53 protein-coding genes and 1 other RNA gene (2 of these 54 running past the window's edge) are annotated in these 56,413 nt (G+C 61.7%); 13 read left to right on the top strand and 41 right to left on the bottom strand.

What is annotated here, in order from left to right; all coding sequences use genetic code 11:
• The 3 genes from SA496_RS03035 to secA all read right to left on the bottom strand — a co-directional run.
• Window positions 1-380 carry the 5' portion of a glutathione S-transferase family protein gene (locus SA496_RS03035; RefSeq protein ID WP_330115029.1) on the bottom strand. It extends 259 nt beyond the left edge of the window, so 380 of the gene's 639 nt are visible here — the first part of the coding sequence; its start codon is at window positions 378-380; the stop codon falls past the left edge of the window.
• Between the two features lie 299 nt (window positions 381-679).
• Window positions 680-1,897, bottom strand: a complete 1,218-nt coding sequence (gene argJ, locus SA496_RS03030) for a bifunctional glutamate N-acetyltransferase/amino-acid acetyltransferase ArgJ (protein ID WP_120652852.1) — start codon at window positions 1,895-1,897, stop codon at window positions 680-682.
• 117 nt (window positions 1,898-2,014) lie between these two features.
• Complete coding sequence (gene secA / locus SA496_RS03025) at window positions 2,015-4,756, bottom strand: preprotein translocase subunit SecA (RefSeq protein WP_153922274.1); 2,742 nt, start codon at window positions 4,754-4,756, stop codon at window positions 2,015-2,017.
• A 281-nt stretch (window positions 4,757-5,037) separates the two neighbouring features.
• Between secA and SA496_RS03020 the strand changes: the two genes are divergently transcribed.
• Window positions 5,038-5,493, top strand: coding sequence for a DUF721 domain-containing protein (locus SA496_RS03020; RefSeq protein ID WP_120652854.1), 456 nt, complete (start codon window positions 5,038-5,040; stop codon window positions 5,491-5,493).
• A 72-nt stretch (window positions 5,494-5,565) separates the two neighbouring features.
• Here the strand turns inward: SA496_RS03020 and lpxC are convergent, their stop codons facing one another.
• The 18 genes from lpxC to rsmI all read right to left on the bottom strand — a co-directional run bounded on the left by lpxC (window position 5,566) and on the right by rsmI (window position 24,905).
• Complete coding sequence (gene lpxC / locus SA496_RS03015; RefSeq protein ID WP_028628442.1) at window positions 5,566-6,477, bottom strand: UDP-3-O-acyl-N-acetylglucosamine deacetylase; 912 nt, start codon at window positions 6,475-6,477, stop codon at window positions 5,566-5,568.
• Between the two features lie 112 nt (window positions 6,478-6,589).
• Window positions 6,590-7,777 carry a cell division protein FtsZ gene (ftsZ, locus tag SA496_RS03010; protein WP_120652855.1) on the bottom strand — a complete coding sequence of 396 codons (1,188 nt, stop codon included), beginning with the start codon at window positions 7,775-7,777 and terminating at the stop codon, window positions 6,590-6,592.
• Between the two features lie 47 nt (window positions 7,778-7,824).
• Window positions 7,825-9,075, bottom strand: coding sequence for a cell division protein FtsA (gene ftsA / locus SA496_RS03005; protein WP_120652856.1), 1,251 nt, complete (start codon window positions 9,073-9,075; stop codon window positions 7,825-7,827).
• Window positions 9,076-9,096: 21 nt separating this feature from the next.
• Window positions 9,097-9,960, bottom strand: coding sequence for a cell division protein FtsQ/DivIB (locus SA496_RS03000; protein WP_120652857.1), 864 nt, complete (start codon window positions 9,958-9,960; stop codon window positions 9,097-9,099).
• A 4-nt stretch (window positions 9,961-9,964) separates the two neighbouring features.
• The gene (locus SA496_RS02995; RefSeq protein ID WP_120652858.1) at window positions 9,965-10,912 is read right to left on the bottom strand and encodes a D-alanine--D-alanine ligase; all 948 of its coding nucleotides are present in this window, start codon (window positions 10,910-10,912) and stop codon (window positions 9,965-9,967) included.
• Window positions 10,909-12,369 carry a UDP-N-acetylmuramate--L-alanine ligase gene (gene murC, locus SA496_RS02990; RefSeq protein ID WP_120652859.1) on the bottom strand — a complete coding sequence of 487 codons (1,461 nt, stop codon included), beginning with the start codon at window positions 12,367-12,369 and terminating at the stop codon, window positions 10,909-10,911. Before murC ends, SA496_RS02995 begins: the two co-directional genes overlap by 4 nt.
• Window positions 12,362-13,432, bottom strand: coding sequence for an undecaprenyldiphospho-muramoylpentapeptide beta-N-acetylglucosaminyltransferase (murG, locus tag SA496_RS02985; protein ID WP_120652860.1), 1,071 nt, complete (start codon window positions 13,430-13,432; stop codon window positions 12,362-12,364). The genes murC and murG overlap by 8 nt, the downstream gene beginning before the upstream one ends.
• On the bottom strand, window positions 13,429-14,637 hold the full coding sequence (gene ftsW, locus SA496_RS02980) for a putative lipid II flippase FtsW (protein ID WP_120652861.1): 1,209 nt from the start codon (window positions 14,635-14,637) through the stop codon (window positions 13,429-13,431). The genes murG and ftsW overlap by 4 nt, the downstream gene beginning before the upstream one ends.
• Window positions 14,637-15,983 (bottom strand): UDP-N-acetylmuramoyl-L-alanine--D-glutamate ligase, encoded by a 1,347-nt coding sequence (gene murD, locus SA496_RS02975; RefSeq protein WP_120652862.1) that lies wholly within the window; start codon window positions 15,981-15,983, stop codon window positions 14,637-14,639. The genes ftsW and murD overlap by 1 nt, the downstream gene beginning before the upstream one ends.
• Window positions 15,984-15,989: 6 nt before the next feature.
• Window positions 15,990-17,072: a phospho-N-acetylmuramoyl-pentapeptide-transferase gene (gene mraY / locus SA496_RS02970; protein WP_153922265.1), complete on the bottom strand. Its 1,083-nt coding sequence runs from the start codon at window positions 17,070-17,072 to the stop codon at window positions 15,990-15,992.
• Between the two features lie 2 nt (window positions 17,073-17,074).
• Window positions 17,075-18,439, bottom strand: coding sequence for a UDP-N-acetylmuramoyl-tripeptide--D-alanyl-D-alanine ligase (locus SA496_RS02965; protein ID WP_330115028.1), 1,365 nt, complete (start codon window positions 18,437-18,439; stop codon window positions 17,075-17,077).
• On the bottom strand, window positions 18,432-19,895 hold the full coding sequence (gene murE / locus SA496_RS02960) for a UDP-N-acetylmuramoyl-L-alanyl-D-glutamate--2,6-diaminopimelate ligase (RefSeq protein WP_330115027.1): 1,464 nt from the start codon (window positions 19,893-19,895) through the stop codon (window positions 18,432-18,434). The genes SA496_RS02965 and murE overlap by 8 nt, the downstream gene beginning before the upstream one ends.
• Complete coding sequence (locus tag SA496_RS02955) at window positions 19,895-21,628, bottom strand: peptidoglycan D,D-transpeptidase FtsI family protein (RefSeq protein ID WP_371924223.1); 1,734 nt, start codon at window positions 21,626-21,628, stop codon at window positions 19,895-19,897. The genes murE and SA496_RS02955 overlap by 1 nt, the downstream gene beginning before the upstream one ends.
• Complete coding sequence (gene ftsL / locus SA496_RS02950; RefSeq protein WP_120652867.1) at window positions 21,625-21,918, bottom strand: cell division protein FtsL; 294 nt, start codon at window positions 21,916-21,918, stop codon at window positions 21,625-21,627. The genes SA496_RS02955 and ftsL overlap by 4 nt, the downstream gene beginning before the upstream one ends.
• On the bottom strand, window positions 21,915-22,862 hold the full coding sequence (rsmH, locus tag SA496_RS02945) for a 16S rRNA (cytosine(1402)-N(4))-methyltransferase RsmH (protein WP_120652868.1): 948 nt from the start codon (window positions 22,860-22,862) through the stop codon (window positions 21,915-21,917). The genes ftsL and rsmH overlap by 4 nt, the downstream gene beginning before the upstream one ends.
• On the bottom strand, window positions 22,859-23,314 hold the full coding sequence (gene mraZ, locus SA496_RS02940) for a division/cell wall cluster transcriptional repressor MraZ (RefSeq protein ID WP_120655269.1): 456 nt from the start codon (window positions 23,312-23,314) through the stop codon (window positions 22,859-22,861). Before mraZ ends, rsmH begins: the two co-directional genes overlap by 4 nt.
• Window positions 23,315-23,633: 319 nt before the next feature.
• Window positions 23,634-23,992, bottom strand: an RNA gene (gene rnpB, locus SA496_RS02935) — RNase P RNA component class A.
• Between the two features lie 40 nt (window positions 23,993-24,032).
• Window positions 24,033-24,905, bottom strand: coding sequence for a 16S rRNA (cytidine(1402)-2'-O)-methyltransferase (rsmI, locus tag SA496_RS02930; protein WP_120652869.1), 873 nt, complete (start codon window positions 24,903-24,905; stop codon window positions 24,033-24,035).
• Window positions 24,906-25,025: 120 nt separating this feature from the next.
• Here rsmI and SA496_RS02925 point away from each other — a divergent pair, with 120 nt between their 5' ends.
• Genes SA496_RS02925 through SA496_RS02910 form a run of 4 tightly spaced genes read left to right on the top strand, consistent with a single transcriptional unit; the run spans window position 25,026 to window position 28,351 of the window.
• Window positions 25,026-26,837 (top strand): penicillin-binding protein activator, encoded by a 1,812-nt coding sequence (locus tag SA496_RS02925; RefSeq protein ID WP_120652870.1) that lies wholly within the window; start codon window positions 25,026-25,028, stop codon window positions 26,835-26,837.
• Window positions 26,834-27,202, top strand: a complete 369-nt coding sequence (locus SA496_RS02920) for a YraN family protein (RefSeq protein ID WP_120652871.1) — start codon at window positions 26,834-26,836, stop codon at window positions 27,200-27,202. The genes SA496_RS02925 and SA496_RS02920 overlap by 4 nt, the downstream gene beginning before the upstream one ends.
• Window positions 27,203-27,230: 28 nt before the next feature.
• Window positions 27,231-27,824, top strand: a complete 594-nt coding sequence (locus tag SA496_RS02915) for a phosphoheptose isomerase (RefSeq protein ID WP_069082327.1) — start codon at window positions 27,231-27,233, stop codon at window positions 27,822-27,824.
• Window positions 27,821-28,351 (top strand): BON domain-containing protein, encoded by a 531-nt coding sequence (locus SA496_RS02910; protein WP_120652872.1) that lies wholly within the window; start codon window positions 27,821-27,823, stop codon window positions 28,349-28,351. The genes SA496_RS02915 and SA496_RS02910 overlap by 4 nt, the downstream gene beginning before the upstream one ends.
• Before the next feature lie 47 nt (window positions 28,352-28,398).
• Here the strand turns inward: SA496_RS02910 and SA496_RS02905 are convergent, their stop codons facing one another.
• The 7 genes from SA496_RS02905 to rplM form a co-directional block, all read right to left on the bottom strand.
• The gene (locus SA496_RS02905; RefSeq protein WP_120652873.1) at window positions 28,399-28,827 is read right to left on the bottom strand and encodes a ClpXP protease specificity-enhancing factor; all 429 of its coding nucleotides are present in this window, start codon (window positions 28,825-28,827) and stop codon (window positions 28,399-28,401) included.
• Between the two features lie 10 nt (window positions 28,828-28,837).
• A complete protein-coding gene (locus tag SA496_RS02900) occupies window positions 28,838-29,455 on the bottom strand; it encodes a glutathione S-transferase N-terminal domain-containing protein (RefSeq protein ID WP_120652874.1) in 618 nt (205 codons plus the stop codon).
• A gap of 89 nt (window positions 29,456-29,544) precedes the next feature.
• Window positions 29,545-30,327: a cytochrome c1 gene (locus tag SA496_RS02895; protein ID WP_120652875.1), complete on the bottom strand. Its 783-nt coding sequence runs from the start codon at window positions 30,325-30,327 to the stop codon at window positions 29,545-29,547.
• Window positions 30,327-31,538 carry a cytochrome b gene (locus SA496_RS02890; RefSeq protein ID WP_120652876.1) on the bottom strand — a complete coding sequence of 404 codons (1,212 nt, stop codon included), beginning with the start codon at window positions 31,536-31,538 and terminating at the stop codon, window positions 30,327-30,329. Before SA496_RS02890 ends, SA496_RS02895 begins: the two co-directional genes overlap by 1 nt.
• A complete protein-coding gene (gene petA / locus SA496_RS02885; protein ID WP_120652877.1) occupies window positions 31,538-32,131 on the bottom strand; it encodes a ubiquinol-cytochrome c reductase iron-sulfur subunit in 594 nt (197 codons plus the stop codon). The genes SA496_RS02890 and petA overlap by 1 nt, the downstream gene beginning before the upstream one ends.
• 254 nt (window positions 32,132-32,385) lie before the next feature.
• Window positions 32,386-32,778 carry a 30S ribosomal protein S9 gene (gene rpsI / locus SA496_RS02880; RefSeq protein WP_003448478.1) on the bottom strand — a complete coding sequence of 131 codons (393 nt, stop codon included), beginning with the start codon at window positions 32,776-32,778 and terminating at the stop codon, window positions 32,386-32,388.
• 15 nt (window positions 32,779-32,793) lie between these two features.
• Window positions 32,794-33,222 (bottom strand): 50S ribosomal protein L13, encoded by a 429-nt coding sequence (gene rplM, locus SA496_RS02875; RefSeq protein WP_016490991.1) that lies wholly within the window; start codon window positions 33,220-33,222, stop codon window positions 32,794-32,796.
• 275 nt (window positions 33,223-33,497) lie between these two features.
• Between rplM and SA496_RS02870 the strand changes: the two genes are divergently transcribed.
• A complete protein-coding gene (locus SA496_RS02870) occupies window positions 33,498-34,535 on the top strand; it encodes an NADP(H)-dependent aldo-keto reductase (protein ID WP_330115026.1) in 1,038 nt (345 codons plus the stop codon).
• A gap of 50 nt (window positions 34,536-34,585) precedes the next feature.
• On the opposite strand, the gene SA496_RS02865 is transcribed toward SA496_RS02870, so the two are convergent.
• Window positions 34,586-35,725: an acyl-CoA dehydrogenase family protein gene (locus tag SA496_RS02865; RefSeq protein ID WP_153922256.1), complete on the bottom strand. Its 1,140-nt coding sequence runs from the start codon at window positions 35,723-35,725 to the stop codon at window positions 34,586-34,588.
• A gap of 250 nt (window positions 35,726-35,975) precedes the next feature.
• Between SA496_RS02865 and SA496_RS02860 the strand changes: the two genes are divergently transcribed.
• Together SA496_RS02860 and SA496_RS02855 are read left to right on the top strand one after the other, a co-directional pair.
• Window positions 35,976-36,875: a GlxA family transcriptional regulator gene (locus SA496_RS02860; protein ID WP_162945902.1), complete on the top strand. Its 900-nt coding sequence runs from the start codon at window positions 35,976-35,978 to the stop codon at window positions 36,873-36,875.
• 213 nt (window positions 36,876-37,088) lie between these two features.
• Window positions 37,089-38,054, top strand: coding sequence for a hypothetical protein (locus SA496_RS02855; RefSeq protein WP_153922252.1), 966 nt, complete (start codon window positions 37,089-37,091; stop codon window positions 38,052-38,054).
• 55 nt (window positions 38,055-38,109) lie between these two features.
• On the opposite strand, the gene zapE is transcribed toward SA496_RS02855, so the two are convergent.
• From zapE to SA496_RS02840, 3 genes are all read right to left on the bottom strand, one after another.
• The gene (zapE, locus tag SA496_RS02850) at window positions 38,110-39,204 is read right to left on the bottom strand and encodes a cell division protein ZapE (RefSeq protein WP_120652882.1); all 1,095 of its coding nucleotides are present in this window, start codon (window positions 39,202-39,204) and stop codon (window positions 38,110-38,112) included.
• Window positions 39,205-39,299: 95 nt separating this feature from the next.
• Entirely contained in the window at window positions 39,300-40,646 is a 1,347-nt protein-coding gene (locus SA496_RS02845; protein ID WP_120652883.1) for a tryptophan--tRNA ligase, read from the bottom strand.
• Window positions 40,647-40,675: 29 nt separating this feature from the next.
• Complete coding sequence (locus SA496_RS02840; protein ID WP_153922249.1) at window positions 40,676-41,305, bottom strand: alpha/beta hydrolase; 630 nt, start codon at window positions 41,303-41,305, stop codon at window positions 40,676-40,678.
• 126 nt (window positions 41,306-41,431) lie between these two features.
• Between SA496_RS02840 and SA496_RS02835 the strand changes: the two genes are divergently transcribed.
• Window positions 41,432-41,872 carry a YhcB family protein gene (locus SA496_RS02835; RefSeq protein ID WP_028628476.1) on the top strand — a complete coding sequence of 147 codons (441 nt, stop codon included), beginning with the start codon at window positions 41,432-41,434 and terminating at the stop codon, window positions 41,870-41,872.
• Between the two features lie 85 nt (window positions 41,873-41,957).
• On the opposite strand, the gene cysN is transcribed toward SA496_RS02835, so the two are convergent.
• Window positions 41,958-43,859: a sulfate adenylyltransferase subunit CysN gene (gene cysN / locus SA496_RS02830; protein ID WP_120652884.1), complete on the bottom strand. Its 1,902-nt coding sequence runs from the start codon at window positions 43,857-43,859 to the stop codon at window positions 41,958-41,960.
• A 12-nt stretch (window positions 43,860-43,871) separates the two neighbouring features.
• A complete protein-coding gene (cysD, locus tag SA496_RS02825; RefSeq protein WP_120652885.1) occupies window positions 43,872-44,789 on the bottom strand; it encodes a sulfate adenylyltransferase subunit CysD in 918 nt (305 codons plus the stop codon).
• A gap of 334 nt (window positions 44,790-45,123) precedes the next feature.
• Here cysD and mltB point away from each other — a divergent pair, with 334 nt between their 5' ends.
• Entirely contained in the window at window positions 45,124-46,221 is a 1,098-nt protein-coding gene (gene mltB, locus SA496_RS02820; protein WP_330115025.1) for a lytic murein transglycosylase B, read from the top strand.
• A 48-nt stretch (window positions 46,222-46,269) separates the two neighbouring features.
• Here the strand turns inward: mltB and SA496_RS02815 are convergent, their stop codons facing one another.
• The gene (locus SA496_RS02815; protein WP_120652887.1) at window positions 46,270-47,028 is read right to left on the bottom strand and encodes a Nif3-like dinuclear metal center hexameric protein; all 759 of its coding nucleotides are present in this window, start codon (window positions 47,026-47,028) and stop codon (window positions 46,270-46,272) included.
• Between the two features lie 111 nt (window positions 47,029-47,139).
• On the opposite strand from SA496_RS02815, the gene algW reads away from it, so the two are divergent.
• The 3 genes from algW to SA496_RS02800 all read left to right on the top strand — a co-directional run bounded on the left by algW (window position 47,140) and on the right by SA496_RS02800 (window position 51,260).
• A complete protein-coding gene (gene algW / locus SA496_RS02810; RefSeq protein WP_120652888.1) occupies window positions 47,140-48,291 on the top strand; it encodes a Do family serine endopeptidase AlgW in 1,152 nt (383 codons plus the stop codon).
• A 128-nt stretch (window positions 48,292-48,419) separates the two neighbouring features.
• A complete protein-coding gene (locus SA496_RS02805; protein WP_330115024.1) occupies window positions 48,420-50,519 on the top strand; it encodes a TonB-dependent siderophore receptor in 2,100 nt (699 codons plus the stop codon).
• 12 nt (window positions 50,520-50,531) lie between these two features.
• Window positions 50,532-51,260: a DUF4198 domain-containing protein gene (locus tag SA496_RS02800; protein ID WP_153922242.1), complete on the top strand. Its 729-nt coding sequence runs from the start codon at window positions 50,532-50,534 to the stop codon at window positions 51,258-51,260.
• Window positions 51,261-51,324: 64 nt separating this feature from the next.
• On the opposite strand, the gene hisC is transcribed toward SA496_RS02800, so the two are convergent.
• The 6 genes from hisC to SA496_RS02770 form a co-directional block, all read right to left on the bottom strand.
• The gene (gene hisC, locus SA496_RS02795; RefSeq protein ID WP_153922239.1) at window positions 51,325-52,377 is read right to left on the bottom strand and encodes a histidinol-phosphate transaminase; all 1,053 of its coding nucleotides are present in this window, start codon (window positions 52,375-52,377) and stop codon (window positions 51,325-51,327) included.
• 2 nt (window positions 52,378-52,379) lie between these two features.
• Window positions 52,380-53,693 (bottom strand): histidinol dehydrogenase, encoded by a 1,314-nt coding sequence (hisD, locus tag SA496_RS02790; protein ID WP_120652892.1) that lies wholly within the window; start codon window positions 53,691-53,693, stop codon window positions 52,380-52,382.
• A gap of 122 nt (window positions 53,694-53,815) precedes the next feature.
• Window positions 53,816-54,451 carry an ATP phosphoribosyltransferase gene (gene hisG, locus SA496_RS02785; RefSeq protein ID WP_330115023.1) on the bottom strand — a complete coding sequence of 212 codons (636 nt, stop codon included), beginning with the start codon at window positions 54,449-54,451 and terminating at the stop codon, window positions 53,816-53,818.
• A gap of 89 nt (window positions 54,452-54,540) precedes the next feature.
• A complete protein-coding gene (murA, locus tag SA496_RS02780; protein ID WP_028628484.1) occupies window positions 54,541-55,806 on the bottom strand; it encodes a UDP-N-acetylglucosamine 1-carboxyvinyltransferase in 1,266 nt (421 codons plus the stop codon).
• Window positions 55,807-55,826: 20 nt separating this feature from the next.
• On the bottom strand, window positions 55,827-56,066 hold the full coding sequence (locus SA496_RS02775) for a BolA family protein (RefSeq protein WP_120652894.1): 240 nt from the start codon (window positions 56,064-56,066) through the stop codon (window positions 55,827-55,829).
• 109 nt (window positions 56,067-56,175) lie between these two features.
• Window positions 56,176-56,413, bottom strand: partial view of an STAS domain-containing protein gene (locus tag SA496_RS02770; RefSeq protein ID WP_330115022.1) — the 3' portion only. It continues 71 nt past the right edge of the window; 238 of the gene's 309 nt are visible here — the last part of the coding sequence; its start codon lies off the right edge, out of view; its stop codon occupies window positions 56,176-56,178.

Raw genomic sequence — 56,413 nt, 5'->3', positions numbered from 1 at the left:
GGCACCTCGGGCAGCGCCTGATTGCGCTTCATGTCCATGGGCATATGGCTGCGCAGGGGAACGAAGCCGCTGTGCATCTCGGCACAGACGGCACGAGCGAAGGCGCGGGCGGACTGACCGAAGGGCCACAAGTGCGCCTCAGGGAAACGTTCGGCGAGATATTCCGCTATGGCCAGGGAATCCCAGATGGTGCCGTCTTCAGACTGCAGCACCGGCACTTTGGCGGTGGGCGAATAGGCGAGCAGGCGCTTGTGACTGTCCGCCTGGTACAGCGGTACACGTACTTCGTCGTAAGGCGAGCCAGTCAGCTCCATGGCAAGCCATGCGCGCAACGACCAAGACGAGTAGTTCTTGTTGCCGATTACCAAAGTCAGGGACATGTCCAGCTCCTTCTTTCCAGTTCCTCGATATGTCGCTGGATCATGAAGAGCGTATGTGCCCATGGCAAATTCCCGATTTTCATCGGGGGATGAAAATCGGGAATGCCGCCGTACTGCAGAACCCGTTCACGATCTTGCAAGCTAGAGAAGAACAAGCGGAGTAACAGCCGAAGGCTCGCCTGCAAGACGAGCGTAGCGAGTCATGGCTGAGGGCGCGGAGTTCACGAGCCGTAAACGAGCAAGCCCTAAGCCACTCCCAACGCAGTTACTCCGACCCGCATCTGATCGTGGACAGGTTATCAGGTGCGGTACTCGGCATTGATCTTCACGTACTCGTGGGACAAGTCGGTGGTCCAGATGGTCTCGCTGCAATCGCCACGTCCGAGCTCGATGCGGATGGTGATTTCCTCACGGGCCATCACCGCCGCGCCCTGCGCTTCGGTGTAGGTGGAAGCACGGCCACCCTGGCTGGCGATGCAGACTTCACCCAGGAACACGTCGATCTTGCTCACGTCCAGGTTCGGCACGCCAGCGTAGCCAACGGCCGCGAGGATACGGCCCCAGTTCGGGTCGGATGCGAACAGTGCAGTCTTGATCAGCGGTGAGTGAGCCACGGCATAGGCTACATCGAGGCACTCCTGGTGGTTACCACCACCATTGACCTGCACGGTGACGAACTTGGTCGCGCCTTCGCCGTCGCGCACGATGGCCTGGGCAATTTCCATGAAGACGTCGAACACAGCCTGCTTGAGCTTGGCGAACAGCTCTCCGCTAGCCGCAGTGATTTCCGGCAGGGCTGCCTGGCCGGTGGCGATAAGCATGCAGCAGTCGTTGGTTGAAGTGTCGCCGTCAATGGTGATGCGGTTGAACGACTTGTTCGCCGCATCGCGCACCAGGGCATGCAGTACGTCGCGGGCAACCTTGGCGTCGGTGGCGATGTAGCCGAGCATGGTGGCCATGTTCGGGCGAATCATACCGGCGCCCTTGCTGATGCCGGTGATGGTAACGGTCACGCCGTCGTGCTCGAACTGGCGGCTGGCCCCCTTGGGCACGGTGTCGGTGGTCATGATGCCTTCGGCGGCCTGGGCCCAGTTACTCACCTTGAGGTCGGCAAGGGCAGCCTCCAGAGCACCTTCGATCTTCTCGACCGGCAGCGGCTCGCCAATCACACCCGTGGAGAACGGCAGCACGGCGTCTTCACCGACTCCAGCCAGCTCGGCCAGCTTGGCGCAGGCACGACGGGCACGGACCAGACCATCCGGGCCGGTTCCGGCGTTGGCGTTGCCGGTGTTGGTCAACAGGTAGCGCACTTCGCCTTCCAGGCGCTCACGGGTTACCAGCACCGGGGCGGCACAGAACGCGTTGGTGGTGGTAACACCGGCGATGGTCGAGCCTTCAGCGCAGCGCATCACCACCACATCCTTGCGCCCGGGGCGCTTGATGCCGGCAGAGGCGATGCCGAGTTCGAAACCGGGTACCGGGTGCAGCGTAGGCAGAGGGCCAAGACCAACAGCCATGGGAAGCGCTCCTTTGTCAGCGGGAGACCGGCTGCGGGCGGCGCAGGCGGCCAGGGATATCAGGAAAAACGCCGCGAGCGGCAGGGCCGGTCGCGGCGTTGTAACTACAGCAAGGCCTTAGTCAATTTGACCGTGGCAGTGCTTGTATTTCTTGCCGGAACCACAAGGGCAGGGTTCGTTGCGGCCAACCTTGGGCTCAGTGCGAACCGGAGCGGCTGCGGTAGCAACGGCCACATCACCCTGCTCGTCGGCCAACTCCGGCTCTTCGATGCTCGGAGCAGCGGCGTGCTGGAACTGCATGCGACGGGCCATTTCTTCGGCTTCGCGGCGCAGGCGCGCCTCTTCCTCGGCCGGATCCTCGCGGCGGACCTGGACGTGCGAGAGGACACGGATAGTGTCGCGCTTGATGGAATCGAGCAGGTCCTGGAACAGGGTGAAGGACTCGCGCTTGTACTCCTGCTTCGGGTTCTTCTGCGCATAGCCGCGCAGGTGAATACCGTGGCGCAGGTGGTCCATGGTGGACAGGTGGTCTTTCCACAGGTCGTCCAGCACGCGCAGCAGCATCTGCTTCTCGAAAACGCGCAGGGCTTCGGCGCCGGCGAGATCTTCCTTCTCGTTGTAGGCCGCCAGCAACTGCACGAGGATCTTCTCGCGAAGGGTCTCTTCGTACAGTTTGTCGTCTTCGTCGAGCCACTGTTGTACCGGCAGCTTGAGGCCGAAATCGCTGTACAGCGCGGCTTCCAGGCCGGAAATGTCCCATTGCTCCGGCATCGACTGCGGCGGGATATGGGCGTCGATGGTGCTGTTCAGCACTTCTTCGCGGAATTCCTTGATGGTGTCGCCGATGTCCTCGGCAGCCAACAGGCTGTTGCGCATGTGGTAGATCACCTTGCGCTGCTCGTTGGCCACATCGTCGTATTCGAGGAGTTGTTTGCGGATATCGAAGTTACGGCCTTCGACCTTGCGCTGGGCCTTCTCGATCGCGTTGGTCACCATGCGGTGTTCGATGGCCTCGCCGGACTGCATGCCCAGGGCCTTCATGAAGTTCTTCACCCGGTCGGAGGCGAAGATGCGCATCAGGTTGTCTTCCAGCGACAGGTAGAAGCGGCTGGAGCCCGGGTCACCCTGGCGACCGGCACGGCCGCGCAGCTGGTTGTCGATACGGCGGGATTCGTGGCGCTCGGACGCAACCACGTGCAAGCCGCCTGCCTCGATTACCTGCTGATGACGCTTCTGCCATTCAGCCTTGATCTGCGAGACCTGCTCGTCAGTCGGGTTTTCCAAGGTGGCGACTTCGGCCTCCCAGTTGCCACCGAGGAGGATGTCGGTACCGCGACCGGCCATGTTGGTGGCGATGGTCACGGCGCCGGGACGGCCCGCCTGGGCGATGATCTCGGCTTCCTTCTCGTGGTACTTGGCGTTGAGCACCTTGTGCTCGATGCCAGCCTTGATCAGCAACTGGGATACGTACTCGGAACTCTCGATCGAAGCGGTACCCACCAGCACAGGACGACCGCTTGCCTGGCAGTCCTTGATGTCGGTGATGATGGCGCCGAACTTCTCTTCCTGGGTCAGGTAGACGAGGTCGTTGAAGTCCTTACGGGCGACAGGACGGTGGGTCGGGATGACGATCACGTCCAGACCGTAGATCTGGCGGAACTCGAAGGCCTCGGTATCGGCAGTACCGGTCATGCCGGACAGCTTCTTGTAGAGGCGGAAGTAGTTCTGGAAGGTCGTGGAGGCCAGGGTCTGGCTCTCTGCCTGGATCGGCAGGTTTTCCTTGGCTTCAATGGCCTGGTGCAGGCCCTCGGACAGGCGACGGCCAGGCATGGTACGGCCGGTGTGCTCGTCGATCAGCAGCACCTGGTCGTTCTGCACGATGTACTCGATGTTGCGGTGGAACAGCGTGTGTGCACGCAGTCCGGCGTAGACGTGAGTCAGCAGGCTGAGGTTGTGCGCCGAGTAGAGGCTCTCACCCTCGGCGAGCAGGCCGGCCTGGGTGAGCATTTCCTCGATGAACTGGTGGCCCATCTCGTTGAGCTCGACCTGACGGGTCTTCTCATCGACCGAGTAGTGGCCTTCCTGAGTGACCTGCCCCTCCACCTCTTCGATGTGCTGCTTGAGGCGCGGGATCAGCTTGTTGATCTGGATATAGAGCTTGGAGCTGTCTTCGGCCTGGCCGGAGATGATCAGCGGGGTCCTCGCTTCGTCGATGAGGATGGAGTCCACTTCGTCGATCACGGAGAAGTTCAGCTCGCGCTGGAACTTGTCGTCCAGGCTGAACGCCATGTTGTCGCGCAGGTAGTCGAAACCGAATTCGTTGTTGGTGCCGTAGGTGATGTCAGCGGCGTAAGCGGCTCGCTTTTCTTCCGGCGGCTGGAAGGGCGTGACAACGCCGACGGACAGGCCGAGGAACTCATACAACGGACGCATCCAGTTGGCGTCGCGGCGGGCCAGGTAATCGTTCACTGTAACCACGTGCACGCCTTTGCCGGACAGCGCGTTCAGATACACGGCCAGGGTCCCTACCAGGGTCTTGCCCTCACCGGTACGCATCTCGGCGATCTTGCCTTCGTGCAGGGTCATGCCACCGATCAGCTGAACGTCAAAGTGGCGCATGCCCATGACGCGCTTGCCGGCCTCACGCGCCACGGCGAAGGCTTCCGGCAGCAACTGGTCGAGGGTCTCGCCCTTGGCCAGACGCGCCTTGAACTCTTCGGTCTTGGCACGCAGCTGGTCGTCGGACAGGGCCACCATCTGCTCTTCGAACGCGTTGATAGCCAGCACAGCCTTGGCCATGCGCTTCACTTCGCGTTCGTTCTTGCTTCCAAAGAGTTTCTTCAACAATGGCGCAAACATATAGAGAGGATCTTCCACACATTAGGATGGAGGGCGGCCTGTAGTCGCCCGCGCAGCCGCCATGGCTGCTTGCGAAGGGGGCATTCTACCCGGAATCGTTGCCGAGGAAAGCGGGAGCACTTCCCGGTCTCCGTAGGAGGGCTTCCATAGTCCCCGGCGGGGGCCTCGCCACGAATGCACAGATGAGTTGACCGCCTGGACAGCCGAACCACGCATGACCACCGAGGACAAGGCACCCTCTGTTAATATGGGCGAACCTCCCTTCATTCAAGCAGCCCGCCATGGCGTTTCGTCCTCTGCCCGCCCGCTCCCCTGCCGCACTGCTGCGGGAGCAAAAACCTCTGCGAGCACTATTCAACGAAGCCCAGCGCATCGAGCAACTACAACAGCTGCTCGCCAGCCAGTTGCAACCGGCCGCCCGCGACCACTGCCACGTGGCCGCCTGGCGCGAGGGACGCCTGCTGCTGATCGTCACTGACGGGCACTGGGCCACCAGGCTGCGCTATCAGCAAACTCGCCTGCTGCGGCAACTAAAGGGATTCGAGGCTTTCGCAGGTCTGGAACGGATCGTATTCAAGGTACAACCAAGCTTCGCACCCAGCAGTACGCCGGTGACCGAGGGCCGCCTGTCTTCCACAGCCGCAGAAAGCCTGCAAGCCACGGCGGAGACCGTCACGGACCCACGCCTGCGGGAAGCACTGGAGCGCCTGGCGCGCCACGGAAAACCAAAAGAGTGAGCATTGCCGAATAGAAAGGATAAAAAAAGGCCACTCGAAGGTGGCCTTTGAAGTCAGGAAAGAGGGTATTGCTTAAACGGCTGCTACCGGTCGCATATAGGAGATAGGTGCAGTCCTGGCATCCTCGAAGGTCACCACTTCCCAGGCGTCCTTCTGCTCAATGAGCTGGCGCAGCAAGCGGTTGTTCAGCGCGTGGCCCGACTTGAAGCCACGGAACTCGCCGATCAGGCTGTTTCCGAGCAGGTAGAGGTCACCAATCGCATCGAGAATCTTGTGCTTGACGAACTCGTCCTCGTAACGCAGGCCGTCTTCGTTGAGCACCTGGTTCTCATCTACCACGATGGCGTTCTCGACGCTGCCGCCGAGTGCCAGGTTCTGCGAACGCAGGAACTCGATGTCGCGCATGAAGCCGAAGGTCCGCGCACGGCTGACCTCCTTGACGAACGAGGTGCTGGAGAAATCCACGCTCGCACTTTGGGTGCGGTTGCGGAACACCGGATGATCGAAATCGATCTCGAAGCTCACCTTGAAACCATCGAAGGGAACGAAGGTGGCGCGCTTGTCGCCCTCCTCCACGGTCACTTCACGCAGGATACGGATGAACTTCTTCGGCGCGTCCTGCTCCTGCAGGCCGGCGGATTGAATCAGGAAGACGAAGGGACCAGCGCTGCCGTCCATGATCGGCACTTCCGACGCGGAGAGTTCGACGTAGGCGTTGTCGATGCCCAGGCCAGCCATGGCCGAAAGCAGGTGCTCCACGGTGTCCACCTTGACCTCACCGTTGATCAGTGTGGTCGACATGGTGGTCTCACCGACATTCTCGGCGCGTGCAGGGATATCCACCACGGGATCGAGGTCGGTACGGCGGAACACTATGCCAGTGTCCACCGGAGCGGGCTTGAGGGTCAGGTAGACCTTTTCCCCGGAATGCAGCCCCACGCCAGTGGCACGGATAATGTTCTTGAGAGTGCGTTGTCTGATCATGGCATTGGCCGCTTGTGCGCAAGTTGCGAACTGTTTTCAACAATGGGCGGCGATAATAGCAGAACCGCCCTTTGCTGAACACCAATCACCCTAATGCTCCTGATACAAATCATCAATCAGCCTGGCGACGCAGGAATGCCGGGATGTCCAGGTAATCCAGGTCATCCTGAGTGTTGAGCTTGGCCGCGGTGGCAGCGCCGGCATGAGCCTGGTTGCGCATCACGGTCGGGCGATCCAGGTCGCGGTAGTTGACGGACGACTGCTCCGGACGAGCGGCTACAGTGGTGGTGGCCACAGTGGCTGCCTGAACGGTGTTGTCGACAACCTTGACCGGCTTCTCGATGCGCGCACCCAGGCCAGTGGCCACTACGGTTACGTGCAGCTCGTCGCGCATGTCCGGATCGATCACGGTGCCCACCTTGACGGTGGCGTGCTCGGAAGCAAACTGCTCGATGATGTTACCCACATCGGAGTACTCGCCCAGGGACAGGTCCGGACCCGCGGTGATGTTCACCAGGATGCCGCGGGCGCCCTGCAGGTTTACATCGTCGAGCAGCGGGTTGCGAATAGCGGCTTCGGTGGCCTCGCGAGCACGATTCGGACCGCTGGCGCAGCCGGTACCCATCATCGCCATCCCCATTTCGCCCATCACGGTCTTAACGTCGGCGAAGTCGACGTTGATCATGCCAGGACGTTTGATGATGTCGGAGATGCCGCGCACCGCGCCGGCGAGTACATCGTCAGCCTTGGCGAAAGCAGCCAGCAGGCTGGCGTCCTTGCCGAGGATGGTCAGCAGCTTCTCGTTGGGGATGGTGATCAGCGAGTCGACGCTTTCCGCCAGGGAGCGAATGCCCTCGTCGGCGATCTGCATGCGCTTGCGACCTTCGAACGGGAACGGACGGGTCACCACCGCAACGGTGAGGATGCCCATTTCCTTGGCCACTTCGGCAATGATCGGCGCTGCACCGGTACCGGTACCGCCGCCCATGCCAGTGGTGATGAAGACCATGTCGGCGCCTTGCAGCACTTCGGCAATGCGCTCACGGTCTTCGATGGCAGCCTGACGGCCGACTTCCGGGTTGGCGCCGGCACCCAGGCCCTTGGTCACGCCTGGGCCGAGTTGCAGCACGGTGCGCGCACCGATGTTCTTCAGTGCCTGGGCATCAGTGTTGGCGCAGATGAACTCGACGCCTTCGATGTTGCTCTTCGACATGTGGTTCACGGCGTTACCACCGCCACCACCGACGCCGATAACCTTGATGACCGCTGTTTGCGGAACGTTATCTACGAGTTCGAACATATCCCCTCTCCTTCCTTTTTTAGTTTTTCGCCTACTGCGTACCGCGTTTAAAAATTGCCCTGAACCCAGCGCTTGAGCCGTTCCAGTACAGGAGCCTTGGCCTCTTCGGCATAGCCGTAGCTGCCAGTGGAGGCAGGCATGCCGTCGGATTGCTTGCGCAATCCGTACATCAGCAGGCCCACGCCCGTGGAATAGATGGGGTTGCGCACGACATCGGCGAGCCCCTTCACGCTATGCGGCACGCCCAGGCGCACCGGCATGTGGAAAATCTCTTCGGCCAGTTCCACCGCACCTTCCATCTTGGCCGTGCCGCCAGTGAGAACGATGCCCGCCGGGATCAGGTCCTCGTAACCGCTGCGTCGCAGTTCCGCCTGAATCAGGGTGAACAGCTCGTCGTAACGGGGCTCGACCACTTCGGCCAGGGCTTGGCGCGACAGTTCGCGCGGAGGACGGTCGCCAACGCTGGGCACCTTGATGGTTTCTCCAGCACCGGCCAGCTTGGCCAGGGCGCAGGCGTAGCGAATCTTGATCTCTTCGGCGTACTGGGTCGGCGTACGCAGGGCCATGGCGATGTCGTTGGTCACCTGGTCACCGGCGATCGGGATCACCGCGGTGTGCCGAATAGCGCCCTCGGTGAAGATGGCGATGTCGGTGGTGCCGCCGCCAATATCCACCAGGCACACGCCCAGCTCTTTCTCGTCATCGGTGATAACCGAGTAGGCCGAAGCCAGCTGCTCCAGGATGATGTCGTCGACTTCGAGACCGCAGCGGCGCACGCACTTCTCGATGTTCTGCGCCGCATTCACCGCACAAGTCACCACGTGCACCTTGGCCTCCAGGCGCACACCGGACATGCCCAGAGGCTCACGTACACCTTCCTGGTTATCGATCACGTAATCCTGGGCCAGAGTGTGCAGTACACGCTGGTCGGCAGGGATCGCCACCGCCTGTGCGGCGTCCAGCACGCGCTCGATATCGGCGCCGCTAACTTCGCGGTCGCGAATTGCGACGATGCCGTGGGAGTTCAGGCTGCGGATGTGATTGCCGGCAATGCCGACGAATGCCGAGTGAATTCGGCAACCCGCCATCAACTGGGCCTCTTCCACCGCACGCTGGATGGATTGCACGGTGGACTCGATGTTCACCACCACGCCCTTCTTCAGGCCGCGCGACGGATGGGTGCCGATACCGACGATTTCCAGTTGGCCGTCAGCTGCGACCTCGCCCACCAGCGCCACCACCTTGGAGGTGCCAATGTCCAGGCCGACGATCATCTTGCCGCTCTGTACGCTTGCCATGTGTCTAACCTTCTCTCTAATTCACTGCACGGCGACCGTGGTCGCCGCGGGGGCCTCGACCTGCGTCCGCCAGGCCACAGCCAGGCCGTTGGGATATCGCAGGTCGACGCGCTCGATGTTCGCAATCTGTTCTTTCAGCGTTTTCTCGTAGATCGAGATGAATCGCCGCATTTTCTCTACCAGGTGATCCCGCCCTAATAGCAATTCGACGCCCTGGCCGGTGGACAGGAACCAGCTGCCGCGCTCACGCAGCTCCAGCCGAACTATCGAAAAGCCGAGCGGGCGCAGCATCTGGCTGAGCATCTGGTACTGCTGCATCACTTGCTCCTGCGCCCGCTGCGGGCCCCAGAGCTGTGGCAACTGTTCGTAATGGGCCAGCTCGCGCGGGGTGAAAGCCTGCCCCTGGTTGTTCAGGAGTGCCTCGTCGCCCCAACGGGCAATGGGCAGTTGCTCTTCCAGTCGAACCATTACCTGGTCCGGCCAAACCCGGCGTACCTCCGCGTGGGCGATCCACGGCATCTGCTCCAGCTCACGGCGCATTCCCGCCAGGTCGATGCTGAAGAAACTCGCCGCGATGTACGGTGCGATGCGTTGCTGCACAGCTTGTTGGCTGATGTAGCTCAAATCGCCCTGCACATTGACCTTGGCGATGGGGCGGTCGGCGTAAGGAAGCAGGCGCTGGGCCGCTTCGTAGGCACCGAATCCGAGCACCGCCAGCATCACCGGCCACATCAGCTTGCGCAGGAAACCGAAGCTGGGCTTGGGCAGCCGCTGAGTCAGCGGCTCCTTGGCCACCATCCGACTGGCGCCACGCGGCATCGGCTTTCGCGACGGAGCGGCGCGGCCGATTACGGGTTCCTGACGGCGGATAGTGGCATTACGCATGGGATCAGCCCCTTGCCTCGACGCTGTCGGACAGGATCGCCAGCACCAGTTGCTGGAAATCCATACCCGCGGCGCGTGCGGCCATTGGCACCAGGCTGTGATCGGTCATGCCCGGTGCGGTATTGACTTCGAGAAGCCAGAAGCGCCCTTCGGCGTCCTGCATCACGTCTGCGCGGGCCCAACCCTGGATGCCGAGGGTCTCGCAGGCGCGCGCGGTGAGCTGCTTCAGTTCCTCTTCCTTTTCCGCGTCCAGGCCACAAGGGATCTGGTAACGGGTGTCACTGGCCAGGTACTTGGCGTCGTAGTCATAGAAGGTGTGCGGGGTGCCAAGACGGATGGGCGGCAGCACCTCGCCGCGTAGCCAGGCGACAGTGAATTCCGGACCGTGGATCCACTGTTCCACCAGGACTTGCGGGTCATAGGTCCCGGCCGCACGCCAAGCTTCGATGAGCGCCTCGACGTTCTCGACCTTCGCCATGCCGATGCTGGAGCCTTCGTGGGCCGGCTTGACGATCAGTGGGAAACCCAAGTCTGCAGCGGCCTGGCGGCAGTCCTGCTCGCTGGCGAGCACGGCATGACGCGGCGTCGGCAGGCCCAGGCTGATCCACAACTGCTTAGTGCGGAGCTTGTCCATCGCCAGGGCGGAAGCAAGGATGCCGCTGCCGGTATACGGAATGTCCAGGCACTCCAGCAGGCCCTGCATGCTGCCGTCTTCACCGCCCCGGCCGTGCAGGATGATGAAGGCACGGTCGATCTTTTCCGCCTGCAAGCGCTGCAGCAAGTCATCACCCACATCGATGCCAAAGGCGTCCACGCCCGCGGCCTGCAAGGCCTGCAGCACCATGGCGCCAGACTTGAGCGACACCTCGCGCTCTGCACTCTTGCCGCCGTAGAGCACAGCGACCCGGCCGAACGCAGCCGGTTCGAGGTTGGATTTCAATTGCGCGCTCATTTCGTCTTCCTCTTGGTGGCGTCGTCAGCTTGGCCACCAAACAGCGGGTTCTGAATCAGTTGCGGCGCCAACGCGCCGATATCGCCGGCGCCCTGGCAGAGCAGGATGTCGCCGGGACGCAGCAGCGGCTTGACCAGGGGCGCCAGATCGACGCCGCGCTCGATGTAGATCGGGTCCAGTTGGCCGCGCTGACGGATGCTGTGGCAGAGCTGACGGCTGTCAGCACCGGGGATAGGCTCTTCGCCGGCCGGGTAGACCTCCATCAGCAGCAGTACGTTGGCCTCGCCGAGCACCTGCACGAAATCGTCGTAGAGATCGCGGGTACGGCTATAGCGGTGAGGCTGATAGACCATCACCAGGCGACGCTCCGGCCAGCCGCCGCGGACAGCCTTGACCACCGCAGCCACTTCGCGCGGATGGTGGCCGTAGTCATCCACCAGCATCACACTGCCGCCTTCGATTTCCAGCTCGCCGTAGACCTGGAAGCGCCGGCCCACACCCTGGAAGCCGGAAAGGCCCTGGACGATGGCGTCGTCGCTGATGCCTTCGTCGGTGGCAATGGCAATGGTCGCCAGGGAGTTCAGGACGTTGTGGTTGCCCGGCATATTCACGGAGACGTCCAGCGGCTCGCGGTCCTTGCGCAGGACAGTGAACCAGGTGCGCATGCCTTCCTGGCGAACATTGATGGCCCGCACGTCCGCGTCTTCGGCAAAGCCGTAGGTCACGGTTGGACGTGCTACCTGGGGCAGGATCTCGCGCACTACCGGGTCGTCCACGCAAAGCACGGCCAGCCCATAGAACGGCAGGTTGTGGAGGAACTCGACGAAGGTCTTCTTCAGTCGATTGAAGTCCCCCTCGTAGGTACTCATGTGGTCTGCGTCGATATTGGTGACCACGGCCACCATCGGCTGCAGGTGCAGGAAGCTCGCGTCGCTCTCATCCGCCTCGGCGACGAGGTAGCGGCTGGTGCCAAGCTGGGCATTGGTGCCGGCAGCGTTCAGCCGGCCACCGATGACGAAGGTCGGATCAAGGCCTCCGGCAGCGAACACCGATGCAATCAGGCTGGTAGTGGTGGTCTTGCCGTGGGTACCGGCGACGGCGATGCCGTGGCGGTAGCGCATCAGCTCGGCCAACATCTCGGCGCGCGGCACCACTGGGATGCGGCGTTCCAGGGCAACCGCAACCTCGGGGTTGGATTTGTTCACAGCGCTGGACACCACCAGCACATCCGCATGTTCAGCGTTCTCGGCGCGGTGGCCGATGAAGATCTGGGCGCCGAACTTCTCCAGGCGCTCGGTAACCGCCGAAGCCTTGAGGTCGGAACCCGAAACCCGGTATCCCAGGTTCAGTAGCACTTCTGCGATCCCGCACATGCCGACACCGCCGATGCCGACGAAATGGATCCGGCGGATGCGGCGCATTTCCGGCTGGGGCATGGCTTTCTGGCTCTCAACCATGGGCCACCTCCAGGCAGATATCGACCACGGTATGGGTGGCGGCAGGCTTGGCCAGACGGCGGGCGGTAGCGCCCATGGCCTTTAGTTTCTCGGGCTGCATCAGGACCTCGGTCAGCTGAGCGGCCAGCTTGGCCGCGTCAGTGGAATGTTGCGGAAGAAGGACAGCTGCGCCCTCCTTCGCCAGATATTCGGCGTTGCGCGACTGGTGGTCGTCGATCGCATGGGGCAGTGGCACCAGGAACGACGGCAACCCGGCGGCGGCCAATTCGCTCACGGTCAGGGCACCTGCACGGCAGATGACCAGATCGGCCCAGGCATAGGCACGTGCCATGTCCTTGATGAAGGGGGCGACCTCCGCTTCGACCGCGGCTTCGCGATAACGCTCCGCGGTGATCTCGTCATGCTTGCGCCCAGCCTGGTGGAATACCTCCGGACGCAGGTCCGCAGGGATATTGGCCAGCGCTTCCGGCAGCAATTTGTTCAGCGGCTCGGCGCCCAGACTGCCGCCCAGCACCAACAGGCGCGGCTTGCGGCCAGTCAGGGCATCACGCGGCGTTTCCAGGAACAGCTCCTCGCGCACCGGGTTGCCGGTGGTGCGCCGTTTGTCGCTTTGCCCAAAGGTATCGGGGAAGGCCTCGCATACGCGGCTGGCGAGAGGCGCCAGACTGCGATTGGCGGTTCCCGCCACGGCATTCTGCTCGTGGATGATCAACGGCACGCCGGACAAGCGTGCTGCCAGCCCGCCGGGCCCAGTGACATACCCCCCCATACCCAGAACGCATACAGGTTTCAGCTCACGCACGATGCGGCGTGCCTGGAACAGCGACTTCAGCAACTCGAACGGTGCTTTGAGCAGGGACTTCAGCCCCTTGCCACGCAAACCGCTCACCTGAATGAGATGCAGGGGCAGGCCAGCCTGGGGTACTAACTCGTTCTCGATCCCCTTCGGCGTACCGAGCCAATGCACCTTGAAGCCGCGCGCCTGGAACTCGCGGGCGCAGGCCAGGGCTGGGAATACGTGGCCGCCGGTGCCGCCGGCCATGATCAGCACGATGCCGCTCATGGGCGCACCTCCTCATCGAAGAAATCACTTTCGACGAATTCCACTTCCTCATTACCCAGATGGGTACGGCGTTCCCACTCGATACGCAGCAACAAGGCCAGGCTGACGCAGCAGATCACCAGGGAGCTGCCGCCATAGCTGAGGAATGGCAAGGTCAGGCCCTTGGTCGGCAGCAGACCGACGTTCACGCCGATGTTGATCAGTACCTGGCCGATCCAGAGGAAGGCCAGGCCGTAGGCCACGTAGGCGGAGAAATACTGACGCGATTTCTCGGCCCATAGACCGATGTAGAGGGCCCGGACGCTGACGAAGACGAACAGGCCGACAGTTGCCAGGGCACCTATCATCCCCAGCTCTTCAGCAAGCACGGCGAATACGAAATCGGTATGGGCCTCAGGCAGGTAGAACTGCTTCTGGATGCTGTTACCCAGGCCTACGCCGAACCATTCGCCTCGGCCGAAGGCGATCAACGCCTGGCTCAACTGATAGCCGGCACCGTACTGGTCGGCCCAGGGATCGACAAAGTTGGTCAGGCGCTGCATCCGGTAGCTCTGACTGGTCATGACCAGTACGCCGGCGGCGAGCACCGCGCCGGCAAGGGGGATGAAGCGCACCAGGTTGATACCGCCAAGGAAGAGCATGGCGATACAAGAGCCAACCAGCACCACGGTGGCGCCGAAGTCCGGCTCGGCCAGCAACAGCACGGCAATCGGGCCCAGCACCAGCATCGGTTTGATGAAGCCGGTCAGCTTCTCACGCACTTCATCCTGGCGGCGCACCATGTAGCCAGCGATGAACATCACGGTAAACAGCTTGGCCAACTCGGAAGGCTGAAGGTTGAACAGGCCGAAACCGATCCAGCGCTTGGCGCCGTTGATCTCGCGACCGATGCCCGGCAGCAGCACCAACACCAGCAGGATGATGGCTGCCAGCATCAGCCGGGCGCCGTGACGCTGCCAGAAGGCCATGGGAATCTGCAGGGTTATCAGACCAGCGCCAAGACCAATCGACAGATAAATCAGATGGCGAATCATGTGGTAAAGCGGGTTGCCGGATTGCGCCGCGGCAACTTCCGACGAGGCCGAAGTGATCATCACCAGGCCCAGGCCAAGCAGCGACAGGCAACCGGCCAACAGCGGAAAGTCGATGTCGATTCCGCGGCGGCTGCGCAGCGGTGACGGGGCGGCGAGCAGACGGGCCAGCATCAGGCAAGTCCCTCCGCGGCCTGGGCGAAGAGGCGCCCGCGTTCTTCGAAGTTTTTGAACATGTCGAGGCTGGCACAGGCCGGCGACAGCAATACCGCATCGCCGGCTTCGGCCAGCTCAGAGCAGCGCTGTACAGCCTCATCCAGGGTCTTGACCCGTACCAGCGGCACGGAATCACCCAAAGCATCGGCGATCAGCTCGGCGTCACGCCCCAGCAGCACAACGGCGCGACAGAAGCGTGCCACCGGTGCCTTGAGGCCTGAGAAGTCAGCGCCCTTGCCATCGCCACCGGCGATCAGCACCAGCTTGCCACCAATGTCAGCCCCAAGGCCTTCGATTGCCGCGAGGGCCGCACCGACGTTGGTGGCCTTCGAGTCGTCGTAGTAGGACACGCCACGCAGCTCGCGTACCCACTGGCAACGGTGAGCCAGACCGGGGAAGGTCCTCAGGGTGTCCAGCATGGGCTCGAACGGCAATCCCACTGCGTGCCCCAGGGCAAGCGCAGCCAGTGCGTTGGACTGGTTGTGGGCACCACGTACCTTCAGTTCGCGCACCGACATCAACTTGTCGAATTGATAGGCCAGGTACTTCTCGCCGTCTTCTTCGATAAGGCCGAAGGATTTGAAGTCAGGCTTGTTCAGCCCAAAAGACCAGCAGGGCAACTGGTCGGCTACCAGTGGCCGAGACAAGGCATCTCCGCGATTGACCACAATCTGGCGCGCGCCACGGAAGATGCGGTGCTTGGCCAGGTGGTAGGACTGCATGTCGGCATAGCGATCCATATGGTCTTCGCTGACATTCAGCACCGTCGCCACCTCGGCGTTCAGGCGATCCGTGGTTTCCAGTTGGAAGCTGGACAGCTCGAGCACGTAGAGCTCAACGTCATCATTCAGCAGGTCCAGCGCCGGCGTGCCCAGGTTTCCGCCGACGGCAACGCGCTTGCCCGCCGCCCTGGCCATGTCGCCCACCAGCGTCGTGACGGTGCTCTTGGCGTTCGAACCGGTAATGGCGACGATCGGCGCCTTGGCATTGCGAGTGAACAGCTCGATATCACCGGACAGTTTGGTGCCACGGCTTGCAGCCTCCTGCAGCGCTGGCGTTGCCACGGCGAGGCCGGGGCTCACGTAGAGCTCGCTGGCGCGACTGAGGAAGTCCGGGTCGAGTTCGCCACAGCGCACTTCCACCTGCGGGAACTGACTCCGCAGCGTCGCCAGTTCCGGCGGATTCGCGCGCGTATCAGCCACGGCAAACGGAACGCCCTGGCGCGCCAGGAAGCGCACCAGGGACATGCCGCTCTTGCCGAGGCCGACAACGATGCGGAACTGGTCGGAAGCGATCAACGTCACTCTCGGTTACCTCAGTTTCAGGGTGGCAAGGCCAACCAGGACCAGGATCACGGTGATGATCCAGAACCGTACGATGACCCGCGGTTCGGGCCAGCCTTTCAGCTCGAAGTGGTGATGGATAGGGGCCATGCGGAATACACGACGACCGGTCAGCTTGAACGAGGCGACCTGGATCATTACCGACAGCGTCTCCATGACGAACACGCCCCCCATGATGAACAGCACCACTTCCTGGCGCACGATCACAGCAATGGTTCCCAGCGCCGCCCCCAAAGCCAGGGCGCCCACGTCACCCATGAAGACCTGGGCCGGGTAGGTGTTGAACCAGAGGAAGCCGAGACCAGCGCCGACCAGGGCAGCACAGAACACGATCAGCTCGCCCGAGCCCGGCACGTAAGGAATCAGCAGGTATTCGGCAAATTTGATGTTGCCCGACAGGTAGCAGAAGATCCCCAGCGCGCCGCCGACCATGACGGTGGGCATTATGGCCAGGCCATCAAGGCCGTCGGTCAGGTTCACCGCATTGCTGGAGCCCACGATCACGAAGTAGGTCAGCACCACGAATCCGATCCCCAGAGGGATCTCGATGTTCTTCACCAGCGGCAGGATCAGAGTGGTCTCGGCCGGAGTGCTCGCGGTCATATAAAGGAAGATCGCCGCGGCGATGCCGAACACCGACTGCCAGAAATACTTCCAGCGGCTAGGCAGGCCGCGGGAGTTCTTCTCGATCACTTTGCGATAGTCATCCACCCAACCGATGGCGCCGAAGGCCAGGGTCACGGCAAGCACTACCCAGACATAGCGGTTGGACAGGTCAGCCCAGAGCAGAGTGCTGATAGCGATGGCAGTCAGAATCAGCGCACCCCCCATGGTTGGCGTGCCGGATTTCGACAGGTGCGATTGCGGGCCGTCGTTACGCACGGCCTGACCGATCTGGCGGATCTGCAGGGTGCGGATCATCCAGGGACCGAGCCAGAGTGACAGCGACAGCGCTGTCAGGACGCCGAGAATCCCGCGCAGGGTCAGGTATTGGAATACACCAAACCCTTTGTAGAACTGTTGCAGGTACTCAGCGAGCAGCAGCAGCATGATTAGTGAGCCTCCCCCGTCCCGCAGAATGCCGCGACGACTTTGTCCATCGCCGCGCTGCGAGAGCCTTTGATCAGAATTGTGGTGTTTGCATCCTGCTCGCTGACCAGCGCCTGAATCAGGCTGGCCTGGTCGGCAAAGTGGCGCCCCTGGGAACCGAAGGCAGTGACGGCATGCGCCATCAGCGGGCCCACGGCGTACAGGGCACTGACCTTGCCGCGAGCATATTCGCCAACCTCGCGATGGCCTTGTTCGGCCCAGTCGCCAAGCTCGCCCATATCTCCGAGCACCAGGACGGTGCGACCGGAAAAGCCGGCGAGTATATCAACGGCGGCCAGCATCGACGCGGGGTTGGCGTTGTAGCTGTCGTCGATTACGCGCATGCCGCTGGTGGCGAGCTGCGCTACGGCGCGGCCTTTGACAGGCTGCAGGTTTTCCAGGCCGGCCTTGATCCCGACCAGCGGCACGCCAAGGGCGTGAGCTGCAGCGGCGGCGGCCAGTGCATTGGCGACGTTGTGCGCCCCCAACAGGTTGAGCTGTATGTTCGCTTCGCCGGCCACGCCACGAAGGCGGAAGGCCATGCATCCACGGGCATCACGGGCCAGGTTCTCGGCTCGCAGGTCCGCACTGGCATCAGCAAGGGCGAAGCTCAGCACTTTGCGACCGGCTGCACGCTTGTGCCAGATCACAAAGGCACGGTCATCACGATTGAGGATTGCCACACCATCAGCAGGCAGCCCTTCCAGAATCTCGCCCTTGGCCTCGACGATCCTTTCCGGACCACCGAACTCGCCCACATGGGCAGTACCGGCGTTATTGACGATTGCAACCTGTGGCCGGGTCAGCCCGACGGTGTAGAGAATTTCACCGACGCGCGAAGCGCCCAGCTCGATCACGGCACTGTCGTGCTCGGAGCCAAGCTCCAGAAGGGTCAGGGGCACGCCAAGATCGTTGTTCAGGTTGCCACGGGTGGCCAGCACGGAACCCTGGGTACGCAGGATGCTGGCGAGCATCTCCTTGACCGTGGTCTTGCCGCTGGAGCCCGTTACCGCGGCTACGCGACCGGTAAAACCGTCGCGATTGTAGGCGCCCAGACGTCCGAGGCCTTCGCGAGTGTCGGCAACCAGGAGTTGCGGGATCGGAGCATCCGCCACCTTGCGCTGTACGAGGGCTGCGACGGCGCCCCTGGCAGCTACGTCGGCGAGATAGTCATGGCCGTCGAAACGCGGGCCGACCAGCGCAATGAACAGCTGCCCGGCTTCGATCTTGCGGCTATCACTGGAAACACCGCCGAAAGCAACGTCGGTGCCCACCAACTCTGCCTGCAATGGCTCGAGCAGCTCAGACAACAGGAAGGGTTTAATCATGGGGCATCTCCCAGGCATCCAGTGCCTTGGCGGCCTCATCGAGATCGGAGAAGGAATGACGCACGCCGGCGATTTCCTGGTAATCCTCATGGCCTTTGCCCGCCAGCAGCACGACGTCGTCCATGCCAGCGGCGCCTATCAACCGGGCAATTGCCAAGCCACGACCAGCGACGAACTCGACCTTGTCCACGGCAACGAATCCGGGACGAATGTCATCGAAGATCTGAGAGGGGTCTTCAGTGCGCGGGTTGTCGTCAGTTACCAGTACCCGATCAGCCAACTGCTCGGCGACGGCCGCCATGATCGGGCGCTTGCCGCGATCACGATCGCCTCCACAGCCGAACAGGCAAAGCAGATTGCCGCGGACATGGGGACGCAAGGCTTGCAAGACCTTCTCCAGGGCATCCGGCGTGTGCGCGTAGTCCACGACCACCAGAGGCTTCTCGCCTCCGCCAAGGCGCTGCATGCGGCCGACGGGGCCCTGCAATGACGGCAGGACGCGCAGCACATCCACCAGCGGGTAATCCATGGCAAGCAGTGCACCAACCACTGCCAAAAGGTTGCTCAGGTTGAAACGACCCAGTAACGGACTGCGCAGCAGGCCTTCGCCCTGGTGGGTAACCAGCTGGGCGCGGACGCCGTGATCGTCGAAGTGAGCTTCGCGGCAATAAATGAATGCACTGGAGTCTTCCAGGCTATAGCTGAACAGCCGCGATTCATGGTGTTCCGCCGCTAGTTGACGCCCGAACTCGTCATCCAGGTTGATCACCCGGGCACGCAGGTTGGGCCAGCTGAACAGCTTGGCCTTGGCAGCCGCGTAGGCCTCCATGGAACCGTGGTAGTCCAGGTGGTCACGGGAGAGGTTGGTGAACGCTGCCACGTCGAAATCCAGCGCGGCAACTCGCCCTTGCTCAAGGCCATGGGACGAAACTTCCATAGCTACGGCACGCGCACCGGCCTGCTTCAGATTGGCCAGCGTGGCTTGCACGGCGAGCGGATCAGGCGTTGTATGGCGGCCGCTTTCCAGCTCGCCATAGAAACCGGTTCCCAGGGTGCCGACTATGCCGCAGCGCTCGCCCAACTGGTCGAGCGCCTGGGCCAACAGCTGGCTGACACTGGTCTTGCCGTTGGTTCCGGTGACGCCAACCACGCGCAGGGCGCGGCTGGGCTCGCCATAGAAGCGACCGGCAATGGCCGACAGCTGGCTGGCCAGGCCTTTGATGGCAATGAGTTCGGCGCCAGCGACGTCGGGAACTTCGGCACCGACAGCCTCATAGGCGACGGCGACGGCTCCGCGAGCCACGGCATCGGCGATATGCGCGCGACCGTCGTGCTGGGCACCGGGAATGGCCAGGAACAGATCACCCGGACGCACCTTGCGGCTATCCAGGGTCAGTTCACGAATCAACGTGGCGCTTTGCGCCTGGGACAGTAATTGGTTCAGTGGCATGGGCATCAGATCCGCCCTCCTTTGCCTGCGGCCGCGTTCGCGGTCTGTTGTTCCTCGGTGGGCAGGTTGTCGGGCGCGATGTTCATCAGTCGCAGCGCACCAGCCATGACCTTGCCGAAAACCGGGGCCGAAACCAGGCCGCCGAAGTAGCCCGCCTTGCTGGGCTCATCGATCACCACCACCATCGCAATCCGCGGATTGGTAGAGGGACCGAAGCCCGCAAAGAGCGAGCGATAGGCGTTCTGGGTGTAGCCCTTGGTTCCTACGCTGGCTTTACGTGCCGTACCACTCTTGCCGGACACGTGGTAGCCCGGCACCTGGGCGCGGAATACACCGCGCGGCGCCTCGACCACTTGCTGCAGCATGCCCTGCATGGTTTTGGCCACTTCGGCCGGGATGACCTGCGCTCCATCGGGAATACTGTCGACGCGCGTCATGGACAGCGGCACCGCCTGACCGTTGTTGGCCAGAGTCGCATAGGCATGGACCAGTTGAATGGCAGTGATCGACAGCCCGTAGCCGTAAGACAGCGTGGCCGTCTCTGCTTTGCGCCACTCGCGGTGGTTGGGCAGGTTACCTACGCGCTCACCTGGGAATCCGAGACCGGTATCCTGGCCCATACCCAGCTTGCGCATGGTGTCGTAAATGGCCTCACCGCCAATATCGAAGGCGATCTTGCTCATGCCGACGTTACTGGAGTTGATCAGAATTCCGGTCAGGTCGAGGATCGGCCCTTCGGTCTTGGAAACGTCCTTGATGGTGTAGCGGCCGATCTGCAGCGAGCCCGGGTAGACCTCGACTTTGTCCTCGGGCTTCCAGCGGCCGGATTGCAGGGCGGCGGACATGGAAATTGGCTTCACGGTCGAACCCGGCTCGAACACGTCGATCATCGCGCGGTTGCGCATCGCGGCCGGTTGCAGGTTACGACGGTTGTTCGGGTTGTAGGTGGGCTGGTTGGCCATAGCCAGCACTTCACCGGTTTTCACATCGACGATCACAAGGCTGCCAGCCTTGGCGCCGTTCTCCACCAGAGCGTTGCGCAGCTCCCGGTGGGCGAGGTATTGCAGGCGAAGGTCGATGGACAGGGCCAGGGTCTTGCCCGGTTTGGCATTGCGAGCGACCTGGACGTCCTTGATCAGGCGACCACGACGATCCTTGAGAACCTGACGCTTGCCCGGTACGCCGGCCAACCACTCTTCAAACGACAGCTCGACGCCTTCACGACCTCGGTCGTCGACGTCGGTGAAGCCCACTACATGTGCGGTCACTTCACCTGCCGGGTAGAAGCGGCGGAACTCCTCGATGCCATAAACACCAGGAACCTTGTTGGCCATGATGGCCTGTCCCTGTTCCGGAGTCAGACCACGCACGAGGTACATGAATTCGCGGTTGGCGTTCTGCTCGATTCGCTGGGCGAAGGATTTCGGATCCTGCCCGAGGGCCTGGGCGATGCGCGGCCATTCATCGCGCAGCGCCATGAGGTCTTTGGGATTGGTCCAGAGCGTAGTGACCGGCGTACTCACGGCCAACGGCTCACCGTTACGGTCAGTGATCAGACCGCGATGGGCGGGAATCGGAATGTGGCGAACGCTGCGCGCGTCACCATGAGCCTTGAGGAAGTCACGGTCGATCACGTGCAGGTCGACGATGCGCCAGGAAATGGCACCGACCATGATGGCGAGCAGGCTCAGTACTACCCGGAAACGCCAGGGGTAGAGTGCGCCTTCAAGCTTCATCATTGCGCCACCATCCGAACTTCCGCTGGATCGGGGATGCGCATTCTCAGTTGTTCGCTGGCCAGGGACTCGATGCGGTTATGCGCAGTCCAGGTGCTCTGCTCGAGGACCAGCCGCCCCCACTCGGCCTGAGCCTTATCGCGCACACTGAGCTCCGCGTAGAGCTCGTTGAGCAGCTTGCGATTCCAATGGGCGCTGTAGGACACCGCGATGGCGGACAGCAACACACCGACGAACAGCAACAGCATCAACAGGCTGCCGCCGGGAAGGGGTTTGGCGTAGAGGCGGCTCATCGCAGCTTCTCCGCCACACGCATGACAGCGCTGCGCGAGCGCGGATTAGCCTTGAGCTCTTCGTCGGAAGCGTACTGCGGCTTGCCGAGCAGTTTCAGGCGCGGCTCGAAGGTAGCCAAACGGACAGGCAAGTCGCGGGGAAGCTTGTCGGCCTCGCCCTTGGCGTGCCTGCGCATGAACTGCTTGACGATACGGTCTTCCAGAGAATGGAAGCTGATCACCACCAGCCGACCACCGACGGCGAGCGCCTCGAGCGCGGCATCCAGTCCCTGCTCCAGGTCGCCCAACTCATTGTTGACGTGAATGCGAATACCCTGGAATGCGCGGGTCGCAGGGTTCTTGCCCTTCTCCCACGCGGGATTGGCAACCGTCAGCACTGCCGCCAAGTCGGCAGTCCGCTCGAAAGGTTTCTCAGCACGGCGCTGCACGACGGCACGAGCCATGCGCTTGGCGAAGCGCTCTTCGCCATAGTCCTTGAATACACGGGCGATTTCGTCCTCGCTGGCACTGGCAATCCACTGCGCAGCGCTTTGGCCACGATCAGGGTTCATGCGCATATCCAGCGGGCCGTCGTTCAGGAAGCTGAAACCACGTTCCGGGTCATCAAGCTGCGGGGACGACACACCAAGGTCGAGCAGAACGCCGTCCACCTGCCCGCCGAGTGCACGCGCGCGCACTTCGTCGCCAAGCTCGGCAAAGCTCCTTTGCACAATGACAAAGCGGCCGTCATCGGCCGCCAGAGCTTGCCCAGTCGCAATCGCTTGCGGGTCTTTATCGAACCCCAGCAAGCGACCTCCGGGCCCAAGCCGCTCCAGAATGAGCCGACTGTGCCCGCCACGCCCGAATGTGCCATCCAGGTAGCAGCCATCTGCGCGCAGGGCGAGGCCTTCCACTGCTTCTTCAAGCAGTACGGTGATATGGCGGAAGCTGCTGGTTGCGCTCACAGGATCAGGTCACGTAGTTCATCCGGCAAACCGCCGGGTTGTTTGATTGCCATGAGGTCAGCCTCGGAAATCGCAGTCCAGGCATCCTCATCCCACAGTTGAAACTTGTTCAGTTGGCCGACCAGCATGGCTCGCTTATCCAATCCGGCATGCTCGCGCAGGCGCGGAGGAACCAGAAAGCGCCCAGCGCTATCCAGCTCCAGGTCAACGGCATTACCGATCAGCAGGCGTTGCAGGCGGCGAGTTTCTTCGCGCAGAGAAGGTAGCTCTCTCAGCTTGGCCTCGATGAGCTCCCATTCAGGCAGGGGGTAGACAGTCAAACAGGGATCGACGGCGTCGATAGTGACGATGAGCTGCCCACCACAACGCGAAACGAGCTCGTCCCGATACCGACTTGGCATCGCGAGTCGCCCTTTGGCGTCGAGACTGATGGCGTTAGCTCCGCGAAACAAGGCTGCGCTTCCCCTTTTGATTGGCTTTCCTTGCCAGTAAATCCCACTTCTACCCACTTCGCTCCACTTCCGCACACTATAGAAATGCGCCAGCCCCACCGTCAAGGCACGCAAAAGCGGAAAACTCCTTACAGGACGGCAATTTAGCGAGGTTTCGGAAGGTATTGGGACGGTTTCAGCGGAGCAAGGGGGGAGCAAAATCCAGCACTTACAAGACACTGAACTTCGAACTTAAAGTAATTTGTTAAGAGTAAGATCTTTTCGGTATTTCGAAGGAGGGACAAAGAACGCGGAAGAGCTAACGCGAAGAGAAGGAAAAGCAGAGAGTCGATCTGTAAGCCGGGTTCTGTCGAGGACAGTCATTCATCTACGGCTGCCATCACTGACAGCCTTTAGCAACCTACCCGAATCCGACGCGGGCCACGCCATGGATTCCTATTTGGTCTTGCTCCGAGTGGGGTTTGCCTAGCCACGAACTGTTACCAGTCGTGCGGTGCGCTCTTACCGCACCTTTTCACCCTTACCGGCGCTTGCGCGCTTAGGCGGTTATTTTCTGCGGCACTTTCCGTAGGCTTGCGCCTCCCAGGCGTTACCTGGCACTCCGCCCTATGGAGCCCGGACTTTCCTCCCTCTCAAAATCGTAGAACGAAATGAGACAGCGACTGTCCGATCGACTCTCCGCCGACAAGGTTAACGGCAGGCGCCCTCAAGAACAAGCTCAGGAATCGGCCTGGCGCTCCAACGCGGCTTGATACAACAGGTTCTTGCGCACACCCGTGATCTCCGCAGCCAAGGCGGCAGCCCGCTTGACCGGCAATTCGGCCAGAAGCAGATCCAGCACTCGCAATGCTTCCGCGCTCAATGCGCCCTCGCCCTCCGGCGCCTGCCAGCCGCCGACCAAGACCACGCACTCACCCCGCTGCTGGTTCGAGTCCGCCGCCACCCAGCCACACAATTCTTCCAATGGCGCCCCCTTCAAGGTCTCGAAGGTCTTGGTCAGCTCCCTTGCCAGCACTGCAGGACGGTCGCCACCGAATACGCCACGCATGTCCTCCAGGGACTCCAGGAGACGATGAGGCGCTTCATAGAAGATGAGCGTTCGCGGCTCCTCCTTTAAGGCCTCCAGCCGCCCACGACGAGCAGTCGTCTTGGCAGGCAGAAAACCCTCGAAGATGAATCGATCCGAAGGCAGGCCAGCGGACGACAGCGCCGCGATGAGCGCACAGGCGCCCGGCACGGGCACAACAGGAATGCCTGCCGCACGGGCTTGACGCACCAAATGGAACCCCGGGTCGGAAATCAGCGGAGTACCCGCGTCGGAAATCAGCGCCACATCATCCCCGGCCTGCAGACGCGCCAGGAAGCGCCCGCCCTGGTCGCGCTCGTTGTGCTCATGGCAGGCCGCCAGCGGCGTTTCTATGCCGAAGTGCTGCAATAGACGAACCGAGTGACGCGTATCCTCGGCAGCGACCAGGCTCACCTCCTTAAGCACCCGCAGGGCCCGAGCAGTGATGTCGTCGAGGTTGCCGATGGGCGTTGCGACCACATAAAGCGTGCCGACCGCACTGCCGCTAGCGGGAGAAAGAGTCACAAGGCACCTCGGAAAAGACTGAAAGCGCGCATTGTATCCCGATTCACCGGCCCGACATCGCGCCTCAACCGGGGCTTGGGTACAATCGCACCTTTCTTTAACGAGTATCGGGACCGATAAATGATCGCTTGCCTGCGTCCGCTCTCCGCCCTCTGCCTCGCTGGCCTGCTGGCTGCCTGCGCCAGTTCGCCCTCGTCCAGCCTTGGCGAACTGCCCCGCACGCCCCAGGCCAGCATCGAGCAACTGCTGCAGCAAGCCAGCGAAGCCAAGCCAGAAGAGGCCGTGCTGCTCCGCCTATCTGCTGCCGACCTCGCCTACAAGCAGCAGGACATCGGCCGCTCGGCTCGTATCCTGGAACAGATCCCGCTGGACAGCATGAAGCCAGCGCAGCAGATCTTCGCCAGCACCCTGGCCGCCGAACTGGCAATGGCCCGCAACCAGCCCAAGAGCGCCCTGAAGGCCCTAAGCCACCCGAGCCTCGAGCACCTCGCCGAACTTCCCGTTGACCAGCAGGTGCGCACCCAACTGATTCGCGCCCGCGCCCTGGAAGCCGACGACCAACCCCTCGCAGCCGCTCGCGAGCGCGTATTCATCGCCCCACTACTGAGCGGCGAAGCCGCCAGCAGCAACCACGAAGCCATCTGGGCGCTGGTCTCCAGCCTCCCACTCGATCAACTGCAAGGTGGGGGCGACAAGGATCTGGCCGGCTGGCTTGAACTGGCGCGCCTGACCAAGACCTCCTCGACGCTGGAACAGCAACAAGCCGCCATCGACAACTGGCGCGCACAGAATCCAGACCATCCGGCCGCCAAACAATTGCCCCAAGCCCTGACCAAGCTGAAAGAAATTGCCGGTCAGCCACTGACCAAGATCGCCTTGCTGCTACCTCAGGAAGGCCAGCTGGCTTCAGTCTCTCGCGCCCTGCGGGATGGATTCCTGGCAGCCCACTACCAGGCCAAGCAAGCCGGACAGCCGCAACCGACCATCGAAATCTACGACAGCTCCAAGTTGACTTCCATCGACGACTTCTACCGCCAGGCTCAAGCTGATGGCGTGCAGCTTGTCGTGGGTCCGCTTGAGAAGCCGCTCGTCAAACAGCTCAGCACGCGCGAGCAACTCCCGATCACCACTCTCGCCCTGAACTACAGCGACTCCGGCCAGGAAGCCCCTGCCCAGCTATTCCAATTCGGCCTTGCAGCCGAAGACGAAGCCCGCGAAGTAGCCCGCCGCGCCTGGGCCGATGGCATGCGCAGTGCCGTTGCGCTGGTCCCCCGCAGCGAGTGGGGCGATCGCGTACTGCGCGCGTTCCAGCAGAGCTGGCAAGCCGAAGGTGGCCGCCTGATCGCTGCAGAACACGTTGACCAGCCAGTAGCCCTGGCCCAACAGATCGCCGACCTGTTCCAACTCCGCCAGAGTGAAGCGCGTGCCAAGCGCTTGCAGGGCACCCTGGGTGTTCCGGTAGCTGCCCAACCGGCGCGCCGCCAGGACGTCGACTTCATATTCCTCGCCGCAACGCCGCAGCAAGCCCAGCAGATCAAGCCGACGCTGGCCTTCCAGTACGCAGGCGACGTGCCCGTCTACGCCACCTCCCACCTCTATTCGGCGAGCAATGACCCGGCCCAGTACCAGGATCTCAACGGCATTCGTTTCTGCGAAACACCCTGGCTACTGAACGGCGACGACCCGCTCCGCCAGCAGGTAGGCAGCCAATGGCCCCAGGCCGGTGGCAGCCTGGGCCGCCTCTATGCAATGGGTGCCGATGCCTATCGCCTGGCTCCGCGCCTGGCACAGCTGAAGGCCCTGCCGGAAACCCAGGTGGATGGCCTTTCCGGCCGCCTCAGCCTCAACCCCGCCCGTCGCGTCGAGCGCCAGCTTCCCTGGGCCGAGTTCCGCGACGGGCAAGTGCAGCCCCTGAAAGACAGCGACTCTTGACTGACCGGCGTGCTCGCGGGCAAGCGGCGGAGACCCTTGCCCGCAACCACCTTGAAGCCAACGGACTGCGCTTGCTGTCCCAGAACTGGCTATGCCGACGCGGTGAGCTCGATCTGGTCATGCTCGACGGCGATACAGTAGTATTCGCCGAAGTCCGCTACCGGCGTCATGCCGGCTGGGGCGGCGCCCTCGAGAGCGTCGATGCCCGCAAGCGCGAAAAACTGGCATACGCCGCCCAGCAGTTCCTCCAACAGGAATCCCGCTGGGCAAAATACCCTTGTCGATTTGATGTGATTGCCGTCGACGCAATGGACGGTGATTCGCCCCCGCGACTGACCTGGCTGAAGAATGCCTTCGACACCTGATCGGTCGCCCCACTGAAGGTCTAACCCGATGGACATGCAACCCCGTATTCGCCAACTCTTCCAGGCCAGCATCGACACCAAGCTGCAGGCCATGGAACTGCTGGCCCCGCACATCGAGCACGGCAGCATGGTGATGGTCCACGCGCTGCTCAATGAGGGCAAGATACTGTCCTGCGGCAACGGCGGCTCGGCCGGCGACGCCCAGCACTTCTCCTCGGAACTGCTCAATCGCTTCGAACGAGAGCGCCCGAGCCTGCCCGCAATTGCCTTGACGACGGACAGCTCGACCATTACCTCCATCGCCAACGACTACAGCTACAACGAAGTCTTTTCCAAGCAGATCCGCGCCCTTGGCCAACCTGGTGACGTGCTGCTAGCCATCTCGACCAGCGGCAACTCCGCCAATGTGATCCAGGCTATCCAGGCCGCTCACGACCGCGAAATGGTGGTCGTTGCCCTGACCGGCCGCGACGGCGGCGGAATGGCCTCCTTGCTGCTGCCGGAGGATGTGGAAATTCGTGTGCCTTCCAAGATCACCGCCCGTATCCAGGAAGTGCACCTGCTGTCCATCCACTGCCTCTGCGACCTGATCGACCGTCAACTGTTTGGGAGTGAAGAATGATCCGTTCGCCACTGATACTCGCCGGCCTTGCCCTCTGCCTCGCGCTCTCCGGCTGCGGCGGCCGCACCATCGGCAAGACCATCGATGACCAGTCCATGCCGTCGAAGGTGCGCGCCAAGGTCGAAGCGGCCAGTCCTGACCTGAAAACCAACTCGCACATCGTCGTCTCCAGCTACAACGGCGTCGTACTGCTTGCTGGCCAGACGCCGCGCGCCGACCTCAAGGACCTGGCCGGCCAGGCAGCTCAGTCCGCACAAGGCGTGCGCCGCGTACACAACGAATTGCAGGTGCTGCCGCCCTCCTCGACCCTGGCGCGCATGAACGACAGCACCATCACCACCAAGATCACCACCCAACTGCTGGCCGACAGCAAGGTCCCCAGCTCGCAGATCAAGGTCATAACCGAGAACGGCATCGTCTATCTGCTGGGCCTGGTTACTCGCCAGGAAGCCCAGCTGGCCACCAGCATCGTGCAGAGTGTTTCCGGCGTGCAGAAGATCGTCCGACTCTTCGAATACACCAACTGACCTTGCGGCAAACATGAAAAAGGCGATCCGAAGATCGCCTTTTTTTGTTACTTGACCACTTTCAGACTGGGCCGACCGCTGGGGCGCGAGGGCTCACCTCCCACACCCGGAGGCTCGCCGCCGGACGGACCGTCACCCTCCGGTTCAGGATCATCTCCTGGCAATGGCGGCTCCAGGTCGAAGACCATGCCCTGGCCATTTTCCCGCGCATAGATGGCCATGACCGCAGCGGAAGGAACATAGAGGCTGTGGGCAACACCACCGAAGCGCCCTTCAAAGCTCACTGCATCGTTATCCATGTGCAGATGGCGCACTGCGCTCGGCGAGACGTTGAGCACGATCTGTCCATCATTGGCGTAGCCCGACGGCACGATTACGCCTGGGTGCTCGGCATTGACCAGCAAATGGGGCGTGCAATCGTTGTCGACGATCCATTCGTAGAGGGCACGGACGAGGTAGGGGCGACTGGAATTCATCTTGGTCTCCTCAGCGCATTTCGCGCTCGGCGGCGGACAGGCTGGCCTGGAAGGAGTCACGGGCAAACGCGCGCTCCATGTAGTCAAGGAGAGGCTTGGCCGGCCGCGGCAACTCGATGCCCATCAGGGGAAGGCGCCAGAGAATCGGCAGCAGGCAGCAATCCACCAGGCTGAAATCTTCGCTTAGAAAATACGGCTTGTCCGCAAACAGTGGCGAAACACCAGTCAGACTCTCACGCAGTTCCTTGCGCGCAACAGCCTTGTCGGCGTCTTTGTTACGCGGATCAAGGATGCGATCTACCAGCGAACACCAATCGCGCTGCACTCGATGAATGAGCAGACGGGTGTTGGCACGCGCTACGGGATAGACCGGCAGCAGAGGAGGATGCGGATAACGCTCCTCCAGGTACTCCATCACGACAGTGGACTCATAAAGTGCCAGGTCACGATCGACCAAGGTCGGAACGCTGCCGTACGGATTGACCTCAGCCAGCTTGGGCGGGCAGCGGCCTGGCTCGACATTGATGATCTCGGCGGCGACGCCCTTCTCAGCGAGCACGATACGCACGCGATGGGAGTAGTGGTCGGCGGGGTCGGAGTAACAGGCCAGCCTGTTGGTGACGGCCATTGCGTCCTCCTCACATTGGAAAATTTCAGGGGCAGAAAAAGCGCGCGCCCAATAAGGGCGCGCGCTTCTTGCAACGGTGCAGCAGTGTATCAGTGCACGTCCTTCCAGTACTCGCGCTTGAGCAGGTAGGCGAACACGAAGAAGAACGCCAGGTACAGCAGCACGTAGGTACCGATGCGCTGGCTTTCCAGCTTGACCGGGTTGGCGGAGTAGGCGAGGAAGGTAACCAGATTCTGGACCTTCTCGTCGAACTCAGCCTCGGTCAGTTTGCCGGTCTTCGGCATTACGGTCAGCTGATCACAGGCTTCGTGGGTCAGCGGAGCGCCGGTCAGCGGATCGAACTGCTTATTGCCGCCCTCAACCACTTGAACCTGCTTGCAACCAATGACCTGACGGCCCTGCAGGCCGACCAGGACGTTCGGCATGCCGACGTTCGGGAAGACCTTGTTGTTCACGCCCCACGGACGCGCAGGATCCTCATAGAAGGAACGCAGGTAGCTGTACAGCCAGTCAGTGCCGCGTACGCGTGCAACCAAGGTCAGGTCAGGCGGAGCAGCACCGAACCAGGTCTTGGCGTCTTGCGGCTGCATACCAATCTTCATGTGGTCGCCAATCTTGGCGCCAGTGAGGACCAGGTTCTGCAGCATGAGGTCTTCCGGAATGCCCAGATCCTTGCCCACGCGCTCATAGCGCTGGAACTTGGCGCTGTGACAGCCCATGCAGTAGTTCGCGAAAGTACGCGCGCCGTCCTGCATTGCAGCCTTGTCGGTCAGGTCGATGTCGACCTTGTCCAGATGCACGTCATGGCCACCGGCGGCGAAAGACAGAGCCGGCAGCGCAGCGAAAACAAATGCAGCAAATAGCTTTTTCATCAGCCTGTCACCCTTTCCGGTACCGGTTTGGTTTTTTCCATCCTTGTGTAGAACGGCATCAGGATGAAGTACGCGAAGTACAGGATGGTGCACACCTGCGACAGCAGAGTACGGCCCGGAGTCGGCGCCAGAACGCCCAGCACGCCGAGGATGATGAAGGAGATACAGAACACCAGCAGCCAGATCTTGCTCAGCCAGCCTTTGTAACGCATGGACTTCACCGGGCTGCGATCCAGCCACGGCAGAACGAACAGCACGGCGATCGCAGCACCCATGGCGATAACTCCGAGAAGCTTGTCCGGTACCGCACGCAGAATCGCGTAGAACGGAGTGAAGTACCAAACCGGTGCAATGTGCTCAGGAGTCTTGAACGGGTTGGCCTGTTCGAAGTTCGGCTTCTCGAGGAAGTAACCCCCCATCTCCGGGAAGAAGAACACCACGAAGCAGAACACGAAGAGGAACACCACCACGCCGACGATATCTTTCACCGAGTAGTAGGGGTGGAACGCAATGCCGTCCAGCGGAATGCCGTTCTCGTCCTTCTTCTTCTTGATATCCACGCCGTCCGGGTTGTTCGAACCCACTTCGTGCAGCGCCAGGATGTGCAGCACGACCAGGCCGAGCAAGACGATCGGCAGAGCGATCACGTGCAGGGCGAAGAAGCGATTCAGGGTGATGCCCGAAATCAGGTAGTCACCACGAATCCACTGGGTCAGGTCGTCGCCCACGACAGGGATGGCACCGAACAGCGAGATGATCACCTGAGCACCCCAATAGGACATCTGGCCCCAGGGCAGCAGGTAGCCCATGAAGGCCTCGGCCATCAGGGCGAGGTAGATCAGCATGCCGAAGATCCACACCAGCTCACGCGGCTTCTGGTAGGAGCCGTAGAGCAGACCGCGGAACATGTGCAGGTAGACAACGATGAAGAACGCCGATGCACCCGTGGAGTGCAGGTATCGGATGATCCAGCCGTACTCCACGTCGCGCATGATGTACTCAACGGACGCAAAGGCTTCTTCGGCGGACGGAGTGAAGCTCATGGTCAGCCAGATACCGGTGAGGATCTGGTTTACCAGTACCAGCAGTGCCAGCGAACCGAAGAAATAGAAGAAGTTGAAGTTCTTCGGGGCGTAGTACTTGCTCAGATGGTCTTCCCACATCTTGGTCGCGGGGAAGCGCGCATCGACCCATTCCATGAATTTGCTCATCAGGCCTTCTCCTGGTCCACACCGACGACGATGACGTCATCCGACTCGTACGAGTACGGCGGCACCGGCAGGTTCAGAGGCGCGGGCTGCGCCTTGTAGACACGACCGGCGAGATCGTAACGGGAGCCGTGGCAGGGACAGAAGTAGCCGCCTACCCACTCAGCACCCAGGTCAGCCGGGGCAACTTCCGGACGGAAGGACGGCGAGCAGCCAAGGTGGGTGCAGATGCCGACCAGTACCAGGATTTCCGGCTTGATCGAACGGTTTACCGGATCCACATAGGTCGGCTGAACCGACGCTTTGGATTCTGGGTCTGCTATGCGGTCGTGGATCTTTGGCAGGTTCGCCAGGATCTCTTCAGTACGACGCACGATGAACACCGGCTGACCGCGCCATTCGGCAATGATCTGCTGGCCTGCCTCGACCTTGCTTATATTCACCTTGACCGGTGCACCCGCGGCCTTGGCCTTGGCACTGGGCAGCCATGACCCCACGAACGGGACCGCAGCCCCCACCGCTCCCGCCGCACCAACCACGGACGTGGCCGCTACGAGGAAGCGACGCCGGCCTGCATTCACGCCGTCATTGCTCATTCAGTCGTCTCCCATCAGCTTTTGTGGCCTGTTGTTCAGGCCTCTACTAAGTAAAAAATCGAGCCGCGCAAAAAATTCGCCAAATGGTAAAGAAAACCCCCTTTCCTGACAAGGTAATAGCCGGATACAAATAGCCCGAAAGCCTTGATTGGCGGGGGATCCGCATGTGCGACAAGCTGTCGCACGGACAAATTCTTCACGCATAAAAAAACGCCCAGTTCCGAAGAAACTGGGCGCTTTTCGCAAGCGTCGAATTAACGCTTGGAGTACTGCGGACGCTTACGTGCTTTGCGCAGACCGACTTTCTTACGCTCAACTTCGCGAGCATCGCGAGTCACGTAGCCGGCCTTACGCAGCGGGCTGCGCAGGGTCTCGTCGTATTCGATCAGGGCGCGAGTAATGCCGTGGCGGATAGCACCGGCCTGACCGCTTACACCACCGCCAACGACGGTGACATAGATATCGAATTTCTCAACAGTCTCGGTCAGCTCCAGCGGCTGACGCACGACCATGCGAGCGGTTTCGCGGCCGAAGAAAGTATCCAGGCTGCGGTTGTTGATGGAGATCTTGCCAGTACCCGGACGCAGGAAGACGCGTGCGGTAGCAGTCTTACGACGGCCGGTGCCGTAATTTTGAGTCGCCGACATAATGAACTTATCCCGTTAAATCTTCAGTTCTTGGGGCTGCTGAGCGGTGTGCGGGTGAACAGCACCCTTGTACACCTTCAGCTTGCGATACATGTCGCGGCCCAGCGGGTTTTTCGGCAGCATGCCTTTGACCGCGGTCTCGATCACGCGCTCGGGGGCCTTGGCAATCAGCTTCTCGAAGTTGATTTCCTTGATGCCACCCGGGAAGCCGGAGTGCGAGTAGTACATCTTGTCGGTGGTCTTGGCACCGGTAACACGAACCTGCTCAGCATTGATCACGACGATGTAGTCGCCGGTATCAACGTGAGGGGTGTATTCGGGCTTGTGCTTGCCACGCAGACGGCTGGCAATTTCGGTGGCCAGACGACCCAGGGTCTGACCTGCAGCGTCGACGACGTACCAGTCGCGCTTAACAGTTTCCGGTTTTGCAGTAAAAGTCTTCATTCGCTATAGCCTCAGGGGCCGCCCTGAAAATTAGACGGCGGATCTTACTGAATAGTGCTCGCCCTGACAAGGTCAGAGACAGCCGGAAACAGACGCTATCGGGGGCTCGGGTCAGCGCGTCCGCTACGGCAAGGGTTGTTCGGCAGGCTAGGCATCCCCGCCTTCCTTCTTCGCAGGCTAGGCATCCCCGCAAAGAAAGCCGCGGAATTATGCCGATTGCAGGAAAAAATTCAACCTGATTTCATGCATCCTTTACAAAAACGCAGGAGGCAGCGATGGAATACCGCCAACTTGGCCGCACTGATCTCAAAGTCAGCAGCCTTTGCCTGGGCACCATGACCTGGGGCGAGCAGAACACCGAGTCAGAAGCCTTCGCCCAGATCGAGCGCGCCAAAGGCTACGGCATTAATTTCATGGACACGGCGGAGATGTACCCGGTACCGCCTCGCGCGGAAACCTATAGCGCCACCGAAACCATCATCGGCAACTGGTTCGCCAAGCATCGTGACCGCGCAGACTGGGTCCTGGCGAGCAAAGTGGCTGGCCCGGGAAATGGCATCAGTCATATTCGCGGCGGCAACCTCAAGCACAACCGAGAGCACATCACCGCCGCCCTGGATGCCAGCCTCAAACGCCTGCAGACCGATTGGATCGACCTCTACCAACTGCACTGGCCTGAGCGCAGCACCAACTTCTTCGGCCAGCTCGGCTACCAACACAAGGACGAAGCGTTCACCCCCCTTCAGGAAACCCTCGAGGTGCTCGGCGAACAGGTCAAGGCGGGCAAGATCCGCCACATCGGCCTGTCCAACGAAACGCCCTGGGGCACCATGAAGTTCCTCCAGCTCGCCGATCAGCTCGGCCTGCCACGCGTCGCTTCCATCCAGAACCCCTACAACCTGCTCAACCGCAGCTTCGAAGTGGGCCTGGCGGAAGTGGCGATGCGCGAGCAATGCGGCCTCCTCGCCTATTCCCCCATGGCATTCGGCATGCTTTCCGGCAAGTACGAGAACGGTGCTCGCCCTGCGAACGCCCGGATAACCCTGTTCAGTCGCTTCACCCGCTACACCAACCCGCAGTCTCAGGCAGCCTGCTCGCGTTACGTGCAACTCGCTAGGGAACACGGTCTGGATCCAGCGCAGATGGCGCTTGCCTTTGTCACTGCCCAACCTTTCGTGACCAGCAACATCATTGGCGCCACTTCCCTTGAGCAATTGGCGACAAACCTGCGCAGTACCGAGCTGAGACTTTCCGAAGGCGTTCTGGAAGGCATTGCCGCCATCCACAAGGACCAACCGAACCCGGCTCCCTGAGAACAAGAAAGCCCGGCAATCGCCGGGCTTCTTGCTTTTGCAGAGGTAGGTCAAACCAGGGAACGGGCGATGATCTCCTTCATGATCTCGTTGGTACCGGCATAAATCCGCTGCACCCGCGCATCCGCCCAGGCCCGAGCTACCGCGTACTCCCACATGAAACCGTATCCACCGTGCAGCTGCACGCATTCGTCCAGCACCTTGCACTGGAGGTCAGTACCCCAGTACTTGAGCATCGCCGCCGTCGGCACATCCAGCTTGCCTTGCAGGTGCAGCTCCAGGCAGCGATCAACGAAAACGCGGCCGATCTGGATCTCCGTTGCCATCTCCGCCAGCTTGAAACGGGTGTTCTGGAACTCGGCGACAGATTTACCGAACGCCTTGCGCTCACGTGTGTAGTCCAGGGTCCAGTTAAGCGCCGCTTCGGCCGACGCCAGGGCACCGATGCCGACGGTCAGGCGCTCCTGAGGAAGCTCCTGCATCAGATAGGCGAATCCCATGCCGGCCTGTCCTAGCAGGTTTTCCTTTGGAACCCGAACATCCTGGAAGAACAGCTCGGATGTGTCCTGAGCCTTCATGCCGACCTTTTCCAGCCGCTTGCCCTTGGCAAAGCCGGGGGTTCCCGCCTCGACCAGGAATAGGCTGGTGCCTTTCGCCCCCGCCTTCGGGTCGGTCTTGGCGACCACGATCACCAGATCAGCGAGGAAGCCGTTGGTAATGAATGTCTTGGAGCCGTTGATGACGTAATCGTCGCCGTCCAGTACCGCAGTGGTTTTCACGCCCTGGAGGTCAGAACCGGCACCGGGCTCAGTCATGGCAATGGCCGTCACCAGCTCACCACTGACCAGTCTGGGTAGATACTTCAGTTTCTGCGCCTCGGAACCGTAATGAAGGATGTACGGTGCAACGATGTCGGAATGCAGGGAGAAGCCGATACCAGTCAGACCCAGGCGGCCGATCTCTTCGATCACCACCGCACTGTAGAGAAAGTCGGCGCCCATCCCGCCGTACTCTTCCGGGATATGCGAGCAAAGCATTCCGGCCTCACCCGCCTTGTTCCATAGGGTGCGATCGATGTGGCCGTCCTTTTCCCACTGGTGGTGGTAAGGCACTGCCTCCTGCTCGAGGAACTTGCGCACACTGTCGCGGAATAGTTCGTGATCGGAGCTGAACAGGGTTCTTGGGATCATGGCATCACCTTGGAATGACACTGCGTGTCGTATGGGGTCAGAGGCAACCGACTCTAGGCCAGTCCCCTCCCCCGCCACACTGGACACTTAGGACAAAAAATAAGACGATCCAGCCGCAGAATGACCGCTTTCCCCTAATAAGAACAACACCATGAGTATTACGCAGTCCCCCAACCTTCGACAGGTCAGCATCCTGGCCATCGATGGCGTCTTCGCCTCCACCCTCATGCAGGCCAAGGACTTCTTCCACATGGCCAGCTTGCGCTTCGGCAAGCTCCAGGGTAAAGGCCTCACACCTGCTTTCCGGACCCGCCTGGTCAGCCCTGATGGCCTGCCAGTCGACAGCTTCAGCGACGTGAAAGTCCCAGTCGACGGGCCGCTGGACGACGCAGAGATCATCATCATCCCTGCCTTCTGGGGCGACTTCGATGCCCTGCTATCTCGTTATCCGCAAGTCTGCGAATGGCTGCGCGCGCGTCACGCCGCCGGCAGCGCCATCTGTGGCGAGGCCACCGGTGTGTTCTGGATGGCCCAAGCGGGGCTTCTGGATGGAAAGGAAGCCACTACTTACTGGCGCTTCTTTGGTGAGTTCGCCGAACGCTTCCCCAGGGTATTGCTGAACCAGGACAAGCATCTTTCCGACGCCGACAACCTCTACTGCGCCGGCGGCGTCACCTCGGCCTGCGATCTCTATATCTACCTGATCGAACGCTTCTGTGGCGCCGGCATCGCTCAGGCGGTGGCCCGTGACATTCTCTATGAAGTCCAACGCAGCTATACCCCGGGCCGCATCGGCTTCGGCGGACAGAAGCTGCACCACGACATGACCATCCTGCAGATCCAGCAATGGCTGGAAGACCACTTCGCCGACAAATTCCGCTTCGAGGACGTGGCCCGCGACCACGGTATGAGCATTCGCAACTTCATGCGGCGCTTCCAGGCAGCCACTGGCGACAAGCCCCTGCATTACCTTCAAAGGTTACGCATCGAAACAGCAAAGGGGCTTCTTTCGGGTACGCGCAAGAGCATCAAGACCATCAGTTACGAGGTGGGCTACGACGACGCCAGCTTCTTCGCCCGCCTGTTCCGCCAGCACACCCAGCTCTCTCCGAACCAATACCGGCACCAGTACCAGCAGAAAGGTGAGTGAAGCGGAGTTCGCTCACGCTCAGCTCATGCACCTGCCGCTGCAGCAGTCCCGCTGGCGCTAGCCAGCGATTCCGCCGCCTCCTGGCACTGCCATCCCAAGGATGGGTTGGCCCCATGCCTCATCGCCCTATGATCGGCCCATGCCCGAACGGGTTGCCCAGACCCCGCGCCTGTCATCGCGCGGGAGGAAAACAACAAGAAAAGGTCCATCGCCATGCGCCGCTACCTGCTTGCACTGCTGGCCGCCTGCAGCCTCACCGCTGTGGCGGATGAAAACTGGAAACCCTTCCCCTACGACAAGGCCGCCTATGACTACTCCGGCGACAAGCTGCGCGAAGCCTGGCCGCGCCTGACTCGCGGATTCGGTCCCAACTACCCCTATCCGGATGCCGACTGGGTCGTGACCATGGCCAGCCAGTACCCCAAGGCCCTCGAACTGACCGTGACTGGAAATACCGGCTTCACCGGCAAGCCCGAGGAAGCCGAAGCCTACGCAGCGAAGCTCCAGGATGTCTGGCGCCTGATGTTCCGTGGTGACTTTGCCCAGGCCAAGAAGCAGGGACTCGCCCTGGGTGTTGGTGGCCAGGTGCCGGCAATGTTCGCCCAGGTGGTCTACGCCATGTTTCTCGTACCGGACCAGGAGGAGAAGCATCGCCTGCTGGAGGAAGTGATCCGCTACACCGATGAAGCCGGCGACCTGGTCAAGGCCGATGTGGTCGCACAGTTCGGTCGCGCCTATGCCAAGGCCCGGTTGGGCGAAGAGCTGCCGGTACCGGTGGTGCTCAAGCGCGGGTATACCAGCCAAATCCCCGATGAACTGGATGCCCTGTTGAAGACGCAGCCTGGGCAACCCTTCGCCCTGGCCCTCTACGGTGGCTACGAAGCCGGTGTCATTCGCAAGGTGGGCAAGCTGGTGGGCAAGATGACCTACGGAGTCAGCTCGGACAAGATGGAGCAGTACTTCGCCCGCTCCTTCAAGGCCATCGACGATTTGCCCATAGGCCACTACGAATACGCCAACGCCCTGGAGTACGTATACGGCGAGGACGAGGAAGCCAGGGTCCTGGAGCACCTGAAAAAGGCGGTGGCGATCAAGCCGATCAACGCCATGGAAGCCCTGGAAGTGGCTCATGCACAGAGGTTGCTGAAACAGCAGGAACAGAAGCTGGCGCAGAACTGACACACCAGCGGAAATGAAAAAGGCTGCCTTCAGGCAGCCTTTTTTCGTACGCATCTCAGGGTTTGTGAGGCCGCGAAAGGAACTCGTGCGATTGCATCTCCAGCAGCCGGCTCAACGTACGCTGGAACTCGAAATTCAATCGGCCACCGGAATAGAGATCCTTCAGCTCCACCTCGGCGGAAATGATCAGTTTCACGTTGCGATCGTAGAACTCGTCCACCAGGTTGATGAAGCGGCGCGCCATGTCGTCCTTGGCCACGCCCATCTGCTCGACGTTGGCGAGGATCACCGCGTGGAAGATCTTGCCAAGCTCGATGTAGTCGTTCTGGCTGCGCGGACCGTCGCAGAGTTCGCGGAACTCGAACCAGGCAACGTCTTCGCAGACGCGGACGGCTCGGATCTCGCGGTTTTCGATCATCAGGGCTTCGTTTTCCTGCGCCATGGTGCAGTCCGGCAAGAGGCTCTTGAAGCTGCGACTCAGGCTGGCTTCGGCTTCAGCGTCCAGCGGGAAGTGGAACAGCTCGGCCTGCTCCAAGGCGCGCAGGCGGTAGTCCACGCCGCTGTCGACGTTGACGATGTCGGTGTGCTCCTTGAGCAGAGCAATCGCCGGCAGGAAGCGCGCACGCTGCAGGCCATCCTTGTAGAGGCCGTCGGGAACGATGTTGGAAGTCGCCACCAGACTGACACCATTCTTGAACAGCTCCTCGAGGAGCGTGGCCAGTATCATGGCGTCGGTAATATCGGAGACGAAGAATTCGTCGAAGCAGATTACCCGGGCCTCGTCGGCAAATCGCTTGCCGATGATGGTCAGCGGGTTCTTCTCGCCCTTGAGGGTTTTCATCTCCTCGTGGACGCGCTTCATGAAGCGGTGGAAGTGGGTACGCATCTTCTGCTTGAACGGCAGTGCCTCGTAGAAGGTATCCACCAGGTAGGTCTTGCCGCGACCCACGCCACCCCAGAAGTACAGGCCCTTCACCGGACCTTGGCGCTTCTTGCCGAACAGACTGCCCAGCAATCCGGGCTTGCTGCGTTCATCGGCGATCAGGTCGTCATACAGCCGCTGCAAATGGCGAACGGCGGTTTCCTGCGCGGCATCGTGGAAAAAATCCGGCCGCTTGAGATCGGACTGGTAGCGCTCGAGGGGGGTCATGATCGATAGCAAGGCAACGAAAAACGGGGCAGGTACTTTAGAGCCTGCCCCGTCGATTGGCAATTGGCCGGCTGAACCGGCCGCTGGAAAGACAGTTATTCCTGGGGGGCGAGAGCCGAGTAGAGGCGCTGGATCGCCGCATCTCGGGCCGCAGCATCGGCGAACGCCGGGCTGGAGGCCACTTGCTCATCGTCCAGCCAGATGCCGAACGCGTCTTCTTCCACACGCAGATCCAGCTCATCGCCCGACTGCAGGCGCTTGCTGGCCTGGCCAGCTGCTTTGCCGTCGGCAAAAGATCGCGAGAGCAGCAACTGCTCGCCATCGGCGTCCAGCAGGCGGAAGCGGAAGCTGCCATCTTCATCGCGGAAGCTGACGAAACGGGCGCTCTTGGCGGCCTTCTTCTTGGTGTCGCCGCCGGCCTGCACGTTGGTGCGGAAGGAACGCAGGCCGACCGCCTCACGCAGCTCGTTGAGGAAAGGCGTAGCGATCTTGCGAGCCTTGGCGGCGCCAGCTAGGAGAATGTCTTCCAGATCGGATGGACGCTCGATCAGTGCGTGATAGCGCTCGCGAGCCTCACCCAGTTCGTTGTCCAGCAATTGGAACAGGCGCTGCTTGGCTTCACCCCAAGCGAGGCCCGCCAGCAGGTCGGCGCGGAACTCGGCCAGCTGCACTGGAGTGGCGAAGGCCTGGTAGAGGGTGAACAGGTGGGCGTTGTCCGGATCCTTCGGTTCACCCGGCGCGCGGGAGTCGGTGACGATACGGGCAATGGCGTCCTTCAGTTGCTTGGCACTGCCGAACAGCGGAATGGTGTTGTCGTAACTCTTCGACATCTTGCGGCCATCGAGACCGGGCAGGGTCGCCACTTCTTCCTCGATCACCGCCTCGGGCAGGGTGAAGAACTCACGGCCAGCGCCGAACAGGTGGTTGAAGCGCTGACCGATGTCGCGGGCCATCTCCACGTGCTGGATCTGGTCGCGCCCTACCGGCACCTTGTGCGCGTTGAACATCAGGATGTCCGCAGCCATCAGCACCGGGTAGCTGTACAGGCCCATGGTGACACCTGCGTCCGGGTCTTCACCGTTCTCCAGGTTCTTGTCCACGGAAGCCTTGTAGGCGTGCGCGCGGTTCAACAGCCCCTTGGCACTGACGCAGGTAAGCAGCCAGGTGAGTTCGGGAATTTCGGGAATGTCGGACTGGCGATAGAAGGTCGCCTTGTCGGTATCCAGGCCACAGGCCAGCCAGGTGGCGGCGATTTCAAGCCGCGAGCGCTGGATACGGGCCGGGTCGTCGCACTTGATCAGTGCGTGGTAGTCGGCCAGGAAGTAGAAGGAGTCGACGTCGCTGGCGCGGCTGGCGACGATGGCCGGGCGGATTGCGCCCGCGTAGTTGCCCAGGTGCGGCGTGCCGGTGGTGGTAATGCCGGTAAGGATTCGAGTGCTCATGGAGTTCGCTTGTCGGACTACGTTCAGAATCAGAGACGCGGCAGGACCAGGTCCTTGAGATCGGTCAGCTTGCCGTGGAAGAAGTGCCCGCATTCTGCCACTTTCAGCAGCTCATGGGGACGCGCAAGGCCGGCGGACCAGTCGTAGACCGCCTGGGGTGGGACGACCTCGTCGGCGTCCGGCTGGATGACGGCCAGTTCACCCCTCTCGGGCAACGGGTTGTCCGCAGTCAGGCGCATTACGGCCGGAGCCACCATGAACAGACGCGGAACCGTGATGCCCTGACGTTCCAGACGACCAGCCAGACTGGCCGCAACGAAGCCCCCGAAGGAGAAGCCGAACAGGGTCAGCGTCAGCTCCGGACGTTGCGCACGGAACCAGTGGGCCGCAGCTTCGGCATCGTCCACTTCGCCTGTTCCCATGTCATGACTGCCAGCGCTGGCACCCACGCCACGATAGTTGAATCGCAAGGTGCTGTAGCCTGCGTCACGGGCAGTGCGCTGCAGGGTAGAAACCACTTTGTTGAGCATGGTGCCGCCTTGCACCGGGTTGGGATGACAGATCAGCGCCAGGCCCTTGGCCTCAGGCAAATCAAGATGCAGCGCCTCGAGTTGACCGCATGGGCCATCGAGCAGAAGAGGGTTTTCGCGGATCAACAAGGGAAACTCCGTGACCTCGTGACGGGTCGACTCGTCTTGGATTAGCACAACAGGGCTTGTGTCGCGGTATACAGCGCGGATTCGAGCCGTTAACGTAAAGCAAAGCCGTTTATAGAGGAAGGACTCGTGGAACAGTCGCTCACCGTCTGGTTGTTACCAGCCTTCGCCCTGCTCGCCGGTATCGGCATCGGTTTCCTGATCGCCCGTCTGGTGCCAAATGCGGCTCCAAGCCGGACGCAGCGTCAGCTGGATGATCTGCAGGAACGCTTCGATACCTATCAGAGCGAGGTGGTCACTCACTTCAACACCACCGCCAGCCTGGTGAAAAAGCTTACCCAGAGCTACCAGGAAGTACAGGAGCATCTGTCCGAAGGCGCCAGCCGCCTGGCTCTGGACGAACTGACCCGCCAGCGTCTGCTGGCTGCGCTGCACGCTGACGAGGCTGCCAGCCCACGCGAGCGCCTGACCCCGCCCAAGAGTAACGAAGCACCGAAAGACTATGCACCCAAGGCACCGGACGCCCCCGGCACCCTGGACGAGACTTTCGGCCTTAAAGGCAAGTACTGATTTCCAGCAGGCTGGCCCAACGGCCGGTCTAATCGGAAGGCAATAAAAAGCCCCGCATTTGCGGGGCTTTTTATTGGGCTAGGCGTTAGATCGCACCGCGTTCGCGGAGCACCTCAAGCACCAGCTTCACACCTTCTTCCACATTGACGGACTGAGTATCGATCACCAGATCGGCATTCAGAGGAACATCGTAGGGGAAGGACTCACCCGGGATATTGTCCTGGCCAGCAGCGTAGAGGCCTTGTGGATCACGCTCGCGGCATGCCAGTGGCGATGCCTGCACGTAGACGGTGATCAGGCGGTCGGCACCGATCAGCGCCTTGGCCTGCTCGCGCCCTTCGGCATCCGGCGCCACGAAAGCAGCCAGGGTAACCAGGCCGGCTTCGTTGAACTGACGCGCGACGTGAGCGGCTCGACGCCAGTTCTCAGTGCGCCCAGCTCGATCTTGCGGCAGTCCCTTGTTCAGGTCGTGGCGCAGGTTCTGACCATCAAGCACGTAGACGGCACGCCCCATGTCGAACAGCTTGCGTTCCACGGCATAGGCCAGTGTGCTCTTGCCAGCGCCGGACAGGCCACTGAACAGCACGGTTGCCGGTTGCTGGCCGAACCGAGCGGACCGCTCTTCGCGAGAAACGTGGGCCAGCTTGCCATGGTGGCCAACGACGTTACGGCCCGCCTGCGGGTCGGCAATGATCATGCCGGCGCCGACGGTGCCATTGGTCAGGCGGTCGATAACGATGAAAGCACCAGTCGTGCGGTTCTGCTCGTAGCCATCGAGAGCAACGGAGGCATCCAGGCTGACCTTGACCTTGGCGATCTCGTTCAACTGCAGGCTGCTGGCTGGGGCTTCTTCAAGGGTATTGACGTCCACCTTGTGCACGATGCTCGGGATGGAGCCCGGCACATAGCTGGTTGCGCGCTTGATGTCGTATTTCTTGCCCGGAAGCATGGGCTCCTCGGCCATCCATACCAGCATGGCGTCGAAGCTGTCGGTCACCACGGGACGGTTGTCGGCATGTACCAGCATGTCGCCGCGGGAGACGTCGATCTCGTCTTCCAGGGTCAGGGTAACCGCCTGGCCGGGACCTGCCTGCTCCAGTTCACCTTCGTAGGTGACGATGGACTTGACCCGGCTACCCTTGCCGGACGGCAGGGCTACCACGTCGTCCCCCTTGCGCACGATGCCGCTGGCGAGGGTGCCGGCGAAGCCGCGGAAGTTCAGGTTCGGACGGTTCACGTACTGCACCGGGAAGCGCATATCGGAGACGTTTCGGTCGCCGGCGATTTCCACGGTTTCAAGGATTTCCATCAGCGACTGCCCGGTGTACCAGGGCGAGCGCTCGCTCTTGTTCACCACGTTGTCGCCCTTCAGCGCCGACATCGGCACGAAGTGGATCGAAGTGGGGTTGAGCTTGATGCGTTCGGCAAACTGCAGGTAGTCGGCCTTGATGCTCTCGAACACACCCTGGTCGAAGTCTTTCAGGTCCATCTTGTTGATGGCGACGACGATGTGCTTGATACCCAGCAAGGACGCGATGTAGCTGTGCCGGCGGGTCTGGGTCTGCACGCCGTAGCGGGCATCAACCAGGATGATGGCCAGGTCGCAGGTGGACGCGCCAGTGGCCATGTTACGGGTGTACTGCTCATGGCCGGGCGTGTCGGCGATGATGAACTTGCGCTTGGCGGTGCTGAAATAGCGGTACGCCACGTCGATGGTGATGCCCTGTTCGCGCTCGGCCTGCAGGCCGTCGACCAGCAGTGCCAGGTCGACATCGTCACCGGTGGTGCCGACTTTTTTGGAGTCGCGGGTAATGGCTTCCAGATGGTCTTCGTAGATCATCTTGGAGTCGTGCAGCAGACGCCCAATCAGGGTGCTCTTGCCGTCGTCGACGTTGCCGCAAGTTAGGAAGCGCAGCAGTTCCTTGCGTTCGTGCTGGGCCAGGTAAGCGAGGATGTCCTCGCTGATCAGATCGGATTGGTGGCTCATGGTGCGGAATCCTTAGAAATAGCCCTGACGTTTCTTCTCTTCCATCGAGCCGGCGGCGTCGTGGTCGATGACCCGCCCCTGGCGTTCGGAAGTACGGGTCAGGAGCATTTCCTGGATGATTTCCGGCAGAGTCGTAGCAGTGGATTCCACCGCACCGGTGAGCGGGTAGCAGCCCAAGGTGCGGAAACGCACCATACGCTTCTCGATGCGTGCTTTCTCTTCGTCGGAGAGATGCTCGAGGATGCGCTCGTCGTCGATCATGATCAGCGTACCGTTCTTCTCGATGACTTCACGCTCGGCGGCGAAGTACAGCGGGACGATCGGGATCTGTTCCAGATAGATGTACTGCCAGATGTCCAGCTCGGTCCAGTTGGACAGCGGGAAGACGCGGATCGACTCGCCCTTCTTCACCTTGCCGTTGTAGACGTTCCACAGTTCCGGGCGCTGGTTCTTCGGGTCCCAGCGATGCTTGCTGTCGCGGAAGGAGTACACACGCTCCTTGGCGCGGGACTTCTCCTCGTCGCGACGGGCGCCGCCGAAGGCCGCATCGAAGCCGTACTTGTCGAGTGCCTGCTTGAGGCCCTCGGTCTTCATCACGTCAGTGTGCTTCGCGCTGCCATGGGTGAAGGGGTTGATGCCCTGGGCGACGCCTTCCGGGTTCACATGAGTGATCAGGTCCAGGCCCATTTCGGCGACCATCTTGTCGCGAAACTGGTACATCTCCTGGAACTTCCAGCGAGTGTCGACATGCATGACCGGGAACGGCAGCTTGCCAGGGAAGAACGCCTTGCGCGCCAGGTGCAGCATGACGGCGGAGTCTTTACCGATGGAGTAGAGCATCACCGGGTTGTCGAATTCGGCGGCCACTTCACGAATGATGTGGATGCTCTCCGCCTCCAGCTGTTTCAGGTGCGTCAGTTTATCGAGCATGGCTACTCACGAAGGTCTTTCTGATACGACGGCCGGCGGGCCGTGGACGAGCGGGCACTCTATCACAGCAGAAGACTCTAACTGGAGGACGGCTTATACCAAAAAAATATACTTATATAGCCGTACGAATTCAGTGACATAGACGTTGCCAGGACCATTTCACCTGAGCCACGACGCAGCCTCGGAGGGTGCAGCAGCTCGGCGGCTCGCACCTTCCTCGGACTTCTGCCAAGAGGGTACGACAGGGCCGGCAGGGCAAACTCAACTCGCGACTTGTGCCTGCGCAGCGGCGCGATAGCATAGCCGGCACATTTTCCTGTCCGGAAGACTTTCTATGCGCCGCGTCGCTTTCGCCCTGCCTTTGCTCGTCCTGATCTCCGCGTGCAGCAGCAAACCAACTTCCGTCCCAAAGCCGGTCCAGAAGCCAAAGCAACCGACGCTCATAACTCCCAGTGCCCATCCGACATTCGGTTCGGTGCAACCGATCACGCCGCTGCGCGGCGACTTCGCGGGCAACGTCGGTGCCCGGCGCTTCATCGATCGCATGGTCAGCCAGCACGACTTCAATCGCCAGCACCTGCAAGACCTGTTCTCCCAAACCCGCGAACTTGATTGGGTGATCCGCCTGATGGACCGCCAGGCGCCCACCTACACACCGCCCAGTGGCCCCAACGGCGCCTGGCTACGCTACCGAAAGAAATTCATCACACCGGGCAACGTGCGCAACGGCGTGTTGTTCTGGGACCAGCACGAAGCTGATCTGCAGCGCGCCTTCCATACGTACGGCGTACCGCCGGAAATCATTGTCGGCATCATCGGTGTGGAGACCCGTTGGGGACGCGTAATGGGCAAGACTCGGATCATCGACGCGCTGGCCACCCTTTCCTTCTCTTACCCTCGCCGCGCCGAGTTCTTCAGTGGCGAACTTGAGCAGTTTCTTCTGCAGGCGCGCAAGGAAGGTGACGACCCACTGTCGCTGCGCGGCTCCTATGCCGGCGCGATGGGCTATGGACAGTTCATGCCGACGTCCTTCACCAAATATGCCGTGGACTTCGATGGCAACGGACAACGAGACTTGTGGAACCCCCGCGATGCTATCGGCAGCGTGGCCAACTACTTCAAGCAGCATGGCTGGATCACCGGCGACGCCGTCGCCGTGCGCGCCATCGGCCAGGCGCGCTCGCTGGAAGACGGCTTCAAGACCCAATATCCGGTCAGTGTCCTGACTGCAGCCGGGCTCCGGCCGCAAAGTTCGCTGGGCAATCACCAAAGCGCCAGCCTGCTGCGCCTGGACATGGGCAACACCTACCAGTACTGGTATGGCCTACCAAACTTCTACGTGATCACCCGCTATAACCACAGCACGCACTACGCCATGGCGGTGTGGGAACTGGGCAAGGCGGTGGAGAGCCAACGTCACAGCTCCCGATGAAAAACGGCCGGTTTACTGAGCCGGCCGTTTTTTCTTTGCCATACGAACTCAGGCAGGATTGGCGCAGTCGATGAACAAGTGCTCGATGGCGAAGCGCTTGGCCAGGTAGTCGCCTAGCGCCTGCACGCCATACCGCTCAGTGGCATGGTGGCCGGCGGCGATGAAACTGACACCATTCTCCCGCGCGCTATGCACTGTCTGTTCGGAGACTTCGCCAGTGAGATAGGCATCGACACCCGCAGCAATCGCCTGATCGATATAGCCCTGTCCACCGCCGGTGCACCAGCCGATCCGGCTGATCATGCGATCGCCCTCCACCACCAGGGGTTCACGCCCGAGCACCTCGCGTACGCGACGGGCGAAGTCGGTGGCGGTCATGGGCTCGGCCAGGGAGCCGATCAACCCGACAGTCCGCGGATTATCCGGCTCTAGTGGGCCTTCGACGATGATGTCCAGTTGGCGCGCGAGCTGCACGTTGTTACCCACATCCGGATGCAGATCCAGCGGCAAGTGATAGGCGAGCAGGCTGACGTCATTGGCTAGCAGGGTCTTCAGGCGACGCTGCTTCATGCCCACCACACAGGGGTTCTCGCCTTTCCAGAAGTAGCCGTGGTGCACCAGTACTACGTCCGCCTCAGCCTCCACTGCGGCGTCCAACAACGCTTGGCTGGCGGTGACGCCGGTGACGATCCGGCTGACCTGCGGACGCCCCTCGACCTGCAGGCCGTTGGGGCAGTAATCCTGGATGCGCGCGGCGTTGAGGTAACGGTCCGCTTCTTCTACCAGGGTGTTCAGGGCAATCGCCATGGCATTCCTCACAAGCTGTTGCGGACGGCTCGTTTTTAACAAGCGCCCTCGTATAATGGCGCCACCTTAAGGGGCACCCCTGCCCCCCGCAACCCTCAGGATTCTCCCTCGATGCTCAAGGCCCTGCGATTTTTCAGCTGGCCCCTGATTGTCGGCGTGCTCGCGGCACTGCTGATCATCCAGCAATACCCGGAATGGGTCGGCCTGCCCCGCCAGGAAGTGCATCTGCAGGAGGCCCCCAAGTTCAATTTCACCCGCCAGGGCCCCGACTCTTATGCCGATGCGGTCACCAGTGCATCGCCTGCGGTTGCCAACCTCTACACCACCAAGATGGTGAGCAAGCCGGCGCATCCGCTGTTCGAAGATCCGCAGTTCCGCCGGTTCTTCGGTGACAACCTGCCGCGCCAGCGACGCATGGAGTCCAGCCTGGGTTCGGCGGTGATCATGAGCCCGGAAGGCTACCTGCTGACCAACAACCACGTGACTGCAGGTGCCGACCAGATCGTGGTAGCCCTGAAAGACGGGCGCGAAACCCTGGCACGCCTGGTGGGAAGCGACCCCGAAACCGACCTCGCGGTGCTGAAGATCGACCTCAAGGATCTCCCGCCGATCACCCTCGGCCGCTCGGACAATATCCGCATCGGCGACGTTGCCCTGGCGATCGGTAACCCTTTCGGAGTCGGCCAGACCGTGACCATGGGCATCATCAGTGCCACCGGCCGGAACCAGTTGGGCCTGAACACCTATGAAGACTTCATCCAGACCGACGCCGCGATCAACCCCGGTAACTCCGGCGGCGCGCTGGTGGACGCCAACGGCAACCTGATCGGCATCAACACCGCGATTTTCTCCAAGTCAGGTGGCTCCCAGGGCATCGGCTTCGCCATTCCGGTCAAACTGGCGCTGGAAGTCATGAAGGCGATCGTCGAGCACGGCTCGGTGATTCGCGGCTGGCTAGGCATCGAAGTACAACCCCTGACCCCGGAGCTCGCGGAATCCTTCGGCCTGGAAGGTCGCCCCGGCATCGTAGTCGCCGGCATCTACCGCGACAGCCCAGCCCAACGCGCCACCCTGCAACCCGGTGACATCATTCTCAGCATCGACGGCGAACCGGCTGGTGACGGCCGCCGCTCGATGAACCAGGTGGCGCGTACTCGCCCCGGTGAGAAGGTAAGCATTCAGGTGATGCGCAACGGCCAGGAACTGGAATTGACCGCAGAAGTCGGTGTGCGGCCGCCGCCCAGTAGCAACGGCGGCAGCTGATCGACAAACACGGCGCCTGAGGGCGCCGTTTTCGATTTCTGGGCCAAAGCAGGAATCATCCGACGCTGGACAAGAACGATTCTCGCCTTGCAAAATGTTATGTTATTACATCCTCTTCGAGACTTCCGATGCGCTCCCACCACCTTGCGCCTGTCACCGGGTTGCTTCTCAGCCTGCTGGGCGAAGCCACTGCCGCCGAAGCGACCCTCCCCCTTCTACTGGACGACATTCAGATCAACGAGCACCGCCAGGAAAACGCGGATGGCCCGGTACGCGGCTACCGCGCAACCCGTTCGGCCAGTGCTACCCGCACCGATACCGATATCCGCGACATCCCCCAGGCGATAAGCGTGATTCCGGCTCAAGTGCTGGAGGACCTGGACATTTCCCGCCTCGATCGAGCCTTGGATTTCGCCGGGGGCGCATCGCGGCAGAACAACTTCGGCGGCCTGACCTTACTCTCCTACAGCATCCGCGGCTTCACCACGGGCGAGTTGTACAAGAACGGTTTCGCAATAAACCGCGGCAGCTACAGCTCGCCAGACACCTCCGTCATCGAGCGCATCGAAGTGCTCAAGGGACCCGCCGCCAGCCTGTATGGGCGCGGCGATCCGGGTGGCACTGTGAATATAGTGACCAAGAAGCCCCAGGCCGAACGCTTCTCGCGCTTCAAGGCCAGTGCCGGGAGTTGGGACCGCTATCGCGTCAGCCTGGATGTCAACGCGCCGCTCGATGATGAAGACATGCTGCTGTCGCGCATCAATCTGGCAACTGAGGACAACGGCAGCTTTCGCAACCATGCCGGCAACCAACGCCTGGCGATCAGCCCCTCCCTGAGCTGGCAACTGACCCCCGATACCCGCCTGCTGCTGGAGACGGAATTCGTCCAGCACGAATCGGTGTTCGATCGCGGTATCCCGGCCGTGAACGGAGAGCTGGGAACGGTCAAACGCTCCACCTTCCTCGGCGAACCCAACGACGGTGAAGTCCGCAATCGCAACCAGATGATCCAGGCCAGCCTGGAGCATCACCTCAATGACAGCTGGAAACTGCGCCTGGCCAATCATTACGCCCAGGGACACTTGCAGGGTGACTCCTCAGAGACCTCACGACTGATCGGCACCCAGGTGACCCGTTTCTATCGCCAGCGGGATTTCGAGTGGAACGACAGCATCACTCAACTGGAACTGCATGGCCTCTTCGAGACGGGCAATTGGCTGCACCAGAGCCTGGCTGGCATCGAGTACGAGAACTACCGCAACAGCCAGAAGTACCCACAAAGCCTGACATCACTGGATTACGGCCTGGACATCTATAACCCGGTGTACGGCAGGCCGAAGCCGCCAATCGTCAATCCAAACGACTTCTTCGAACAGGTGGAAAGCCGCGCATTGAACCTGCAGGACCAGATCGACTTCGGCCAAGGCTGGAAGGGCTTGATCGGCGCCCGCTTCGAGCATTTCGAACAGACGGCACTGAACCGCGCGACGCGAATCAGCAATGGCCAGGACAAGGAAAGCCTGACCCTGCGAAGCGGCCTGCTCTACCAGCTGACACCAGAGATAGGCCTGTTCGCCAACGCGGCCACATCAGTCAAACCCAACGCAATCGGCAGCCAGGGCACTGGCTTCGATCCGGAAAAAGGTTTCGGCAAGGAGGCTGGCTTAAAGCTCGACCTGCTGGGTGGCCGCATCGGTGCAACGGTCGCACTCTTCCACATCGACAAGGAAAACGTACTCACGGCCGCCCCAAACAATCCCGGCGAAAACATCGCAGCCGGCCGCGCGCGCAGCCAGGGCCTGGACCTGCAGGTCAGTGGACAGCTGACCGACACGGTACGGCTGATCGGCGCCTATGCCTACATCGACGCTGAGATCACCAAGGACAACGTGCTGCCCGAAGGCAGTCGCCTGCTCGGCGTGCCCGAGCACAGTGGCAGCCTGCTGGCTGTCTATGAGTTCCAGGGCGGTCGTCTGCACGGCTCGGATATCGGAGCCGCCCTCAACTATGTAGGCAATCGCTCCGGCCAGGCCGGCAGCCCGCTCGAGCTCCCTGCCTACGCCACCCTCGACCTGCTCGCCCATTACAAGGCGAGCGAACGAGCAACAGTCGGCCTGAACCTCAACAACCTCTTCGACCGCAAGTACTACGAGCGCTCGTACAACAGCGCTTGGGTCATGCCCGGCGAGCCCCGCAACCTCAACTTCAGTCTCACCCTCGACCTCTGATAGGAAATCTCCATGCGCCTGGACAAACGCTTCTTCCTCACCCCCATCCTTGCAGCTGCCTTCGCAGGTCACGTTCATGCCCACGGACTGTGGACCGAACAACGGCGCGGCAACATCGAAGTGATCTACGGACACGGCGCCGAAGACGACGCCTTCAAGGCGGATAAAGTCAGCGGTGCCTGGGCCTTTGACGCACAGGGGCGGATGATCCCGGTGTCGGTCGAGCGCCTGGTGGACCATGCACGGCTCAAACCCTTGAAAGCGCCAGCAATCCTGGCGGTAGCCCTGGACAACGGTCCTTGGTCGCAGACCGCCGACAAGCAGTGGATAAACCAGGGGCAGCGGCAAGTTCCCGGGGCTGTTGCGTCCATCCATACCTGGAAGTACAACCTGGCGTTTTATCAATCAGGAACGCAGCTCCCGGAGCTCAAGCGCATACGCCTGGCGATAGTGCCGGAAGCCGATCCGCTGGCGGTTGGACCGGGTAATTCGCTGCCGGTAAGGGTGCTACTGGACGGCAAGCCGGCGTCCGGTGTCGAACTGATCGGCGACTACCGGGGCGAACCCGATACCGTAAGCGCCACAACCGACGCCGACGGTCGCGCCAAGGTGCCGGTACGCAATTCCGGGCTGAACATCATCGCCGCCCAAGTCACCCTGGATACTCCGAACGATCCCGACGTGAAACAGCACGGACTGTTCAGTTCGCTGACCTTCCTTGGCGCACCGCACCACGAATGAGCGCCCAAGAAAAAAGCCGAGGCGGTGACCCGCGCTCGGCTTTTCTTTTACTCACCCGCGAAAATCAGAGATTACGCAAGGCATCCAGCAACGCCTGGTTCTGCTCGGGCGTGCCAATGGTGATGCGCAGGAACTGGGCAATTCGCTCCTGCTTGAAGTGGCGAACGATCACGCCCTGTTCGCGCAATCCAGCGGCAATGCTGGCGGCATCCTTCTGGGGATGGCGCGCGAATACGAAGTTGGCCGCCGAGGGCAGCACCTCGAAGCCCAGCTTTCCCAGATCAGCCACTAGCGATTCGCGGCTGTCGATCACCTTGCGGCAGGTTGCCTCGAAGTACGCCTTGTCTTCGAACGCAACCGCGGCACCAGCGATTGCCATGCGATCCAGCGGGTAGGAGTTGAAGCTGTTCTTGATCCGCTCCAGCGCCTCGATCAGGTCCGGATGGCCGACAGCCAGGCCAACCCGCAGCCCCGCCAGAGACCGGGACTTGGACAGGGTCTGGGTCACCAGCAGGTTCGGATAGCGGTCCACCATGCTGATAGCCGTCTCGCCACCGAAGTCGATGTAGGCCTCGTCCACCAGCACTACGGTGTCCGGGTTGGCCCTGAGCAGACGTTCGATAGCCTCCAGCGCCAGCAGGCAGCCAGTGGGTGCATTGGGGTTGGGGAAGACGATGCCGCCATTGGGGCGCGCATAGTCTTCGACGCGAATCTGAAACTGTTCGTCCAGCGGCAGCGCCTCGAAGGGGATGCCATACAGCCCACAGTAGACCGGGTAGAAGCTGTAGCTCACATCCGGGAACAGCAGCGGCTTGCCGTGCTGGAACAGGCCGTGGAAAGCGTGTGCCAGGACCTCGTCCGAGCCGTTGCCGACGAACACCTGGTTCGTCTGCACACCGTAGTAGTCGGCCACCGCCTGCTTCAGGCGGTCACTGTTCGGGTCTGGATACAGGCGCAGGTTGTCACCCACCTCAGCCTGCATGGCCGCCACCGCTTTGGGCGACGGACCGTAAGGATTCTCGTTGGTGTTCAGCTTGACCAGCTTCGCCAGCTTGGGCTGCTCGCCAGGAACGTAGGGCACCAGGCCCTTGACGAAGGGACTCCAGAATTTGCTCATGCTCACTCCCCCTTGATGCGGAATTCGGCGCTGCGCGCGTGGGCTGTCAGAGACTCGCCCCGGGCCAGGATGGACGCGGTCTTGCCCAGTTCGGACGCGCCGTCGGCCGAGCAGAAAATGATCGAGGAACGCTTCTGGAAGTCGTACACACCCAGCGGTGAGGAGAAGCGCGCAGTGCCGGAGGTCGGCAGAACGTGGTTCGGACCAGCGCAGTAGTCGCCCAAGGCTTCGGCGGTATAACGCCCCATGAAGATGGCGCCGGCGTGGCGGATATGCGGGAGCCAGGACTGCGGATCGGCAACGGACAGCTCCAGGTGCTCGGGAGCGATGCGGTTGGCCACTTGGCACGCCTGGGCCTCATCGGCCACCAGGATCAGTGCGCCGCGGTTCTCCAGGGAGGTGCGAATGATCTCGGCACGCTCCATGGTCGGGAGCAGTTTGTCGATGCTGGCGGCAACCTTGTCGAGGAAGGCGGCATCGGGGCTGACCAGGATGGCCTGGGCGTCTTCGTCGTGCTCGGCCTGCGAGAAAAGGTCCATGGCGATCCAGTCGGGATCGGTGCCGCCATCGCAGACCACGAGAATTTCCGACGGACCAGCAATCATATCGATACCTACCTGTCCGAAGACGTGGCGCTTGGCCGTGGCGACATAGATGTTGCCCGGACCGACGATCTTGTCCACCTGGGGCACGCTCTCGGTGCCATAGGCCAGTGCGGCCACCGCCTGGGCGCCGCCGATGGTGAAGACACGGTCCACCCCAGCCACACAGGCAGCCGCAAGGACGATCTCGTTGATTTCGCCGCGAGGCGTCGGCACGACCATCACCACCTCGGCAACTCCAGCGACCTTGGCGGGAATCGCATTCATCAACACGGACGACGGATACGACGCCTTGCCGCCGGGCACATAAAGACCTGCGCGATCCAGCGGAGTTACCTGCTGGCCCAGTACCGTGCCGTCGGCTTCGGTGTAGGTCCAGGAGTCCTGTTTCTGCTTCTCGTGATAGCTACGCACACGAGCGGCAGCGGTTTCCAGCGCCTTGCGCTGCTCGGCGGTAATACGGGTCAGGGCCAGCTCCAAGCGCTCGCGCGGAAGGATCAGTTCCGCCATGGTGGTCGCCTGCACACCGTCGAAGCGCTGGGTGAACTCGACTACAGCAGCGTCGCCACGCTCACGCACGGCCTGGATGATGTCGAGGACACGCTGGTTGACCGCTTCGTCGGATACGCTTTCCCAGCTCAGCAGATGATCCAGGTGTCGCGCGAAATCCTGATCAGCGGCATTGAGTCGGCGGATGGCGATTGGAGCGGTCATAGCGGGCCTCTTGAATGGCAATTGCTCGGGCGCCGCTAGAGTAGCAAGCCCACCGTGCGGGCACCCGAGAATATTGGCTATGACACGGATAGGCGCGTGCGGCGCAGGGCCGCACTCAGGTGTCAGCTGCGGTGTCGAGACTCGACCGCGCTGCGCAGCACTTCGATCAGTGCCTGGATGCGCGCGTGCTGCATCTTCATCGATGCCTTGTTGACGATCAGTCGCGAGCTGATGGTGGCGATCAACTCCTGGGGTTCCAGGCCGTTGGCGCGCAGGGTATTGCCGGTGTCGACGACGTCGATGATCTTGTCAGCCAGGCCCACCAGGGGCGCCAGCTCCATCGAGCCATAGAGCTTGATCACATCGACCTGGCGGCCCTGTTCGGCGTAGTAGCGTTTGGCGACGTTGACGAATTTGGTGGCTACGCGAAGGCGCCCCTTTGGCTCAGGCGCACCGATCGCGCCAGCGGTCATCAGCTTGCAGCAGGCGATCCTGAGGTCCAGCGGCTCGTACAGGCCCTGGCCGCCGTACTCCATCAACACGTCCTTGCCAGCAACGCCGAGATCGGCCGCGCCATGCTCGACATAGGTCGGCACGTCAGTGGCACGCACGATGAGCAGGCGTACATCCTCCTGGGTAGTAGGGATGATCAGCTTGCGGCTCTTGTCCGGATTCTCGGTGGGTACGATGCCGGCCTCGGCAAGTAGCGGCAGGGTGTCGTCGAGAATTCGGCCCTTGGACAGCGCGATGGTGAGCATGAAACTGGATTTCCTTGGCTACGGCCCTTGACGGGCCTGTTGCGCGGTCATCACGGACCGACCCTTTCAGGGCCGGCCCGCATTTCGACCTAACCCGGCACGCGGCGAATCTTGGCGCCGAGCAACTGCAGTTTTTCTTCGATGCACTCGTAACCACGGTCGATGTGGTAGATGCGGTCGATCAGGGTATCGCCCTCTGCCACCAGACCGGCAATCACCAGGCTGGCGGAAGCGCGCAGGTCGGTCGCCATGACCGGTGCGCCCTTGAGCTTCGGCACGCCGGTAACGATGGCGGTGTTGCCTTCCACCAGGATCTGAGCGCCCATGCGATTCATTTCGTAGACGTGCATGAAGCGGTTTTCAAATACGGTCTCGATCACCGCACCGGTGCCTTCGGCAACGGCGTTCATGGAGATGAACTGGGCCTGCATGTCGGTGGGGAACGCCGGGTACGGCGCAGTGCGCACGTTGACCGCTTTCGGGCGATTGCCCTTCATGTCCAGCTCGATCCAGTTGTTGCCGGTGTTGATGTGTGCACCGGCCTCTTCCAGCTTCTGGAGCACGGCTTCGAGGATGGTCGGATCAGTGTCCTTGAGCTTGACGCGGCCACCAGTTGCGGCAGCTGCCACCAGGTAGGTACCGGTTTCGATACGGTCGGGCATCACGTTGTAGCGCGCACCGCCAAGGCGTTTCACGCCGTCGATGGTGATGGTGTCGGTACCCGCACCCTGGATCTGCGCGCCCATGGCGATCAGGCAGTTGGCCAGGTCAACCACTTCCGGCTCGCGGGCAGCGTTCTGCAGAACGGTACGGCCGTTGGCCAGCGCTGCAGCCATCATGATGTTCTCGGTACCGGTCACACTGACCGTATCGAAGAAGAAGTTGGCGCCACGCAGGCCGCCGGCCGGAGCCTTGGCCTTGATGTAACCACCCTCGACGTCGATCTTCGCGCCCATGGCCTCGAGGCCGCGGATGTGAAGGTCAACCGGACGCGAACCAATGGCACAGCCACCGGGAAGCGCTACTTCGGCTTCACCAAAGCGAGCCACCATCGGACCAAGCACCAGGATGGAAGCGCGCATGGTCTTGACCAGCTCGTAGGGCGCGACCAGGGTCTTGATACTGCTGGCGTCGACTTCAACGGCCAGCTTCTCGTCGATCACTGGCTGCACGCCCATGCGACCGAAAAGTTCGATCATGGTGGTGATGTCGTGCAGGTGCGGAAGGTTAGCTACGGTGACTGGGGTATCAGCCAGCAAGGTAGCGGCCAGGATCGGCAACGCAGAGTTCTTGGCGCCGGAAATGCGGATCTCGCCATCGAGGCGTTGACCGCCGGTAATAATCAGTTTGTCCATTGCTCTCTCGAAAGCTGGGCTCAGGAACGCTCGGCCCAATCGGCCTGGCTGAAGAATTTCATGGTGACAGCGTGGATGCTGCCATCAGCGATCCAGGCGTTCAGGTGGGCGTATACCTGTTGCTGACGCTTCACCGGGCTCAGGCCGGCCAGCTCGTCGCTGATCAGGTTCAACTGGAAGTTGCAGCCTTCCCCTTCAACTTCCACCTGGGTACCTGGCAGTTTCGCCTCCAGGAGGCTTTTCACTTCTACGGCCTGCATGCTCAACCTCAATCGGCGCCCAACGCGCGCGGGTCGGCCATGATACAAAAAAGCCCTCTGCCTGCGAACCCCGCGCGCGCGGGGCCAGACGGAGGGCGGTTCGATCGAATCAAGCCTCCAGCGGCAGCAGCTCGGTCAATCCGGAGACGTCGGCAATCTGCCGCATGTCTTCTGGCACTCCACGTACCGTTAACGACTTACCGGAAGCGCTGGAATCGCGCATGAAAGCCAGCAGCAGCGCGAGGCCGACACTGCTGGTCTTCTCTACCGCGGAGCAGTCCAGCAGCACGGAGGCGGCGCTGCTCGTCTGGATCAGCCGCCTCCCCTCTTCGCGCAGCTGCGGTCCG

The organism is Pseudomonas sp. JS3066, from assembly GCF_036328175.1.
GTDB lineage: Bacteria > Pseudomonadota > Gammaproteobacteria > Pseudomonadales > Pseudomonadaceae > Metapseudomonas.
This window is presented reverse-complemented; position numbering and strand designations above follow the sequence as displayed.

What these genes read in the sequence shown, in the direction of transcription:
- argJ (WP_120652852.1), bottom strand. Translation starts at nt 1,897, where the DNA reads ATGGCTGTTGGTCTTGGCCCTCTGCCTACGCTGCACCCGGTACCCGGT.
- secA (WP_153922274.1), bottom strand. Translation starts at nt 4,756, where the DNA reads ATGTTTGCGCCATTGTTGAAGAAACTCTTTGGAAGCAAGAACGAACGC.
- SA496_RS03020 (WP_120652854.1), top strand. Translation starts at nt 5,038, where the DNA reads ATGGCGTTTCGTCCTCTGCCCGCCCGCTCCCCTGCCGCACTGCTGCGG.
- lpxC (WP_028628442.1), bottom strand. Translation starts at nt 6,477, where the DNA reads ATGATCAGACAACGCACTCTCAAGAACATTATCCGTGCCACTGGCGTG.
- ftsZ (WP_120652855.1), bottom strand. Translation starts at nt 7,777, where the DNA reads ATGTTCGAACTCGTAGATAACGTTCCGCAAACAGCGGTCATCAAGGTT.
- ftsA (WP_120652856.1), bottom strand. Translation starts at nt 9,075, where the DNA reads ATGGCAAGCGTACAGAGCGGCAAGATGATCGTCGGCCTGGACATTGGC.
- SA496_RS03000 (WP_120652857.1), bottom strand. Translation starts at nt 9,960, where the DNA reads ATGCGTAATGCCACTATCCGCCGTCAGGAACCCGTAATCGGCCGCGCC.
- SA496_RS02995 (WP_120652858.1), bottom strand. Translation starts at nt 10,912, where the DNA reads ATGAGCGCGCAATTGAAATCCAACCTCGAACCGGCTGCGTTCGGCCGG.
- murC (WP_120652859.1), bottom strand. Translation starts at nt 12,369, where the DNA reads ATGGTTGAGAGCCAGAAAGCCATGCCCCAGCCGGAAATGCGCCGCATC.
- murG (WP_120652860.1), bottom strand. Translation starts at nt 13,432, where the DNA reads ATGAGCGGCATCGTGCTGATCATGGCCGGCGGCACCGGCGGCCACGTA.
- ftsW (WP_120652861.1), bottom strand. Translation starts at nt 14,637, where the DNA reads ATGCTGGCCCGTCTGCTCGCCGCCCCGTCACCGCTGCGCAGCCGCCGC.
- mraY (WP_153922265.1), bottom strand. Translation starts at nt 17,072, where the DNA reads ATGCTGCTGCTGCTCGCTGAGTACCTGCAACAGTTCTACAAAGGGTTT.
- SA496_RS02965 (WP_330115028.1), bottom strand. Translation starts at nt 18,439, where the DNA reads ATGATTAAACCCTTCCTGTTGTCTGAGCTGCTCGAGCCATTGCAGGCA.
- murE (WP_330115027.1), bottom strand. Translation starts at nt 19,895, where the DNA reads ATGCCCATGCCACTGAACCAATTACTGTCCCAGGCGCAAAGCGCCACG.
- SA496_RS02955 (WP_371924223.1), bottom strand. Translation starts at nt 21,628, where the DNA reads ATGATGAAGCTTGAAGGCGCACTCTACCCCTGGCGTTTCCGGGTAGTA.
- ftsL (WP_120652867.1), bottom strand. Translation starts at nt 21,918, where the DNA reads ATGAGCCGCCTCTACGCCAAACCCCTTCCCGGCGGCAGCCTGTTGATG.
- SA496_RS02925 (WP_120652870.1), top strand. Translation starts at nt 25,026, where the DNA reads ATGATCGCTTGCCTGCGTCCGCTCTCCGCCCTCTGCCTCGCTGGCCTG.
- SA496_RS02915 (WP_069082327.1), top strand. Translation starts at nt 27,231, where the DNA reads ATGGACATGCAACCCCGTATTCGCCAACTCTTCCAGGCCAGCATCGAC.
- SA496_RS02910 (WP_120652872.1), top strand. Translation starts at nt 27,821, where the DNA reads ATGATCCGTTCGCCACTGATACTCGCCGGCCTTGCCCTCTGCCTCGCG.
- SA496_RS02905 (WP_120652873.1), bottom strand. Translation starts at nt 28,827, where the DNA reads ATGAATTCCAGTCGCCCCTACCTCGTCCGTGCCCTCTACGAATGGATC.
- SA496_RS02900 (WP_120652874.1), bottom strand. Translation starts at nt 29,455, where the DNA reads ATGGCCGTCACCAACAGGCTGGCCTGTTACTCCGACCCCGCCGACCAC.
- SA496_RS02895 (WP_120652875.1), bottom strand. Translation starts at nt 30,327, where the DNA reads ATGAAAAAGCTATTTGCTGCATTTGTTTTCGCTGCGCTGCCGGCTCTG.
- SA496_RS02890 (WP_120652876.1), bottom strand. Translation starts at nt 31,538, where the DNA reads ATGAGCAAATTCATGGAATGGGTCGATGCGCGCTTCCCCGCGACCAAG.
- petA (WP_120652877.1), bottom strand. Translation starts at nt 32,131, where the DNA reads ATGAGCAATGACGGCGTGAATGCAGGCCGGCGTCGCTTCCTCGTAGCG.
- rpsI (WP_003448478.1), bottom strand. Translation starts at nt 32,778, where the DNA reads ATGTCGGCGACTCAAAATTACGGCACCGGCCGTCGTAAGACTGCTACC.
- rplM (WP_016490991.1), bottom strand. Translation starts at nt 33,222, where the DNA reads ATGAAGACTTTTACTGCAAAACCGGAAACTGTTAAGCGCGACTGGTAC.
- SA496_RS02870 (WP_330115026.1), top strand. Translation starts at nt 33,498, where the DNA reads ATGGAATACCGCCAACTTGGCCGCACTGATCTCAAAGTCAGCAGCCTT.
- SA496_RS02865 (WP_153922256.1), bottom strand. Translation starts at nt 35,725, where the DNA reads ATGATCCCAAGAACCCTGTTCAGCTCCGATCACGAACTATTCCGCGAC.
- SA496_RS02860 (WP_162945902.1), top strand. Translation starts at nt 35,976, where the DNA reads ATGGCCAGCTTGCGCTTCGGCAAGCTCCAGGGTAAAGGCCTCACACCT.
- SA496_RS02855 (WP_153922252.1), top strand. Translation starts at nt 37,089, where the DNA reads ATGCGCCGCTACCTGCTTGCACTGCTGGCCGCCTGCAGCCTCACCGCT.
- zapE (WP_120652882.1), bottom strand. Translation starts at nt 39,204, where the DNA reads ATGACCCCCCTCGAGCGCTACCAGTCCGATCTCAAGCGGCCGGATTTT.
- SA496_RS02845 (WP_120652883.1), bottom strand. Translation starts at nt 40,646, where the DNA reads ATGAGCACTCGAATCCTTACCGGCATTACCACCACCGGCACGCCGCAC.
- cysN (WP_120652884.1), bottom strand. Translation starts at nt 43,859, where the DNA reads ATGAGCCACCAATCCGATCTGATCAGCGAGGACATCCTCGCTTACCTG.
- cysD (WP_120652885.1), bottom strand. Translation starts at nt 44,789, where the DNA reads ATGCTCGATAAACTGACGCACCTGAAACAGCTGGAGGCGGAGAGCATC.
- mltB (WP_330115025.1), top strand. Translation starts at nt 45,124, where the DNA reads ATGCGCCGCGTCGCTTTCGCCCTGCCTTTGCTCGTCCTGATCTCCGCG.
- SA496_RS02815 (WP_120652887.1), bottom strand. Translation starts at nt 47,028, where the DNA reads ATGGCGATTGCCCTGAACACCCTGGTAGAAGAAGCGGACCGTTACCTC.
- algW (WP_120652888.1), top strand. Translation starts at nt 47,140, where the DNA reads ATGCTCAAGGCCCTGCGATTTTTCAGCTGGCCCCTGATTGTCGGCGTG.
- SA496_RS02805 (WP_330115024.1), top strand. Translation starts at nt 48,420, where the DNA reads ATGCGCTCCCACCACCTTGCGCCTGTCACCGGGTTGCTTCTCAGCCTG.
- SA496_RS02800 (WP_153922242.1), top strand. Translation starts at nt 50,532, where the DNA reads ATGCGCCTGGACAAACGCTTCTTCCTCACCCCCATCCTTGCAGCTGCC.
- hisC (WP_153922239.1), bottom strand. Translation starts at nt 52,377, where the DNA reads ATGAGCAAATTCTGGAGTCCCTTCGTCAAGGGCCTGGTGCCCTACGTT.
- hisD (WP_120652892.1), bottom strand. Translation starts at nt 53,693, where the DNA reads ATGACCGCTCCAATCGCCATCCGCCGACTCAATGCCGCTGATCAGGAT.
- hisG (WP_330115023.1), bottom strand. Translation starts at nt 54,451, where the DNA reads ATGCTCACCATCGCGCTGTCCAAGGGCCGAATTCTCGACGACACCCTG.
- murA (WP_028628484.1), bottom strand. Translation starts at nt 55,806, where the DNA reads ATGGACAAACTGATTATTACCGGCGGTCAACGCCTCGATGGCGAGATC.
- SA496_RS02775 (WP_120652894.1), bottom strand. Translation starts at nt 56,066, where the DNA reads ATGCAGGCCGTAGAAGTGAAAAGCCTCCTGGAGGCGAAACTGCCAGGT.